General features: G+C 70.6%; 53 protein-coding genes (2 of these 53 running past the window's edge). 22 read left to right on the plus strand and 31 right to left on the minus strand.

What is annotated here, in order from left to right:
• The 15 genes from fabD to OG870_RS23060 all read right to left on the minus strand — a co-directional run.
• Positions 1-549 carry the 5' portion of an ACP S-malonyltransferase gene (gene fabD, locus OG870_RS22990; protein WP_327691364.1) on the minus strand. 423 nt of this gene lie to the left of the window's left edge, so only the first 549 of its 972 coding nucleotides appear in the window; the start codon lies at positions 547-549; the stop codon falls past the left edge of the window.
• Positions 550-635: 86 nt separating this feature from the next.
• Positions 636-2213: an MFS transporter gene (locus OG870_RS22995; RefSeq protein WP_327691365.1), complete on the minus strand. Its 1578-nt coding sequence runs from the start codon at positions 2211-2213 to the stop codon at positions 636-638.
• 6 nt (positions 2214-2219) lie between these two features.
• A complete protein-coding gene (locus tag OG870_RS23000; RefSeq protein ID WP_327691366.1) occupies positions 2220-3056 on the minus strand; it encodes an alpha/beta fold hydrolase in 837 nt (278 codons plus the stop codon).
• Positions 3053-4099, minus strand: a complete 1047-nt coding sequence (locus OG870_RS23005; protein WP_327691368.1) for a beta-ketoacyl synthase N-terminal-like domain-containing protein — start codon at positions 4097-4099, stop codon at positions 3053-3055. Before OG870_RS23005 ends, OG870_RS23000 begins: the two co-directional genes overlap by 4 nt.
• On the minus strand, positions 4096-5496 hold the full coding sequence (locus OG870_RS23010) for a beta-ketoacyl synthase N-terminal-like domain-containing protein (protein WP_327691369.1): 1401 nt from the start codon (positions 5494-5496) through the stop codon (positions 4096-4098). The genes OG870_RS23005 and OG870_RS23010 overlap by 4 nt, the downstream gene beginning before the upstream one ends.
• The gene (locus OG870_RS23015) at positions 5496-5978 is read right to left on the minus strand and encodes a 3-hydroxyacyl-ACP dehydratase FabZ family protein (RefSeq protein ID WP_266517575.1); all 483 of its coding nucleotides are present in this window, start codon (positions 5976-5978) and stop codon (positions 5496-5498) included. The genes OG870_RS23010 and OG870_RS23015 overlap by 1 nt, the downstream gene beginning before the upstream one ends.
• Positions 5971-6417, minus strand: coding sequence for a 3-hydroxyacyl-ACP dehydratase FabZ family protein (locus OG870_RS23020; protein ID WP_327691370.1), 447 nt, complete (start codon positions 6415-6417; stop codon positions 5971-5973). Before OG870_RS23020 ends, OG870_RS23015 begins: the two co-directional genes overlap by 8 nt.
• Entirely contained in the window at positions 6414-7154 is a 741-nt protein-coding gene (gene fabG, locus OG870_RS23025) for a 3-oxoacyl-[acyl-carrier-protein] reductase (protein WP_266517581.1), read from the minus strand. The genes OG870_RS23020 and fabG overlap by 4 nt, the downstream gene beginning before the upstream one ends.
• 31 nt (positions 7155-7185) lie before the next feature.
• Positions 7186-7920 carry a DsbA family protein gene (locus OG870_RS23030; RefSeq protein WP_266517583.1) on the minus strand — a complete coding sequence of 245 codons (735 nt, stop codon included), beginning with the start codon at positions 7918-7920 and terminating at the stop codon, positions 7186-7188.
• Complete coding sequence (locus OG870_RS23035) at positions 7917-9680, minus strand: alpha/beta fold hydrolase (protein ID WP_327691371.1); 1764 nt, start codon at positions 9678-9680, stop codon at positions 7917-7919. The genes OG870_RS23030 and OG870_RS23035 overlap by 4 nt, the downstream gene beginning before the upstream one ends.
• The gene (locus OG870_RS23040) at positions 9677-10576 is read right to left on the minus strand and encodes a beta-ketoacyl synthase N-terminal-like domain-containing protein (RefSeq protein WP_266583164.1); all 900 of its coding nucleotides are present in this window, start codon (positions 10574-10576) and stop codon (positions 9677-9679) included. The genes OG870_RS23035 and OG870_RS23040 overlap by 4 nt, the downstream gene beginning before the upstream one ends.
• The gene (locus OG870_RS23045; protein ID WP_327691372.1) at positions 10573-11736 is read right to left on the minus strand and encodes a beta-ketoacyl-[acyl-carrier-protein] synthase family protein; all 1164 of its coding nucleotides are present in this window, start codon (positions 11734-11736) and stop codon (positions 10573-10575) included. Before OG870_RS23045 ends, OG870_RS23040 begins: the two co-directional genes overlap by 4 nt.
• Complete coding sequence (locus OG870_RS23050; protein WP_266839426.1) at positions 11720-12892, minus strand: beta-ketoacyl synthase N-terminal-like domain-containing protein; 1173 nt, start codon at positions 12890-12892, stop codon at positions 11720-11722. The genes OG870_RS23045 and OG870_RS23050 overlap by 17 nt, the downstream gene beginning before the upstream one ends.
• Positions 12889-14094 (minus strand): beta-ketoacyl-[acyl-carrier-protein] synthase family protein, encoded by a 1206-nt coding sequence (locus OG870_RS23055; RefSeq protein ID WP_266517598.1) that lies wholly within the window; start codon positions 14092-14094, stop codon positions 12889-12891. Before OG870_RS23055 ends, OG870_RS23050 begins: the two co-directional genes overlap by 4 nt.
• Positions 14095-14098: 4 nt before the next feature.
• Positions 14099-14359, minus strand: coding sequence for an acyl carrier protein (locus OG870_RS23060; protein WP_266517601.1), 261 nt, complete (start codon positions 14357-14359; stop codon positions 14099-14101).
• A gap of 246 nt (positions 14360-14605) precedes the next feature.
• Between OG870_RS23060 and OG870_RS23065 the strand changes: the two genes are divergently transcribed.
• Positions 14606-15367, plus strand: coding sequence for a 4'-phosphopantetheinyl transferase family protein (locus tag OG870_RS23065; protein ID WP_266583160.1), 762 nt, complete (start codon positions 14606-14608; stop codon positions 15365-15367).
• Here OG870_RS23065 and OG870_RS23070 read toward each other — a convergent pair.
• Positions 15330-15776 carry an ATP-binding protein gene (locus tag OG870_RS23070; RefSeq protein ID WP_266839424.1) on the minus strand — a complete coding sequence of 149 codons (447 nt, stop codon included), beginning with the start codon at positions 15774-15776 and terminating at the stop codon, positions 15330-15332. The two genes, OG870_RS23065 and OG870_RS23070, sit on opposite strands and share 38 nt — an antisense overlap.
• A 224-nt stretch (positions 15777-16000) precedes the next feature.
• On the opposite strand from OG870_RS23070, the gene OG870_RS23075 reads away from it, so the two are divergent.
• From OG870_RS23075 to OG870_RS23115, 9 genes are all read left to right on the plus strand, one after another.
• On the plus strand, positions 16001-16876 hold the full coding sequence (locus OG870_RS23075) for a hypothetical protein (RefSeq protein ID WP_266839422.1): 876 nt from the start codon (positions 16001-16003) through the stop codon (positions 16874-16876).
• A gap of 159 nt (positions 16877-17035) precedes the next feature.
• Entirely contained in the window at positions 17036-17791 is a 756-nt protein-coding gene (locus tag OG870_RS23080) for a YcnI family copper-binding membrane protein (protein ID WP_266583158.1), read from the plus strand.
• An 89-nt stretch (positions 17792-17880) separates the two neighbouring features.
• Complete coding sequence (locus tag OG870_RS23085) at positions 17881-18534, plus strand: SCO family protein (protein ID WP_266517615.1); 654 nt, start codon at positions 17881-17883, stop codon at positions 18532-18534.
• Positions 18531-18986 carry a copper chaperone PCu(A)C gene (locus OG870_RS23090; protein ID WP_266839419.1) on the plus strand — a complete coding sequence of 152 codons (456 nt, stop codon included), beginning with the start codon at positions 18531-18533 and terminating at the stop codon, positions 18984-18986. The genes OG870_RS23085 and OG870_RS23090 overlap by 4 nt, the downstream gene beginning before the upstream one ends.
• A 13-nt stretch (positions 18987-18999) precedes the next feature.
• A complete protein-coding gene (locus OG870_RS23095) occupies positions 19000-21129 on the plus strand; it encodes a copper resistance CopC/CopD family protein (RefSeq protein ID WP_327691373.1) in 2130 nt (709 codons plus the stop codon).
• A gap of 8 nt (positions 21130-21137) precedes the next feature.
• Positions 21138-22436: an iron uptake transporter deferrochelatase/peroxidase subunit gene (gene efeB / locus OG870_RS23100; protein WP_327691374.1), complete on the plus strand. Its 1299-nt coding sequence runs from the start codon at positions 21138-21140 to the stop codon at positions 22434-22436.
• Between the two features lie 91 nt (positions 22437-22527).
• Entirely contained in the window at positions 22528-23460 is a 933-nt protein-coding gene (pheA, locus tag OG870_RS23105; RefSeq protein ID WP_266517624.1) for a prephenate dehydratase, read from the plus strand.
• 564 nt (positions 23461-24024) lie between these two features.
• A complete protein-coding gene (serS, locus tag OG870_RS23110; protein WP_266517626.1) occupies positions 24025-25302 on the plus strand; it encodes a serine--tRNA ligase in 1278 nt (425 codons plus the stop codon).
• Positions 25299-26117, plus strand: a complete 819-nt coding sequence (locus OG870_RS23115) for an HAD family hydrolase (protein WP_266925311.1) — start codon at positions 25299-25301, stop codon at positions 26115-26117. The genes serS and OG870_RS23115 overlap by 4 nt, the downstream gene beginning before the upstream one ends.
• A gap of 381 nt (positions 26118-26498) precedes the next feature.
• On the opposite strand, the gene OG870_RS23120 is transcribed toward OG870_RS23115, so the two are convergent.
• From OG870_RS23120 to OG870_RS23140, 5 genes are all read right to left on the minus strand, one after another.
• Positions 26499-26699 (minus strand): SGM_3592 family protein, encoded by a 201-nt coding sequence (locus OG870_RS23120; RefSeq protein ID WP_266517630.1) that lies wholly within the window; start codon positions 26697-26699, stop codon positions 26499-26501.
• A 78-nt stretch (positions 26700-26777) separates the two neighbouring features.
• Positions 26778-27497, minus strand: a complete 720-nt coding sequence (locus OG870_RS23125) for an ABC transporter permease subunit (protein WP_266517633.1) — start codon at positions 27495-27497, stop codon at positions 26778-26780.
• Positions 27498-27507: 10 nt separating this feature from the next.
• Positions 27508-28419 carry an ABC transporter ATP-binding protein gene (locus OG870_RS23130; protein ID WP_266517635.1) on the minus strand — a complete coding sequence of 304 codons (912 nt, stop codon included), beginning with the start codon at positions 28417-28419 and terminating at the stop codon, positions 27508-27510.
• Entirely contained in the window at positions 28416-29333 is a 918-nt protein-coding gene (locus OG870_RS23135; protein ID WP_266682370.1) for an ABC transporter permease, read from the minus strand. The genes OG870_RS23130 and OG870_RS23135 overlap by 4 nt, the downstream gene beginning before the upstream one ends.
• Positions 29323-30297 (minus strand): ABC transporter ATP-binding protein, encoded by a 975-nt coding sequence (locus OG870_RS23140; RefSeq protein WP_266842123.1) that lies wholly within the window; start codon positions 30295-30297, stop codon positions 29323-29325. The genes OG870_RS23135 and OG870_RS23140 overlap by 11 nt, the downstream gene beginning before the upstream one ends.
• Before the next feature lie 236 nt (positions 30298-30533).
• Between OG870_RS23140 and OG870_RS23145 the strand changes: the two genes are divergently transcribed.
• The 6 genes from OG870_RS23145 (at position 30534) to OG870_RS23170 (ending at position 37129) form a co-directional block, all read left to right on the plus strand.
• Positions 30534-31376, plus strand: a complete 843-nt coding sequence (locus OG870_RS23145) for a M24 family metallopeptidase (protein WP_266839410.1) — start codon at positions 30534-30536, stop codon at positions 31374-31376.
• 17 nt (positions 31377-31393) lie between these two features.
• Positions 31394-33145, plus strand: a complete 1752-nt coding sequence (locus tag OG870_RS23150; protein ID WP_266842121.1) for an SDR family oxidoreductase — start codon at positions 31394-31396, stop codon at positions 33143-33145.
• A 336-nt stretch (positions 33146-33481) separates the two neighbouring features.
• Positions 33482-34414 carry a MerR family transcriptional regulator gene (locus OG870_RS23155; protein ID WP_266583150.1) on the plus strand — a complete coding sequence of 311 codons (933 nt, stop codon included), beginning with the start codon at positions 33482-33484 and terminating at the stop codon, positions 34412-34414.
• Positions 34415-34535: 121 nt separating this feature from the next.
• Positions 34536-35084 carry an RNA 2'-phosphotransferase gene (locus tag OG870_RS23160; protein WP_266583148.1) on the plus strand — a complete coding sequence of 183 codons (549 nt, stop codon included), beginning with the start codon at positions 34536-34538 and terminating at the stop codon, positions 35082-35084.
• Positions 35085-35238: 154 nt separating this feature from the next.
• Positions 35239-36150 carry an LLM class flavin-dependent oxidoreductase gene (locus OG870_RS23165; protein WP_266583146.1) on the plus strand — a complete coding sequence of 304 codons (912 nt, stop codon included), beginning with the start codon at positions 35239-35241 and terminating at the stop codon, positions 36148-36150.
• Between the two features lie 91 nt (positions 36151-36241).
• Complete coding sequence (locus OG870_RS23170) at positions 36242-37129, plus strand: Cof-type HAD-IIB family hydrolase (protein ID WP_266583144.1); 888 nt, start codon at positions 36242-36244, stop codon at positions 37127-37129.
• 88 nt (positions 37130-37217) lie between these two features.
• Here the strand turns inward: OG870_RS23170 and OG870_RS23175 are convergent, their stop codons facing one another.
• The 4 genes from OG870_RS23175 to OG870_RS23190 all read right to left on the minus strand — a co-directional run bounded on the left by OG870_RS23175 (position 37218) and on the right by OG870_RS23190 (position 44570).
• The gene (locus OG870_RS23175; RefSeq protein ID WP_266583142.1) at positions 37218-38288 is read right to left on the minus strand and encodes a M23 family metallopeptidase; all 1071 of its coding nucleotides are present in this window, start codon (positions 38286-38288) and stop codon (positions 37218-37220) included.
• A gap of 187 nt (positions 38289-38475) precedes the next feature.
• Positions 38476-41979 (minus strand): thiol reductant ABC exporter subunit CydD, encoded by a 3504-nt coding sequence (cydD, locus tag OG870_RS23180; protein ID WP_266583140.1) that lies wholly within the window; start codon positions 41977-41979, stop codon positions 38476-38478.
• Positions 41980-42038: 59 nt separating this feature from the next.
• Positions 42039-43043 carry a cytochrome d ubiquinol oxidase subunit II gene (gene cydB / locus OG870_RS23185; protein WP_266583138.1) on the minus strand — a complete coding sequence of 335 codons (1005 nt, stop codon included), beginning with the start codon at positions 43041-43043 and terminating at the stop codon, positions 42039-42041.
• A gap of 18 nt (positions 43044-43061) precedes the next feature.
• Entirely contained in the window at positions 43062-44570 is a 1509-nt protein-coding gene (locus OG870_RS23190; protein WP_266517662.1) for a cytochrome ubiquinol oxidase subunit I, read from the minus strand.
• A gap of 209 nt (positions 44571-44779) precedes the next feature.
• Between OG870_RS23190 and OG870_RS23195 the strand changes: the two genes are divergently transcribed.
• A complete protein-coding gene (locus OG870_RS23195) occupies positions 44780-45154 on the plus strand; it encodes a cyclophilin-like fold protein (RefSeq protein ID WP_266517664.1) in 375 nt (124 codons plus the stop codon).
• A 7-nt stretch (positions 45155-45161) separates the two neighbouring features.
• Here the strand turns inward: OG870_RS23195 and hisC are convergent, their stop codons facing one another.
• Positions 45162-46241 carry a histidinol-phosphate transaminase gene (gene hisC / locus OG870_RS23200; protein ID WP_266517667.1) on the minus strand — a complete coding sequence of 360 codons (1080 nt, stop codon included), beginning with the start codon at positions 46239-46241 and terminating at the stop codon, positions 45162-45164.
• 402 nt (positions 46242-46643) lie between these two features.
• Here hisC and OG870_RS23205 point away from each other — a divergent pair, with 402 nt between their 5' ends.
• The 3 genes from OG870_RS23205 to OG870_RS23215 all read left to right on the plus strand — a co-directional run bounded on the left by OG870_RS23205 (position 46644) and on the right by OG870_RS23215 (position 50102).
• Positions 46644-47756: a LacI family DNA-binding transcriptional regulator gene (locus OG870_RS23205; RefSeq protein ID WP_266517670.1), complete on the plus strand. Its 1113-nt coding sequence runs from the start codon at positions 46644-46646 to the stop codon at positions 47754-47756.
• 201 nt (positions 47757-47957) lie between these two features.
• Positions 47958-49034, plus strand: a complete 1077-nt coding sequence (locus OG870_RS23210) for a metallophosphoesterase (RefSeq protein WP_266517671.1) — start codon at positions 47958-47960, stop codon at positions 49032-49034.
• Positions 49035-49226: 192 nt separating this feature from the next.
• Positions 49227-50102 (plus strand): hypothetical protein, encoded by an 876-nt coding sequence (locus OG870_RS23215; protein ID WP_266583136.1) that lies wholly within the window; start codon positions 49227-49229, stop codon positions 50100-50102.
• A gap of 159 nt (positions 50103-50261) precedes the next feature.
• Here OG870_RS23215 and thiC read toward each other — a convergent pair whose 3' ends face one another.
• Positions 50262-52064: a phosphomethylpyrimidine synthase ThiC gene (thiC, locus tag OG870_RS23220; RefSeq protein ID WP_266517677.1), complete on the minus strand. Its 1803-nt coding sequence runs from the start codon at positions 52062-52064 to the stop codon at positions 50262-50264.
• 253 nt (positions 52065-52317) lie between these two features.
• Here thiC and OG870_RS23225 point away from each other — a divergent pair, with 253 nt between their 5' ends.
• On the plus strand, positions 52318-53811 hold the full coding sequence (locus OG870_RS23225; protein ID WP_266517680.1) for a YibE/F family protein: 1494 nt from the start codon (positions 52318-52320) through the stop codon (positions 53809-53811).
• A gap of 167 nt (positions 53812-53978) precedes the next feature.
• Here OG870_RS23225 and OG870_RS23230 read toward each other — a convergent pair whose 3' ends face one another.
• The 4 genes from OG870_RS23230 to OG870_RS23245 form a co-directional block, all read right to left on the minus strand.
• Complete coding sequence (locus tag OG870_RS23230; protein ID WP_266517682.1) at positions 53979-54416, minus strand: SsgA family sporulation/cell division regulator; 438 nt, start codon at positions 54414-54416, stop codon at positions 53979-53981.
• A gap of 100 nt (positions 54417-54516) precedes the next feature.
• Positions 54517-55251 (minus strand): IclR family transcriptional regulator, encoded by a 735-nt coding sequence (locus OG870_RS23235; RefSeq protein ID WP_323178436.1) that lies wholly within the window; start codon positions 55249-55251, stop codon positions 54517-54519.
• A gap of 398 nt (positions 55252-55649) precedes the next feature.
• Positions 55650-55862: a DUF5326 family protein gene (locus OG870_RS23240; RefSeq protein ID WP_266517684.1), complete on the minus strand. Its 213-nt coding sequence runs from the start codon at positions 55860-55862 to the stop codon at positions 55650-55652.
• Between the two features lie 148 nt (positions 55863-56010).
• Positions 56011-56328 carry a cupin domain-containing protein gene (locus OG870_RS23245; RefSeq protein ID WP_099930040.1) on the minus strand — a complete coding sequence of 106 codons (318 nt, stop codon included), beginning with the start codon at positions 56326-56328 and terminating at the stop codon, positions 56011-56013.
• A gap of 59 nt (positions 56329-56387) precedes the next feature.
• Here OG870_RS23245 and OG870_RS23250 point away from each other — a divergent pair, with 59 nt between their 5' ends.
• Positions 56388-56711, plus strand: partial view of a phage holin family protein gene (locus tag OG870_RS23250; RefSeq protein ID WP_266517687.1) — the 5' portion only. The gene runs 54 nt beyond the window's last position; the window shows 324 of its 378 coding nt (coding positions 1-324); it begins with the start codon at positions 56388-56390; the stop codon falls past the right edge of the window.

Genomic DNA, 56711 nt, shown 5'->3' on the forward strand with positions numbered 1-56711 from the left:
CAGGCGTTCGACGGCGGTGCGCTGGCCGGAGACGACGACCTGGCGCGGCTCGTTGTCGTTGGCGACCTCGACCACCTCGCCGAGTTCCGTGGTGACCCGGGCGCACAGGGCCTCCACGACGGCCAGGTCCAGGCCGAGGACCGCGGCCATGCCGCCCGGGATGCGTTCGTTGACGGCGGCCATGAGGCGGCCCCGCTGCCGTACGAGGCGCAGTGCGTCGGGCCAGTCGAGGGCGCCCGCGGCGACCAGGGCGGTGTACTCGCCGAGGCTGTGCCCGGCGACGGCGTCCGGCTCCGGTCCCTCGGCGCGCAGCACGTCCAGGGTGACGAGGCTGGTCAGGAAGACGGCCGGCTGGGTGATCGCGGTGTCGCGCAGGGCGCTGACCGGTCCTTCCCAGCACAGCGTGGACAGGGGGATGCCGAGGATGTCGTCGGCCTCCCGGTAGTAGGTGCGCAGCAGGTCGGGCCGGTCGGTGAGCAGGTGGCGTCCCATGCCGACCCGCTGCGAGCCCTGACCCGGGAAGACGAACGCGGTCGTCGTGACCGTCATGGGTGCCCCGCCTTTCTCAATCGGTGGTGGTAGGTCGTGACCGGTGGCGATGGGTCGTGACCGGTGGCGATCGGTGGTGGTGGGTGTCAGGGCCGGCCGGCGTCGGCCACCGGGGTCGCGTCGAGCGGGGCGCCGACCGGGGCCGGCTTCGGCTCGGCGGTGTGCGGGAGGTTGCGGACGAAGAGCAGGACGACGGCGACGGCCGCGAGCGTGACGGCGGCGGCGAACCACGCGCCGTGCTGCAGGCCCTCGGTGACGGCACGCTGCTGAACGGCGGCGATCCGCTCGGGCGACAGGGCCCCGTCGGCGGCCTGCCGCTTGATCTCGTCGGCCGCGTCGTCCGCCTGCGTGCTCATCAGGACGCCCATGATCGCGACGCCGACGGAGTTGCCGACCTGGCGGAACATCGTGCCGGCGCTCGCGGCGACGCCGATCTGGTCCTGGGGGGCGGCGGCGACCGTCAGTTCCGAGGACAGCGGCATGAGGATGCCCAGGGTCAGGCCGGTGATCAGCAACCCGGGCAGCAGGCGCGTCCAGGAACCGGCGTCGCCCGCCGGGTCGACCAGTGCGAACAGGGCGATGCCCACCGCCATGAGGCCGAAGGCCACGGCCATCGCGGCCCGCACCCCCAGCTTCGCGGCGAGGCGTCCGCCCAGCGGGGCGCCGAGGATGAGCATCAGAGTCAGCGGCAGCAGCCGTACGCCGGTCTCCAGGGCGCTCATCCCGAGCCCGTTCTGGAGGTAGATGGAGAGGTAGAACATCACCGAGAACATCCCGGCGCCCAGCAGGAACCCGGCACAGACGCTGCCGCCGAAGGACGGGCGGCGGAACCAGGACAGGTTCATGATGGGCGCCGACGAGCGGGCCTCCACGGCGACGAAGAGCAGCAGCAGTGCGACCGCGCCCGTGAACAGGGCGGCCTCGCGGCCCGAGGTCCAGCCCCAGGAATGCCCGTTGATGAGCGCGAGGTTGAGGCAGAACAGGGCGCCGCTCACGGTCAGCAGACCGGCCACGTCCAGCGAGGCGCGTCCTGCCGCCGGGGTGCGGCCGGGCTCGCGGATGCCGGTGGCGGCGGCGATCACGACGGCACCGATGGGCAGGTTGACCAGGAAGATCCACTCCCAGCCGGCGTGGTCCACCAGGACGCCGCCGATCAGCGGGCCGAGGGCGGTGGCGAGACCGCCGACCGCGCCCCACAGCATGATGCCGAGCTTGCGCTGCCTGCCCTCGAACGACGAGTAGATGATGGCGAGCGTCAGCGGCATGATCACCGCTCCGCCGATGCCTTGCACCACCCGGCCGGCGTGCAGCGTGGTGATGTGGGAAAGGCCGAAGAAGGCGTACTTCCCGGCTCCGCCGCAGATCAGCGAGCCGGCCAGGAAGACCGTGACGCCGATGGTGTAGATCCGGCGCTGCCCGTAGAGGTCGCCGAGGCGGCCTGCGGTCACGATGAAGACCGCGAGGGCCAGCATGTAGGCGTTGGCCACCCACTCCAGGTCGGAGAAGGAGGCGTCCAGGTCGGTGCCCATGGTGGGCAGCGCGACGGTGACGACGGTGACGTCGAGCAGGGCGATGAACAGGCCGAGCAGGGCGGCCACCATCGTCAGGGCCGGTTTGCCCGGCCTCTGGGTGGTATGCGCCCTTTGTACGGCATGCGTAGGCACGACGGGTCAACTCCTTTGCAGCGGTTGCGTGGTGGGGGCGTGGCCGGGTGCGGTGGTCGCGGCACGGTCCAGGAACCCGAGGACCAGCCGGGCCACTTCGTCGGGCTGGTCGGCGTGGCTGAAGTGCGACAGCCGCGGATCCAGGTGCAGTTCGGCCACGGGCAGGTCGGCCTTGAGCGCCTCGGCCCGCTCACCGGCGAGTCCGAGGTCGTGGGGAGAGCCGATGATCAGGGTGGGGATGTGGATGTCCTGCAGGGCCAGCCCGGTGGCCGCGCTGTACTGGTCGAACAGGGCGATGAAGGCCTGCGGCCCCATCCCGTCGAGCATCTTGCGCGCCATGGCGGTGAAGACGTCGGGGTCCATGGTCTGCGCCCGCGCCCCGAGGCGGGTGCGCAGCCCCATCGTCATCACGGTGGCGAAGTCGTCGCGGAACGCGTCGAAGGTCTGCCAGTCGGGCCGCATCGACGGCGGCCAGTAGAACGGCGACAGCAGCACCAGCGCGTCCAGCTTCGGCCGGGCCCCCGCCGCGAGCCACTGCAGCACCGCGTTGGCACCCAGCGAATGCGCCACGACGACGGAGACCGGGTCGGGCACGAGGTCGAGGCCCGCCTCCACCCACTGCGCGGCGGCGCCCCGGCTGCGCCAGCGGTAGCTGCCGCCGGTCCGCCAGGGCAGATCGAGCGGGTAGCCCCTGAGCCGTCCGGCGAGGCGTGCGGCCAGCGGGGACCAGCAGTCCCAGGCGTCCTCCAGTCCGTGCACGAAGGCGGCGGCGGGCTGGGCGGCGAAGCGGTGGACGGCGACTTCCTCGCCGTAGAGGGTGGATTCGCTGACGGGTCCGCTCATGGCGTGCCCCCGTCCCGTGCGACGCGCAGGGCGACGAGGTGCCCCTGGGGCCCGAGGGCTACGAACGCGACATCGCCGCCGGCCGGTTGACCCGCCGGGCGGGCCAGGTGCTGGGCCAGGGCGAGGATGCCGGTGGCGCCGGTCTGCGCGCCGCCCCGGGTCAGCGCCACGCCGTCGGGGACCTGGCGCCGGGCGGCCCAGCGCGCGACGGTCTCGGCGGCGTGCGTGCCGTGGTCGCCGAGGGGGACGTGGAGTCGTACGGCTGTGGGGGGCGGGTCGCCGAGGCGGTCCAGGACGGATTCCAGGACGCGCGCGGCCACCGCGGGCTCGGGCGGCAGCATGCGGTGCGCGCCGCCGGTGAGGAACCCGTGGACGAGGGCGCCGCGGTCCAGGGCCGTCGCGGCAGGTTCCAGGTGCAGCAGACAGGCGCTGCCCTCGTCGGCCTCGGGACCGCACAACTCGCCCGCGCCGTCCGGCGGGAGCCCCTCGATCGCGCCGGTGAGGACCGCGTCGGCGCGGCCGGCGCGCAGGGCACGGGCGCCGAGCAGCACCGAGGCGTAGCCGGCGGTGAGGAGGTCGACGAGGGTGACGTTGAACGCCTTGAGGCCGTAGGTGAGGGAGACCTGGCTGACCGGGACGTTGACGGCGAAGTTGGGGCACTCGACCGGGCTGATGCCGGAGATGCCCTCGGCGAGGAGCGCGCGGTCGATGCGGTCCACGATCTCGTCCACCGCGAAGTTGGTGCCGACGACGACCCCGGTGCGCTCGGGGGCGGGCGCACCGAGGTCGTCCTGGCCCGGCAGGGCCAGCCGGGCGGCGGCGAGCGCCATCCGGGTCGCCCGCGGGAGCAGACGCCAGCCGCGGCGGCCGAGGAACTCCGCCGGATGGAAGTTGTCCAACTCCCGGATGCCGAGCGCCCCTTGGGCTTGGCCGGCCGCCCCCGTGACGGTCGGTGCCGCGGCCAGTTCCTTGGCCCCGATGCCCAGTCGGCTGACCGGGCCGATACCCGTGACCGCGACCTGTGCCGCGTGATCGGACCTCATACGCCCCCCTCCCCCCGAATGCCCGCCGCTCCCACCGCGACGGAGATGTTGTTGCCGCCGAAGGCATAGGCATTGACCAGGACCGTTTCCGCCGCCGACACCTCGGGCGCCCCGCGAACCACCCTCAGCGCGCACGCCGGGTCCAGGCGACGCAGGGTGCCCACGGGCGGCACGAGACCGTGCCGGACGACCAGGGCCGCGGTCAGGCAGGCGAAGGCACCGGCCGCTCCCCCGCTGTGTCCGAGGGACGCCTTGACGGCGGTCACCGGGACGTCGGGGGTGCGGTCGCCGAGCACCTGCGCGGTGACGCGGCTCTCCACGGCGTCGTTGGCGGGCGTGCCGGTGCCGTGGGCGAGGACGGCGCCGATGGAGTCGGGGGCGATACCGCCCCGGTCGAGCGCGTCGTGGACGGCCCGCAGGGACTGGGTGCCCTCCGGGTCCGGCGCGGTGACATGGAAGGCGTCGCAGCTCCAGCCCGAGCTGAGCACGCGCGCGTACGGCGCCCTTCCGCGCGCCGCCGCGTGCTCGGCGGACTCCAGGACCAGGAACGCGGCGCCCTCGCCGTAGACGGTGCCCGCACGGTCGGCGTCGAACGGACGGCAGTGCTCCGGGTCGCCCGCGCCCAGGCGCAGGAACGCCCCGACGGCCGGCCGTGAGACCGCCTCGGCGCCGCCGACCAGGACCACGTCCGTCTCGCCCGCGGCGATCGCCTCCGCGCCGACGGCCACCGCGTAGGCGCCGGCCGCGCAGGCCGTGGAGATCGTCAACCCGGGCCCGTACAGGCCGAGTCGATGCGACAGCAGGCCGAGGGTGTTGTACGGGTACCAGTCGAGCCCGGTCCCCTCCCGGCGCCCGTCCCGCCGGGCCTCCAGCAGATCGCTGTCCCCGTTGCCGGTGGCCACGCACAGCCCGACGTCCGCGAGTTCGCCGGGTCCGCGTGCGCCGAGTCCGGCGTCGGCGAGCGCGTCCCGGGCGGCGGCGAGGGCGAAGGTGCTTGCTCTGCCGAGTCGTTGGGAGGCGGGGGCGTGGGAGGGGGCCGCCGGCACCGGAGCGCATGCCGCCGGAGGCGCCCCGCCACCGCTCGCCGTGCCGGGGCCCGCCAGGTCGCCGGAGGCTCCGTCGACGGCATGCGCCGCGGACGGGGCCCGGCCCCCGAAGGGCGTGCCCCCGGCCGGACCGCCCAAGGCCCGGCCGCGAACAGGCGGCGCCGCGATCCCGTCCGTGTCGGGCACGTCCTCCACCAGGTACGCGACCGCTCCCGGCATCGCGGCCCCCGGGAAGGTGAGCGGGCGTGCCGGGACCTCGCCGCGGAGCAGCCCCGTCCAGAAGGACCCAAGGTCGTGCCCCAGCGGTGAGACCACCCCCAGGCCCGTGATGACCACGTCGGGCGGCGGCATCAGGCGGCGCCCCAGGTCAGTTCCTCGGACGGGCGCAGGACCGCGATGGCGTAGCCGATCTCGGCGACCTGGTCGTCGCCGACGTAGGACTCGCCGCTCATGATGACGCTGCTGCCGGAGTACTGGTCGATGCGGACGACGTGGCGCAGGGTGTCCCCAGGGAACACCTCGCGGTGGAAGCGCATGTTCCGGGCGGCGGCGAGGATCGGCGCCGCCCCGGTCCGCTCGCCCTCCTTGTCCCTGACCCGCCGCATCCAGAGGATCGCGGCGCCCTGGCCCCAGGACTCCATGAGGAGCGAGGGCGGATAGGCGAAGGCCCGGTGCGGGGCGCCCGGCGCCAGGCCCTTGTAGCAGGGCTCGCTGCCGGTCACGGACTTGACGGTGACGATGCGGTCGTACGGCTGCCACTCCACCACCCGGTCGACCAGGAGCATCGGGTGCGCGTGCGGGATCAGACCGCGGATGTCGGCGTACTCAAGCATGTGACCCGCCTTCGGAGGGCGTGACCTCGAAGGTCATCCGGACCTGTGCCGCCGTGTTTCCGGCGGTGGTGCAGCGGGCCGTCGCCGCGAGCCGGCCCGGCGCCGTCGGCTCACACGCGCAGTGCACGTCGAGCGTGTCGCCGGGCGCGAGGGCGCCGGTGAAGCGGACGGAGTCGATCGAGACGGGCCGCGCCCAGGCGTCCGCGCCCCGGGTCCGCCACAGCAGATGCAGCACCGCCTGGTAGACCGACTCGACGATGAACGCGCCCGGATAGACGGTGAACTCCGGGTAGTGGCCCTCCAGATAGGGGTCGTCGGCCGACACGAGCCGGCTCACGGACACCTCGGCCGGCGAGTGCACGGTCACCGTGTGGGCCGGGTCCACCGAGGTGGCCCGCGGGCGGGGCCCGGTCACCACGACCGGGCCCGCCGCGTTCACAGCGCGACTCCGCCGTCGATCTGGATGACCTCGCCGGTGATGTACGCGGCCCGGTCGGACACCAGGAAGGAGACCAGGTCGGCGACCTCGTCCGCGCCGCCGTACCGCTTCAGCGGGATCGACTTCAGGGCCTCGGCGCGGACCTTCTCAGGCAGCCGGTCGGTCATGTCGGTCTCGATGAAGCCGGGCGCGACGACGTTGACGCGGATGCCGTAGGACGCGACCTCCTTGGCGAGGGACGCGCTCATGCCCTGGATGCCGGCCTTGGAGGCGGCGTAGTTGCTCTGCGTGGCGTGGCCGTAGACACCGGCGATGGACGACATGTTGACGATGACGCCCTGCTTGCGCTTCATGAAGCCGAAGCCCACGGAGCGGCAGAAGTTGAAGGTGCCGGTGAGGTTCGTGTCGATGACGGTGTGCCAGTCCTCGACCGGCATCAACACCATCGGGTTGTCCCGGACGACGCCCGCGGAGTTGACGAGCGCGGCGACGGGTCCGAGCCGCCTGCCCGTCTCGCTCACGAACTCCTGCACGGCGTCGAAGTCGGCCACGTCGCACGGGGCGTGGTGGACCTGCGCCCCGGCCTCGCGCACCAGCTTCTCCGTCTGCGCGGCCGCGTCCGCTCCGCTGCGGTAGCAGAAGGCGATGTCGTAGCCGTCCGCCGCGAGACGTACGGCCACGGCACGTCCGATGCCGCGGGATCCGCCGGTGACGAGGGCCACCTGACGTTCGGTCATGTGCCTGCTCCTTAGTGGTCGTTGGCGGCGGTCAGCCGCAGCCGCCCGCGGTGTCGTGGTCCATCGAGCCGCGTCGCTCGCGCAGTTCGGCGGGGATGCCGGCCAGGGGATCGGCCGCAGCGGGAGCAGCCGTTCCCGCAGGAGCCAGCGCCTCTTCGAGGGCGGCCAGGAAGCCGTCGAGCCGGTCCAGGCCCCAGAAGCGGTGCCGGCCGAACTTGAAGTACGGGACGCCGAAGACGTCGTCCTCGTAGATCCGCATGAGAGCCTCGACGCCCTGTTCGCGGATGTGCTCCTCGTCCGGCGCGGCGACCAGGAGGGCCCCGTCGAGACCGGCCTCGTCGCAGACCCGGCGCAGGATCGCGGGGTCGCAGATGTTCTCGCCGCGCTCCCAGCGGGCCGCCATCACGGCGTCGTAGTAGGCGCGATGGACGCCGAGCTCCCGGGCCTTGAACCAGGCCAGGTGGGGCAGGTCCCACCACTCGTCGCCCTTGTCGATGGGCCACTTCATCGCGTAGCCGTACGTGGCGGCGAGCCGCTTGGTGTCGTTCAGGATGTACAGGTGCTTGGCCTTGCTCATGGCCACGTAGTGGAACTCCCCGCCCGCGGCCTGCAGCGCGGCGGCGCTCTTCGCGTCCGGCTCCGAGAAGGGGATGAACTCGGCGATCTCCTGCGCGTTCGGGAAGCGCTCCTCCAGGCGCCGCAGCGCCATCCAGCTGAAGGGGCTGCGCAGGGAGAAGTACACGCGGGGCGGCCTGCGCGGGCTCATGCGGCACCCCCGAGGAGGCCTCCGAGGAGGGCGGCCTGCGTCTGTTCGTCGAGGACGGCGACGGTGCCGGCCTGCTCGCCGCGGCTGATCGCGTAACCGTGCATGATCGTGGCGGTGGCGGCGCGCTCCAGGCGGTCCCCGCGGCGGACGTAGCAGTCCATCCGGGCCGTGTACATGGTGTCGCGGAGGATCTCGTCGACCCGGAAGACGGTGTGGACGGTCTCCTCCATGAAGATGTCGGACAGCACCTGCACCCGGGTCCGGGAGACCACCGGGATCCAGCCGCGCTCCTCCAGCAGCCGCCCGATCGCGAGCCCGCGGTCGTGCAGGAAGCGGTCGACGACCTCTTCGAGGGTGCGGATGTACGCGGAGTGCTGCAGCCGGTCGGAGAAGTGGCAGTAGAAGTAGGGGGCCCGCCAGTCCCACAGGTAGGCGCCGGAGCCCTCGGGCGCCAGGACGTCGGCGACCTCCTGGCCCTCGGCGATCGGCAGGCTGCCGGCGGCCGCGTTGTTCAGTGCGGCCACCTCGGGGACGACGTACGGCTCCAGGAAGCCGGGCACCGGTTCCGTGCCCGAGCCGTCCTTGACGGTGACGAGGGCCGCCCGCACCTTGCCCTTGAGCACGCTGACGGTCTGCCCCGCGCGCTCCACGGTCAGGGTCACCGTGAACGGCGCGCCCTGGCCGGGCTTCGCCTTGGCCGAGACGACGGTGGCGTACACCTGCTCGCCGACCTCCAGGGCCACCGGCAGCTGCACGGACGAGTCGACGATCTCCAGGCCGAGACCGTAGGTGTGGTACAGCGTCCTGGCGTCCACGCCGCGGTCGGCGAAGTACTGCAGGACCGACTCCTCCACGAGGTACATGAAGTGCTTGAAGCCGATCCAGGTACGGATGTTGGCGCCTTCGTAACGCGGCTGCCCCACATAACTGGTGGGCTCGCCGTCGAGCAGTTCGGGCATGGGCGGTTCTCCTTGAGGGGTGGTGGGGGCCAGGAACGCGGTGACGGCCCGGCTCGTCCGCTCGGCCTGCGCCACGTGGCAGAAGTGGCCGAGGGCCGGGAGCAGGCGCACCGTCGCGGCGGGCATGTCCCGGTCGAGGGCGGCGGCCCGCATCGGGGTCAGCGACTCGTCCCGGGTGCCGGCGACGACGAGGGTCGGCACGGTGATCCGGGTCAGGTCGAGCAGCCCGGAGCGCGCGAACTCCTCGTAGAACACCGGGAATCCGCCCGGCACGGCGCGGTCCAGGAGCTTGCGCACCATCCGGCGCCGTACGTCGGGGTCGAGCGTGTCGTGGCGGCGCCCCAGATTCAGCCGCAGCCCCTCGACGATCACCTTGCGCAGGGCGGCGAGGGAGCGGGTGCGCAGCTCGTCGGTGAGCGGGAAGTCGGCGGGCCGGTAGAAGGGGGCGGCCAGGACGACCGCCTCGATCCGCGGGTCCACCGGGCCGGTGGCCAGGTGTTCCAGGATGGCGTTGGCGCCGAAGGAGTGGCCGAGCAGGGCGACGGGCCGTTCGGGCACGAGGTCGAGCGCCCGGGCCAGCCACTCGCCCGGCGATGCCTTCGGCCGCCACTCGTACGAGTTCCCGCCGTGCCAGGGCAGTTGGAGCGCGTACGGGGTGTGGCCGGGCAGCCGCTCGGTGAGGGGCTGCCAGCAGCGCCAGGAGTCCTCGATGCCGTGCGCGGCGACCAGCGGCGGCCCGCTGCCGGGGCCGCGCCACACCTCCAGCCCGTCGTCGTCGGCGGCCACCTTGGTCCAGGTCATGCCGGGACCCCCGTCGGTTCTCCCACGACGGTCAGGTCCACGGCGGCCCAGCCGTCCTCGGCCCCGCCGCAGCCGATGGTGCGGGCCTCACCGCGGGCTGCGGCGACGGCGGTGCGGATGACGCCGGCGGCCCCGTAGAAGTCGCCGGGTTCCGGATGGGGTCGGTCCACCGGCCCAGTCGTGCGTCGTACGGCGCCGAGCCGCAAACCGGTGCTGTGAGGCCACGCGCCGGGCTCACCGACGAGCAGGCAGCCGGCCCCCGCGGCGAGCGGTGCGGGCGCGTCCGTGCGCAGGGCGGCCAGCCGGGCGGCGACCGGGTCGGCCGGTTCCACGCCGACGACGACCGCGCGCGGGGCTCGGCCCGCGAGGATCAGCCGCCTGGCCAACGACAGCGCGTCGAGGCCGGCCGTGGCGCCGCTGCACACCGCGAGGTTGGGTCCGGTGAAGCCGTAGCGGATGGCGAGGGTGCTGGCGATGACGTTGCTGGAGGCGTTGGGCGCGTCCAGCGGACTGACCACGGACCCGCCCCGCTCCCGCACGTCGGAGAGCACCGAGCAGACGGTCTCGACGTTGCCGAGATTCGAGGCGACGACCACGGCGGTCCCGGCGGCGTACGGCAGGGACTCCGCGAGCGGCCCCGGCGGCAGCCCGAGAGCACGGTGGACCGCACAGAGGGCAAGCCGCGTGGACGGCTCCTTACCGAGCAGCCCCTTGCGGCCGAGGACCTCCTTGGCGTCTTCGGGGAGACAGGCGGGGCTGTCGGGCGAACCGGGCAGATCCGCGGCGGACAGCCCCGGGACATGCACGGACCACCCGGCCACATCGAGCAGCCCTGACGAACCCCCCAAGGGGCGCGGGGAACTGCGCGACCGGCCACGACGAACCTGCGGACTCATGACGGCCCTCCCAGCGGAGCGCCAACGCACGCCTCCACGATCGTCACCGCATTGACCCCGCCGAACCCGAACGCGTTCACCTGCGCAAGCCGCGCACGGGTCGGCACCGCCTCCCCGTACACGAGGCCCAACTTCGCCGCCTCGGCGATCGGCATGCGCAACCCGACAACGGGCGGCACCAGGCCGGCATCCATGGCGGCCACCGCGATGAGCAGGCTCATCAGGGCCGCACCGCCGGAGGTGTGTCCGACGGCGCCCTTGATACCGGTGACCACAGGCCCGTCCGCACCGAAGGTCTCCAGCAGCGCGGCGGCTTCGGTCGGGTCGTTCAGGGCGGTGGACGTGCCGTGGGCGACGACGAGTCCGATCTCGTCCGGGGTGACTCCGGCACGGTCGTGCGCGTCCCGGATGGTCGCGACGATCCCGGTGGGGTCCGGCGCGGTCTCGTGGTGGGCGTCGCAGCCGACGCCGACACCGCGCAGGAGCGCCAACGGGCGCTGCCCGTCCCGGAGTTCATCCGCCCGTTCGAGTACGACGGCGACCGCGCCCTCACCGAGCAGCACACCGTCGCGGTCCGCGTCGAACGGGCGGACCATGTCGGCCGTGGCCGTGCCGACCCGGCCGATCATGGCGAGCATGCTCTCGGTCATGGTGTCGCAGCCGGCCGCCACGACGGCGTCGGCCTCCCCGAGTTCGAGCAGGTCGGCGGCGAGAGCGAGCGCGTAGCCGGAGGCGGCACAGGCATTGGCTAGGGTGTGCACCTCGGTGACCTCAGGGGCCACGGAGCGCACGGCCTCGGCGAAGTGCAGCTGGGCGAGGCGCAGTTCGGCCCCGTCGGCGTACCACTGCTCGACCGCGCGGAGTTCCCGCAGACCCGTGCCCACGACGACTGCGACACGGCGCCTCGCCGGATCGACACCGGCGTCGGCGAGCGCGTCGGCGACGGTGCGGGCGAGCCAACGGGCCGCCAGTCGGGGGGAGTCGGCGAGGTGCGGGGCGTCGGGCTCCGCGTCCGTGATCACGTACCCGTTCCGCACGTTCAGCTTCTCCGGGTCGCCGCAGCGCAGCGGACCCACGCCGCTGCGTCCTTCGAGCAGCGCCCGGAAGGTCGCGTCGAGGTCGCCCAGGCACGTGGTCATCGCGCTACCCGTGATCGCCATCGGCACGGCTCCACCCCCTGACCACGGCGGCACCGGCGGCGCCGTCCGCGCCCAGGGTGGTGATGACGGAGAGTTCGCCGTCGCGGGCGGGCTGTGTGCGGTGGCGGGCCAGCAGTGCGGCGAGCTGGAAGGCGCCGGACGCGCTGAACGCCTCGCCCGTCAGGTCCTTGACCCGCAGCCGTTCGGGGCCGGCCCCGAGGACGGCGGTGACTGCGGCCTCCTCCGCCTCGTCGAAGCGGGGCATCCCGTTCGCCGCGGTGGCCACGGCGGTCACCTCGTCGGGCCGTACGCCCGCCCGTTTCAGGGCGCGGGCCAGACAGGACGTCAGGCCCGCGACGAACGTTCCGTCAGCCCCGGGAGGGTCGTACACGCCCGTCTCCACCGCGAGGATCTCCGCGTCGGGGCGGCGTCCGGCCGCGCGTACGGCGGCCGCGCTCTCCACGACGAACACCGCCGCGCCCTCGCCGGGGGCGAGGCGTCCGCCGTCGGTGCGCTGGGCGTAGTGCACCGCCCAGGCCGACTGCGGGCTGAACTCCTCGACACAGCCCGCCAGCAGCGCGTCCGCGTAACCGCAGCCGATCAGATTGCGGCTGTAGCGCAGCACGTTGAGCATGGCCAGGTGCCCGCCCGCGATGGTCGCGTTCACGCCCTTGAGGCCGTAGCGGATCGCCGCCTGGCCGGCCGCGCAGTTCATCACCGCGTTCGGGAAGAGCAGCGGGTTGACCAGGTACGGGCGCTCCTGGACGAAGGTGTCGCGGCTGTAGTCGCTGGTGGACTTGGCGCTGCCGGCGGTGGTGCCGAGGGTGATGCCCATACGGTCCCTGCTCGCGTCGCCGACCTCCAGGTCCGTGTCGGCGAACGCCTCCTCGCAGGCGACCATGGCCAGCGAGGTGCTGCGGTCGAAGAAGGACGTGCCCTTGCGGCCGAGATGGTCGCGGACCCTGAAGTCGACCAGTGCGTGGGCGTCCCGGCGCGGCAGCGGGTCCTCGAACATCCCGGAGACGTCCGCCGTGGGCGAGTGCCCGGCGGCGAGCGCGCTCGCGAGCGCCTCGATGCCGATCCCGGCGCCGGAGAGCACTCCGAATCCGGTGATCGCGAGCGCGAGCGGGGTGGTGGACGAGGCGGGGGCGGACAGCTGTGCGGCTGTCGCCGTCATGAGTACCTCCCGAGCATGACGATGGCGTTGTTGCCGCCGAAGGCGAATCCGTTGACCTGGGCGATGCGCACGTCCGCGCGCCGCGCCTCGTTGGCGACGGGGTCGATCAGGGGCATCTCCGGGTCAGGAGTGCTGTAGTTGATCGTGGGCGGCAGGAACGATCCGGTGATGCCGAGCACCGACGCGATCGCGCCGAGCCCGCTCGCGGCGCCCATGGTGTGGCCGAGCATCGACTTGGTGGAGCTGATCGGCGGCGGCCGCTCACCGAAGACGTCGACCACCGCTCCGGCCTCCACCTGGTCGTTGGCCGGTGTGCCGGTGCCGTGGGCGCAGATGTAGTCCACGTCCGCCGCCTCGACGCCCGCGTTGCGGTGGGCGAGGCGCATACAGGCGGCGATGGACTCCCGCAGGGGCGCGACCATGTGGTTGGCGTCGCAGTTGACGCCGTAGCCGAGCACCTCGGCGTGGATGCGGGCGCCGCGGGCCAGCGCAGAGTCCAGGCTCTCCAGGAACAGCGCGGCACCGCCCTCGCCGGTGATGATCCCGGACCGGTTCTTGTCGAAGGGCGAGCAGGCCTTCTCGGTGAGGGCGCCCAGCCGGTAGAAACCGGCGTGCGACCAGCGGCCGACCGAGTCCGCGCCGCCGGCGATCATGTAGTCGGCCTCGCCGGTGCGGATCAGGTCGTAGGCGTAGCCGAGCGCGTAGTTGCTGGCCGAGCAGGCGGTGGAGAGCGTGACGGCGTCGCCGGTCAGGCGCAGCTCGCGGTTCACGGCCTGCGAGAGGCGGGCGCTGGAGACCTGGCGGACCAGGCCGGCGTCCAGCCGGTGGACGCCCCTCTCCAGCGCGTCGCCCGTCAGGCGCTCCAGCACCTGCGACTCGCCGCCGGTCGTACCCATGCTCGATCCGGCGCGGGAGGCGGCCAGTTCCTCCTCGTCGATCCCGGCGTCGGCCACCGCGAGCCGGGCCGCGGAGGCCGCGAAAAGACTGGTGCGGCCCCATTCGTCGACGGACAGCCGCCGCACCAATTCCGTCGGCTGGAATTCGTGCACTTCACCGGCCATGAAGTAGGGAAAGCCAGTCGAGTCGAAACAGGCGATCGGAGAAACTCCGTTCACTCCCGCCCGCAGCGCCTCGCCATAGGCGGGCGCGCCAATACCGATGCTCGACACGGGACCGAGCCCCGTGATGACTACCCGTCGCATACGGTCAGTCCTGCCAGCCGGCGTGCTGGCCGAGTATCCGGTGCACCTCGGTCAGGTTGACCATCTTGGGCAGCTCGGACTGCGGGATCTCGACCTTGTACTTCTTCTCCAGGCGGGCCAGGATCTCGATCGCCCGCAGCGAGTCCGCCTCGTGGTCCTCGACGAACAGGCTGGTCTCGCTGATCTCCTCCGGCTCCAGTTCGAGCACCTCGGCGACGATCTCGCGGATTTCGTCGAGCTGCTGCTGCTTGCTTTCGTCAGACATGTGAAGCCCTTCTCATGGATATTCGCCGTTCGATTCGGTGAGTCCGACGTTAGTCAGCGGTTCGACGGCGGAGCCAGGATCCATGGGCGTTCACAATTAAGGCGCCGGCGGAAAGGGAATTGCCATTAACTCGGGTGCGGGAAACAGGCAAGTTTCTCTGCAGGAAGCTGCCAGGGCGAGGGCCGGATGACCGGTTGCTGTCAGCACCGGCGGGGAGCAACCGGCCCGGCCCTACGGTCCGTTCACATGTCCTCGACATACCCGACGTACGCCCCGCATCCGGCGAGGGTCTGGTGGTGGCGCTTGCCGCTCACCTACACACCGACCGACCTCGCGCTGCTGAGCACGTCCGAGCGCGCCCGTGTCGACCGCGCCCGCAGTACGCGCGCGAAGGCGTCGATCGTCGTCACGCGCGCGCGTGCCCGTCGCGTCCTGGGCGAACTGCTGGACGTACCGCCCCGGCAGATCCGGCTGGGCCGCGCCGCCTGCCCCTGCTGCGGCACCCCGGAGCAGGGGCCGCCCGTCGTGCTGCACCCCGGGACACGGCTGCGGATCAGCCTGTCGCACACCACCGGCTGCGCGGCGCTCGCGGTGTGCGAGGGCCCGGTCGGAGTCGACGTCGAGGAGCGACGCCCTCTCCCGACGGACACCCTGGCCCCCTCGACACTCACGCCCGCCGAGGCGAAGCACCTGGCAGCCGCATCAGCCGGCCCCGAACGCGACGCCGCCTTCCTGCGCTGCTGGACCCGCAAGGAGGCCGTCCTCAAGGCCGTCGGCACGGGCATCACCTCGGACCTGACCGCCCTGGAATCCCACCCGGGCCTCCCCGGCCCCGTCCGCATGGAGGCCGGCGAACACCCGTGGTCGGTGACGGACCTTCCCCTCCCGCCCCCTTGGACGGCATCCCTGGCGACACCCCACGGCATCCCGTCCCCACCGGAGGTCACCTGCTACGGCAGCCCGACGCCCCTCACACCGCCACCAACGGTGCGTCCTCGCGCCACTTGAGGATCTTGTCGAAGCTCACGATCGTGCCCCCGCGCCCCGGCTTGTTGCCGATGTGGACGTGGTCGGCGAGTTCGCGGATCAGGTAGAGGCCACGGCCGTGTTCGGCGTCGGTGCGGGCGCGGCGGGGGGTCGGGGAGGTGGCGAAGCCGGGGCCGGAGTCGGCGACTTCGATACGGCACTTCTCACCGTCGAGGTAGGCCGTGACCCGGTACGCCTCGGAGGATCCGCCGTGCATGGTGTCCCCGCCGTGCTCGACGGCGTTCGCGCAGGCCTCGCTGAGGGCGACGGAGAGGTCGTAGGAGATGTCGGGGTCGACACCCGCCGTCTCCATCGTGCCGAGGAGCAGCCGCCGGGCGAGCGGAACGCTCGCAGCATCACGGCGCAAGTGGAGTGACCACCAGATGCTCATACTCCAGCCTCCAGGCCGCGACTCGACATACCGTTTCTTATTGCCGCCTGCACCCCGGTGTAAGCACGGAGTTGACGTGATGCCGCCCATATGGGCGATGCGTCCTCAACAGAATCGGTGTATGTGGGGGCGGGCCGTACCAGAGAGTGACCTTCCGGTTCGGAACCGAACCTTGCGGACCTGCCGTATGGCACCCATAAGGCCAGTGCGATGATGAGCCCGCCATGACTGCCCCCCACCAGCGCAGGGCGCGCTCCGGGAACGATCTCCGGATACTGCGGGCCGCGGTGTTCGCCGCGGTCTGCGTCGTGCTGGCCGCGGCCGGTCACACCCTCGCCTCCTGCGCCACGGTTCCGCTGTGGACGCTGGGCGCGGGTTTCCTGGGGGCTTTCCTGGTCGCGGCCCCCCTCACGGGACGCACCCGCTCTCTGCCCGGCACGGTAGCGCTGCTCGCGGTCGGACAGACCGTGCTGCACACGCTGTTCGGACTGGGGCAGCACACGACCGCGGCTCCGGGCGCAAGTTCGCCGATGTCACTGATGTCGCCGATGTCCTCAATGCGGTCGATGTCCTCGATGGCCGACGCCTCCCTCGTGGAGCGGGCGGCGCGGCTCGTGTGCGGGACCACGGCGGCGGCGATCAGCCCCGCCCAGGCCCGCAGGATCCTCGCCGACGCGCGGCTCTCGCCGGACACGGCCATGGACATGGGCTCCGTGCACCACCCGGCGGACGCCCTGTCCACCACCGGTTCCATGTCCTCGCTGCTGCCGTCCCTGCCGATGCTGCTCAGCCACGTCCTCGCGGCGATCGCCGCCGGCTGGCTGCTGCGCCGCGGCGACCTGGCCCTGCTGCGGCTCGCGGAACTGTCCACGCTGTCGGCGCAATCGGTCACCGACGGAGCGCTCGTACGATCCCTGCGCGCGGCGCTCGCGCTGGTGCGCGCCCTGCGGGCCGGCCTCCCGGCCGCGCCCGAAGAGGGCCCGCGCCCGCCGCGCACCGCACTTCTCGCGCCGCCGAAGCCCCGAACCACCGCGCTCCAGCACACGGTGATCAGACGCGGTCCGCCGGCCGCCGCGCCCGGCCTCGACCTCGCCGCCTGACGCGACGCGACCACCGCTCCGTATCCACTTCGGATCCACGGGAGAGGGCCGCCGTCGTGCGGCACACGCGCGTGCCCGTTGCGGGCCGACAGGTCACCGCCACGCACGCGTACCTCTCCCAGCACCAGGAACCTCACTCGAAGTGGAGTGCACCCGTTCATGAAGGCTTCCCGTCTCGCCGTCACCGGCGCCGTCGCCGCCTCTGCCGTCGTCGTCCTGTCCGCGCCCGCGTTCGCGCACGTCAGCGTGCAGCCCGAGGGCACCGCCGCCAAGGGCGGCTACGCGGTCATCGACTTCAAGGTCCCCAACGAGCGCGACGACGCCTCGACGACCAAGGTCGAGGTCAACTTCCCGACCGACCACCCGCTGGCCTCCGCGATGCCGCAGCCGATGGACGGCTGGAAGATCCAGGTCACCAAGTCCAAGCTGGCCAAGCCGATCGAGATGCACGGCAAGAAGATCAACGAGGCCGTCTCGAAGATCACCTGGACCGCGCAGGGCAAGGGCGTCGAGCCCGGCTACTTCCAGAAGTTCCCCATCTCCGTGGGCACGTTGCCGGAGGACGCCGACGAACTCGTCTTCAAGGCGCTGCAGACGTACTCCGACAACGAGGTCGTGCGCTGGATCGAGGTGCAGAAGGACGGCGCGGAGGAGCCCGAGAACCCGGCCCCCGTGCTCGCCCTGTCCGCCGCCTCCGAGGACGGGCACTCGCACGGTTCGTCGACCGCCGAGGACGCCTCCGCCGACGCCAAGGGCGCCGACTCCAAGGACGCCGAGAACACGGCCGCCGACACCTCCACCGCCGCCGACAGCAGTGACACCACCGCACGCGTGCTGGCCGTCGTGGGCATCGTCGTCGGCGCGCTGGGCGTGGCGTACGGCGTGCTCGCCGGCCGTCGGCGCAGCGACGCCTGAGGCCTGTTCGTCCGCGTGCTGCACCGGGGGCGCAAGCCTGTGCCCGCCCCCGGTGCACACCGGAGCTCTCACATCTGGGACATTTTTCTATGCGCAAGAAGACGTTCGCCACGGCCGCGCTGCTCGCCGCCGCCACTTTGACCCTCTCCGCATGCGGCAGCGGCGACGACAGCAAGTCACCTGTCGCCGTGGTCTCCGAGGACACCTCGCAGAAGGCCGCGACCATCCTCGACAAGCCCTTCGAGAAGCCCGACCTCGTCCTCACCGACACCAAGGGCGAGAAGTACGACTTCCGCAAGGAGACCGCGGGCCGGCCGACGCTGATCTACTTCGGCTACACCCACTGCCCCGACATCTGCCCGCTGACGATGAACAACCTCGCCGTCGCCAAGAAGCAGCTGCCCAAGGCCGAGCAGGACAAGCTGCGGGTCGTGTTCGTCACCACCGACCCCCAGCGGGACACCTCGTCCGAGCTCGGCAAGTGGCTCAAGGGCATCGACCCCCAGTTCGTCGGCCTGACCGGCGACTTCGCCACCATCCAGGCCGGCGCCCGTACCCTCGGCATCTCCATCGAGCCGACCCACAAGGACAAGAAGACCGGCAAGACGGTCTCGGTGCACGGCACCCAGGTCATCGCGTTCTCGCCGAAGACCAACGGCGGTTACGTGCTCTACGGCGAGGACGCCACCGTCGGCGACTACACCAAGGACCTCCCCAAGATCATCAAGGGAGCGAACCCGTGAGGCACCTGGCCGTGCCCGCCGCGGTCATGGTGGGCGCACTGGCTCTGACCCTGACGGGCTGCGGCGGCTCCGACGACGCGAAGGCCGAACTGTCCGTCAGCTCCTCCTACATGCCCCAGCCCGTCTCCGACATGGCCGCGGGCTTCCTCACCATCGCCAACAAGGGTGGCGCCGCGGACGACCTGACCTCCGTCACCAGCGACGCCGCGGGCAGTGTCACCATCCACCGGACGGTCGGGCAGTCCATGGAGGAGGTCAAGTCCCTGGATGTCCCCGCACACGGTCAACTCGTGTTCAAGAGCGGCGGCAACCATCTGATGTTCGAGAACCTGAAGTGGCAGCCGAAGCAGGGCCAGAAGGTGACCGTCGAACTCCACTTCGCCAAGGCCGGCCCGATCAAGGCTGAGATACCGGTGAAGTCCGCCACGTACAACCCCGCGACCGGACACTGAGGGAGGGACCACCATGACGCAGACCATCACCCCCCGCCGTATGCGGACCCTGGTGCTGCTGTTCCTGGCCGTCGTCGGCGTGCTCCTCGCCGGTGCCGGACCGGCTTCCGCGCACGCCGCGCTGACCGGCAGCGACCCCGCGCAGGGGGTGGTGGTCGACAAGGCACCCGACCAGGTCACGCTCACCTTCTCCGAGAAGGTCGCCACGTCCGACGAGTCGCTGCGCGTACTCGACCCCAAGGGCAAGCGCGTCGACTACGGCAAGCCGTCCAACGTGAGCGGCACCTCGTACGCCGTGCGGCTGCACAGCGGCCTGCCCGACGGCACCTACACGGTGGCCTGGCAGGTCGTCTCGGCGGACAGCCACCCCGTCGCCGGGGCCTTCACCTTCTCCATCGGCGCCCCCTCCCTGACCAGCGTCTCGGTCACCGACCAGACGGTGGGCGGCGGGGTCGTCGGCTGGCTGTACGGCTTCGGACGGTACGTGTCCTACGCCGGCTTCATCGTCATGGTCGGCGGCGCCGCCTTCGTCCTCGCCTGCTGGCAGCGCGGTTCCGGCGTACGGTCCCTGCAGCGGTTCGTGGTCTCCGGCTGGCTGGCGCTCACCTCGGCCACCCTCCTGCTGCTGCTTCTGCGCGGCTCCTACACCAGCTCCGGCAAGGTCGGCGACATCTTCGACCTGAGCCTGCTCGGGCAGGTGCTGCAGACCAAGTCGGGCGCGGCGCTGGTCTCGCGGCTGCTGCTGCTCGCCGCGGCGGCGCTGTTCATCGCCGTGCTCTTCGGCGCGTACGACAAGCGTGAGGACGAGGAGAAGCGGGATCTGACCTTCGGGCTCGCGATCGGCGGATTCGTCGTGTCCGCCGGTCTCGCGGCGAGCTGGGCGATGGCCGAGCACGCCTCGACCGGGCTCCAGCCCGGTATCGCGATGCCGGTCGACGTCGTCCACCTGCTGGCGGTCGCGGCCTGGCTGGGCGGCCTGAGCGCGCTCCTCGTGGCGCTGTACCGGTCGGACATCCCGGTCGACTCCTCGGCCGTACGCCGCTTCTCGCAGGTCGCCTTCTCCAGCGTCGTCGCCCTGGTCGCGACCGGCGTCTACCAGTCCTGGCGCCAGCTCGGCTCCTGGTCGGCCTTCACCGACACCACGTACGGACAGCTGCTCCTCGTCAAGATCGGTCTCGTGGTGCTGCTGGTGGGCATCGCGTCGATCTCCCGGCGTTGGACGGCACGGCTGGCGGACACGGCCGTACTGACGCCGCGCCGAGGGAAGGACTCGGGCGCGGAGGAGGCGGGCGCTGAGGAGGCGGGCGCTGAGGTTGCGGCCGAGGGCGACGCCCCGGGCGAGAAGGAGCCGGCGGCCGCCCGGGCGGGGGCCGGCTCGACGAAGACGGCGACGGCGGCGGCGTCCGGCGAGGCCCGGGGCTCTGGTGGCTCCGGTGATGCCGGTGATGCCGGTGGCTCCGGTGGCTCCGGTGGCTCCGGTGGCTCCGGTGGCTCCGGTGGCTCCGGTGGCTCCGGTGGCTCCGAAGACCCCGCCGACCGCGAGCGCGCCGTCCAACTCGCGCGCCAGCAGGCCGCCGTGGACACGGCTCGGCAGAAGCGGCAGCGTGACGCCGACCCCAGCCGCTTCGGGCTGCGGCGTTCCGTGCTCGCCGAGGCCGGTGTCGCCGTGGTCCTGCTCGCCGTCACCACCGTACTGACGCAGACCGAGCCCGGTCGCACCGAGCAGGAGGCCAAGGCGACCACGTCGTCGTCCTCGTCCTCGTCGTCCTCGTCCTCCTCCTCCACGTCCGACTCGTCGTCCGGCGCGCTGACGCTGACCATGCCCTTCAACACGGGTGGCACCGACGGCAAGGGCGTCGTGTCGGTCGACTTCGACCCCGCGCGCGTGGGCGGCAACGAGATGCACGTCTACGTCACCCGGCCCAACGGGCGGGCCTTCGACATCCCCGAGGTGAAGGTCGCCTTCACGCTTGAGGCGAAGAAGATCGGGCCACTGCCCGTCACCCCCGACCATGTCGCCACGGGACACTGGTCGGCGAGCGGAGTGCAGATCCCCATGGCCGGCGACTGGAAGATCGCCGTGACCGTGCGCACCTCCGACATCGACCAGGCGACCGTCTCCAAGAACGCGCAGATCGGCTGAACCGCACCATGGCTGAACAGTCCATTCCGGAGGCACGCACTCCCAAGGCACCGCCGGCCGAGGCCGCTGACGGGAACGCGTCCCCCGGAGACGGCATGTCTCGACGGAAACTGCTCGGCACCGCCGGCGCCACCGGGCTCGTGCTCGGCGCGGCCGGCGGCGCCGTGGGGTATGCCGCCGCTCCCTCCGGGGCCACCCCGCTCAGCTCACTCGGCTCCGACCGGGCGATGTTTCACGGGAAACATCAGCCCGGCATCACCGAAGGTCTCCAGGCCCGCGGCCATCTCGTCGCCTTCGACCTGGCGGCGGGCGCGGGCCGCAAGGAGGCGGCCGCACTGCTGCGCCGCTGGTCGGTGACGGCCGAGCGCCTGATGAGCGGCGAGGCGGCGGCGCACGACGACACTGACGTGGCCCGCGATGCCGGCCCGTCGTCGCTCACCCTCACCTTCGGCCTCGGCCACAGCTTCTTCTCCCGCACCGGTCTGGAGAAGCAGCGCCCGGTCTCCCTCGACCCGCTGCCCGACTTCTCCTCCGACCACCTCGACAAGGCCCGCAGCAACGGCGACCTGTGGGTGCAGATCGGCGCCGACGACGCCCTGGTGGCCTTCCACGCCCTGCGCGCGATCCAGAAGGACGCGGGCAGCGCGGCCCGCATCCGCTGGCAGATGAACGGCTTCAACCGCACCCCGGGCGCCACCGCGCACACCATGACGGCCCGCAACCTCATGGGCCAGCTGGACGGCACGCGCAACCCGAAGCCGGCCGAGTCCGACTTCGACAAGCGGATCTTCGTTCCGTCCTCGGGCGCGAACGCCCCGGCCTGGATGGCGAACGGCTCCTACGCCGTCGTCCGCCGCATCCGCATGCTCCTCGACGACTGGGAGAAGCTCTCGCTCACGACCCAGGAGAACGTCATCGGACGCCGGAAGGCCGATGGGGCGCCCCTGTCGGGCGGCACGGAGACGACCCCGATGGACCTCGACAAGGCCGACTCCAAGGGGGAGTACGTCGTCCCGGTGAACGCCCACGCCCGCATCACGCGCCCCGACCAGAACGGCGGGGCGGCCATCCTGCGGCGCCCGTTCTCGTACCACGACGGCTTCGACGCGGACGGGGTGCCAGACGCGGGCCTGCTCTTCGTCTGCTGGCAGGCCGACCCGCTGCAGGGCTTCGTCCCCCTCCAGCGCAAGCTCGACCGGGGCGACGCGCTGTCGAAGTACATCCGCCACGAGGCGAGCGGTCTGTTCGCCGTGCCGGGCGGGGCGGCGAAGGGCGAGTACGTGGGGCAGCGGCTGCTGGAGGGGTGAGGGCCGGGACGGGAGCCGGGCGGGAGCCCACGGGCGGGGCCCTGCTGAGACGGGTGAGCCGCGCTTTCGTAAGGCCCATTAGGGTGAGGTCATGCCAGCGAGCTACGCGTATCTCGGTCCCGAGGGCACCTTCACCGAAGCCGCCCTGCGCACCCTTCCCGAGACGGCCACCCGGGAACTGGTCCCGTACGTGTCCGTCCAGTCCGCGCTCGACGCGGTCCGCGCCGGTGAGGCCGAGGCCGCGTTCGTGCCGATCGAGAACTCCGTCGAGGGCGGCATCACCACCACCCTGGACGAGCTGGTCGCGGGCGCCCCGCTGATGATCTACCGCGAGGTGCTGCTGTCGATCACCTTCGCGCTGCTGGTCAGGCCGGGCACCAGGCTCTCCGACGTCAAGACGGTCTCCGCGCACCCGGCCGCCCAGCCGCAGGTGCGCAACTGGCTCAGGAACAACCTCCCGGACGCCCACTGGGAGTCGGCCGCCTCGAACGCGGACGCCGCCCGGCTGGTCCAGGAGGGCCAGTACGACGCGGCCTTCGCCGGCGAGTTCGCCGCCGCCCTGTACGGCCTGGAGGCGCTGGAGACCGGCATCCACGACGCCGAGAACGCTCAGACACGCTTCGTGCTGGTCGGCCGACCTGCCCGGCCCGCGGCGCCGACCGGCGCGGACAAGACATCCGTCGTGCTGTGGCAGCGCGACGACCACCCCGGCGGCCTGCGCGACCTGCTCGACGAGTTCGCCACCCGCGGCATCAACCTGATGCTGCTGCAGTCGCGGCCCACCGGCGCCGGCATCGGCAACTACTGCTTCTGCATCGACGCGGAGGGCCATATCTCCGACCGCCGGGTGGCCGAGACCCTGATGGGGCTCAAGCGGATCTGCCTGGAAGTGCGGTTCCTGGGTTCGTACCCGCGTGCGGACATCGGCGTCGAGGACGTACGCGCGCTGTGGCGGGGGACGTCCGACGAGGACTTCGTCGCGGCCTCGGACTGGGTGGCGCGCTGCCAGGACGGCCGTTTCTAGCCCAACCGTCCAGTCTGCCCAGGGGCACGACCGGCCAGTCCTACCTGCAGATTTTCGTTGTCCACAGGAGTTATCCACAGGCAGGCTTCTCGACCTGGGGACAAGTCGACACCCATGCGTCACTCGGTCGACAAATCGGCCTACAGGCCCCTCTCGCGTCCACCGGCCCCCATGTCACCGTTCGTCCACTCGTTTCCTTTAGGCAATCCTTTGGAGCGACCTGTTTCCACTCGAAAGTGGTGGTAAAGCAGGGTCTGCGCTGGGAATCCAGGGTGTGACGGAGCAGTTTCGGAGTGATCAATTCCGAAATCCACAGACCGTCCGCACACCCTGTGGATAACTCTTCGGGGGTTGTGGACCGCTGTGGACAACCGAGCGCCAAGTCCCTTTCCCCACAAGGGAATCGAGTCAACCAGACGCCGACGACCTGCCCCGTTCCAGGGAGTGAGACACCTTTTGTTGACACTGTGCGCAATTCGCACATAACGGAACGTAAGACACATTTGCCAACCGTTGGGAATAGTGAGTCGTGGGCCGTATGCCCGCACCGGTAGCCTTGACCGCGTGATTGACCTTCGCCTGCTCCGTGAGGACCCCGACCGTGTGCGCGCGTCCCAGCGTGCCCGTGGAGAGGACGTCGCGCTCGTCGACGCTCTCCTGTCTGCCGACGAGCGGCGCAGGTCGTCCGGCGTCCGCTTCGACGAGCTGCGTTCCGAGCAGAAGGCGCTCGGCAAGCTCATCCCCAAGGCCTCCGGCGACGAGAAGGCGGAGCTGCTGAAGCAGACGGGCCGGCTCGCCGCCGACGTCAAGGCGGCCGACGCCGAGCAGCACGAGGCGGACGAGGAGACCAAGCGGCTTCTGCTCCAGCTCGGCAACCTCATCCACCCGGACGTCCCGGTCGGCGGCGAGGAGGACTTCGTCGTCCTGGAGACGCACGGCACCATCCGCGACTTCGCCGCCGAGGGCTTCGAGCCCAAGGACCACCTGGAGCTCGGCGAGGCGCTGGGCGCCATCGACGTCGAGCGCGGCGCCAAGGTGTCGGGCTCCCGCTTCTACTACCTGACGGGCGTCGGCGCCCTCCTGGAACTGGCGCTGGTCAACGCCGCGATCGCGCAGGCCACCGAGGCGGGCTTCGTCCCGATGCTCACCCCCGCGCTGGTCCGCCCGCGCGCCATGGAGGGCACCGGCTTCCTCGGCCAGGCCGCGGAGAACGTCTACCACCTGGAGAAGGACGACTACTACCTGGTCGGCACCTCCGAGGTCCCGCTCGCCGCGTACCACATGGACGAGATCCTCGACGCGGACAAGCTGCCGCTGCGCTACGCCGGCTTCTCGCCGTGCTTCCGCCGCGAGGCCGGGACGTACGGCAAGGACACCCGGGGCATCTTCCGCGTGCACCAGTTCGACAAGGTCGAGATGTTCTCGTACGTCGCCCCCGAGGACGCGGAGAACGAGCACCGGCGGCTCCTGGAGTGGGAGAAGCAGTGGCTCACCGGCCTGGAACTGCCCTTCCAGGTCATCGACGTCGCCTCCGGCGACCTGGGCGCCTCGGCGTCCCGCAAGTACGACTGCGAGGCGTGGATCCCCACGCAGGGCAAGTACCGCGAGCTGACCTCGGCCTCCAACTGCGACGGCTTCCAGGCACGCCGGCTGTCCGTCCGCATGCGCGACGGCAAGAAGGTGCAGCCGCTGGCGACGCTCAACGGCACGCTGTGCGCCGTACCGCGCACGATCGTGGCGATCCTGGAGAACCACCAGCAGGCCGACGGCTCGGTGTACGTGCCGAAGGTGCTGCGCCCGTTCCTGGGCGGCCGGGAGGTCCTGGAGCCGATCGCCAGGTGAGCGACGCGTCTCCCGTCAAGGGCTTCCCGTACCGGCTGATCGCGACCGATCTCGACGGCACGCTCCTGCGCTCCGACGAGTCGGTCTCACAGCGCACCCGTGACACGCTCGCCGCGGCCACCGCGGCGGGCGCCGCGCACATCGTCGTCACCGGCCGCGCGGTCCCCTGGACCCGGCACATCCTCGACGACCTCGGCTACCAGGGCCTCGCGGTCTGCGGCCAGGGCGCCCAGGTGTACGACGCCGGCTCGCACCGCCTGCTGACGTCGGTCACCCTGGACCGGCAGCTGGCGGGCGTGGCCCTGGCCAAGATCGAGGCGGAGGTCGGCCCGCTGTACCTGGCGGCCAGCCGTGACGGTCTGGACGGCGATGTGCTGGTGGGGCCGGGCTACGCGGTCACCGGCAGCCTTCCGTCGACCCCGTTCACGAACGCGTCCGACCTGTGGACCGCCCCGCTGAACAAGATCTACATACAGCACCCTGAGCTGTCCGACGACGCCCTCGCCGAGGCGGCCCGCCGGGCGGCGGGCGGCTTCGTCACGGTGGCGATGGCGGGCGAGGGCATCGTCGAACTGCTGCCGCTGGGTCTGTCCAAGGCGACGGGCCTCTCGCTGGCCGCCCGCCGCCTGGGCGTCAAGGCGGCGGACACGATCGCCTTCGGCGACATGCCGAACGACATCCCGATGTTCGCCTGGGCAGCGCGGGGCGTGGCCATGGCCAACGCCCACGAGGAACTGAAGGCAGTGGCGGACGAGGTGACGTCGTCGAACGAGGAGGACGGCATCGCCGTCGTACTGGACCGCCTGCTCGCATAGGCGCGGACAGACATGCCGCTGGGGCGGTGCGGGTGGGCGCCGTGGCACCTGGTGATGCCGGACTGCGCAACCGACCCGTCCGCCCCAGCGGAGGATGCCCCCTGCGACGGGGGCGACGGGGAAGGCGGCCCACGCAAGCGCAGCGCGCGTCGCGTGCTCGAAGCGGCCGCCCCGGGCAACTCCCTGTGCGATACGGGGTCGACGGTGGGGTAACTACACCGGAACCCGCCGCGGGCTGCCCTGTCGGGAGCTGGACGAACTGTCGTGCATGGACACCGTCCCGCTCCTCTCCCTGAACGTGGCGCCGGATCGTCGTCCGGCGACGGGGACACAACCACTGTGCCGGTACGACGAGTTGGACGCCACCGAATTAGTGCGAGGTCAGCGGCGTCGCCACCGCCGGCGCCGCCCCTTGCTGAAGAACCACCCTGCGGGCGGCTCGTCCGAGCGCCAGGGCTGCGGCTCGGGCTTCTCCTCGCGCCAGCGCGCGGCCAGCATGCGGGCACGGGCGGACGGCTCGGACGTCTCGGCGCCCTGTACGAAGTCCTCGTCCAGCACCAGGTCGTCCCAGTCGTCCGCCATCTCCGTCCCTCCCGGCCGTATCCGCTTTCGCCCAGTGTGCCCGGACAGAGGTGAAACCTCCGTCAGGATCAGGACCTGTCACTCCTCCCCGGCGAGCGTCAGCGTCCGCAGCTTCTGCCCGGCGTACCAGGTGGCCAGGACGGTCACCGCGACCAGGAACACCGTCGCCGTCGTCAGTCCGACGTCGGAGGTGACCAGGTCCCCGCCGGCCACCTTGTGGGCGACGGCCAGCGACCACTGCTGGACGCTCAGCGTGCGCGCACCGGGCACCAGGGACCCGAACAGGGCCTCCCAGACCAGCGCGTAGACGAGCCCGAAGACAACCGCGTGCCGGGACACCGTGCCCAGCAGCAGGAACAGCGCCGCGTACGCGATGGAGGAGACCAGCGCGGCCACCGTGTAGGCGACGGCGATCTGCTGGCCGTTGCCGTTGAGGATGAAACCGGCGATGAGGGTCGGCAGCGCGGAGAACACCATGGTCACGGCGATCGCCACGATCAGCTTGGTGAAGATGATCGTCGGCCGCTTCAGCGGCTTGGACAGCAGGTACACCACCGAGCCGTCGTCGATCTCCGGACCGATCGCGCCGGTGCCGGCGATGACGCCGATGATCGGCACCATCGTGGCGAGCGCGAGCCCGCCCAGCAGGTCCGAGGCCGTCTGGTCGTCGGCGCCGGCGAGAGCCCGTACGACGACGGAGATCACGATCAGCAGCAGGGGCAGCGCGCCCAGGATGAGCGCCCGGCGACGGCCGAGCAGGGCCCGGTAGGTGAGTCGGGCGACTGTGGGGTCGTACATCTTCGGCCTCCTACGCCGCGACGAGATACGAGAAGACGGACTCGAGCGACTCGTCGGACGGCGAGACCGCGAGCAGCCGGATGCCGTGGTCGCGGGCGACCCTGGGCAACAGGGCCGTGAAGCGGCCGAAGTCGACGGCCTGGATGCGCAACGCGCCCTCCGCGAGGTCGACTTCGATGCCGGACGTCGACGGGTCCGCGATCAGCGCGGCCGCGAGCGCGCGGTCGTCGCTGGAGCGCACCAGGTAGCGGTGCGGGCGGTCGGTCATCAGACGGCGGATCTTGCGGAAGTCGCCGCTGGCCGCGTGCCGTCCGGCGACGACGACCTCGATGTGCCAGGCGAGTTGCTCGACCTCTTCGAGGATGTGGGACGAGAACAGCACCGTGCGGCCCTCGTCGCCCATGCGCCGCAGCAGGTCCATGAGCTGCATGCGCTGGCGCGGGTCCATGCCGTTGAAGGGTTCGTCGAGCAGGAGCAGCGAGGGGTCGTGGACGAGGGCCGACGCCATCTTCACGCGCTGACGCATGCCCTTGGAGTACGTGGAGATCTTCCGGTCCTGCGCGTACTCCATCTCGACCGTGGCGAGCGCCTTCTGCGCCGCCTTGGCGTTCAGACCGTGCAACTCGGCGTTGGCGACGACGAATTCGCGCCCGGTGAGGAAGTCGTACATCGCCTCGCGCTCGGGGACGATGCCGATGTGCTTGTAGACCGTCTCGTTGCGCCACACCTGCTGGCCGTCGAGGGTGACGGTGCCGGTGGAGGGCGCGAGGAAGCCGGCCATCATGTTGATGAGGGTGGACTTTCCGGCGCCGTTCGGACCGAGCAGGCCGGTGACGCCGGGGCCGATCGTCATGGTGACGTCGTTGACGGCGACCACGTTGCCGAACCAGCGGGAGACGTGGTCGATGTTGAGCGTGGTCACAGGCCCACCTTCCGGTAGCGGCGCATCAGGAGGCCGTAGCAGGCGGCGATGAGACCCAGGACGACCAGGACGTAGACGACGCCCTCGCCGTTCGTCGGGCCGATCTCGCCGGGGAACGCCGAGGCCGCGCCGAGGAAGGCGGTCTGGACACCGTCGACGAGGGTCACGGGAGAGAAGAGGCCGATCCAGGGAATGGCCCTCGTGCTGTTCTGCGCCTCGGCGATGGCCTGGAGCGTGGAGACGGCGCCGTAGGAGATGGTCATCACGGCGATCACGGCGGCGATGCCGAAGCCGCGCCTCGGGGTCACCGAGGCGATGACCAGGCCGATGCCGGCGAAGAGCAGCGAGAGCAGTGCCACGGAGACGAGTCCCTGAGCGAACCCCTTGGTCTGGTCGGCGAAGTCGAGCTTCGCCAGCAGCGCGCCGACATAGAGAACGAGCAGCGGCGCCGCGGTCAGGACGAACAACGCGGAGGCCAGCGCCGCGTACTTGGCGCGCACGTAGTCGGCGGTCTCGATCGGCCGCGAGAAGTACAGCGGCACGGTCTTGAAGCGCAGGTCGCGGGAGACGGACTGGGGTGCCTGCGAGGCGACGTACAGGCTGATGACGGCCTGCATGATGATCGCGTAGCGCGTGTAGTCGACGGGCAGGTCCTTGGCCTTCGTGGCGACCGCGACGGCGACCATGATGGCCGCGGGCACGCACATCACCACGAACAGCAGCATCGGCAGCACCTTGGACTTGACCGAGCGGCCGAGGCCGTAGGCGCCGCGCAGGGACTGCGAGTACAGCGAGCGGGTGGCGTAGGAACGGCCGAGGCGGGGGCCGTCGTAGTTGCGGTAGCCGATGTTGTGGATGCGGGTCTGGTCACCCGACGCCGCGGCCGGTGTCCGCATGGGCTGCTCAACTGCCATGGACGGCCGCCTCCTTCGTCACGTCCTGCTCCTCGGTGTCCGCGTGGAAGACCTCGGAGATGTGGTGCCTGCGCTGCTCCATGCGCACCAGGCCGAGGCCGAGGTCTGCGACGACGTCGCGCACGAGGTCGTACGTCTGCTCGCCCTGCGCGGTCAGCAGCAGGATGTGTCCGGCGCCCGGCAGGCCGTTGCTGCCGTCGAGGACCTCCACCCCGCGCGCCTGCAGCACCTCGCGCACCGCGCGCGTGCCGTCCGGGTGCTCGTCGGTGTCCGTGACCTCGATCGCCAGAGTGGTCGTGGTCTGTGTGAAGTCCGTGGTGGAGCTGGAGCGCAGGAGCTTGCCGCCGTCGATGACGACGACGTGGTCGCAGGTCCGCTCCAACTCGCCCAGCAGGTGCGAGGTGACCAGGACCGAGATGCCGAAGTCGGTGTGGATACGGCGGATCAGGCCGAGCATGTCGTCGCGGCCGACCGGGTCGAGGCCGTTGGTCGGCTCGTCCAGGAAGACCAGCTGCGGGTCGTGGACGAGGGCCTGCGCGAGCTTCACGCGCTGCTTCATACCGGTCGAGTAGCCGCCGATGGGGCGGTAGCGCTCCTCGTACAGACCGACATGGCGCAGCGTGTCCGCCGTGCGCTCACGCGCGGCCGTGGGCGGCAGGCCGGACATACGCGCCATATGGACGACGAACTCGGTCGCCGAGACGTCCGGCGGCAGACAGTCGTGCTCCGGCATGTAGCCGACCCGCTCACGGATGTCGGCGCCCTTGGTCGCGACGTCGAGCCCGAGCACTTCGGCGCGGCCCTCGGAGGCGGGGGTCAGACCCAGAAGGATCTTGATCAGAGTGGACTTGCCGGCTCCGTTCGCTCCGACGAGCCCGGTCACACCGGGCCCGACGTCGACGGAGAGCCGGTCAAGCGCGGTCACCCGGGGGAACCGCATGCTCAGGCTTTCGGTCGCGATCACAGTCACGGCTAAGACGATAGTGACGCGTACCACGCCGGTCGTCAGACCGCAGAGCTGTCTTGACGTCCGACTCCAGGCGTACGGGTCCGTAGGGGATTCCCCTACCTGAGAGCTACGCAGAGTTATCCACAGCCCTGACCCGGTCTATTGACGCAGCCTCTAACAACTGTCACATTCACCGGTGTCACGTTACGGGCACGTACCGCAGTCGGTGTGGACGAGGGTGGGGCGGTGGCATGACGACGGCAGTGGCAGACGAACTCTCCGTACGGCTACGGGGGTTCAGGCAGGTGCAGCGCCTCGCGTACGACTGCGCGGAGGCGGTCGCCGCACGCCTGCAGCCGGGCGTGACCGAGCGCGAGGCGGCCCGCATGCAGCGCGAGTGGCTGCGCGAGCGCGGCGTGCGGGACTGGTTCCACCTGCCCTTCGCCTGGTTCGGGGACCGCACGGCGTTCGCCGGCTTCCGCATACCGCTCCAGTTCTTCCCGACCGACCGCCGCCTGGAGCCGGGGATGCCGTTCATCCTCGACATGGCTCCCGTGTACGACGGATTCACCGCCGACATCGGCTACTCGGGCTCCCTCGGCATCAACCCCGTGCAGGACCGGCTCATGGCCGACCTGGAGGCCCACCGCGAGCTCATCCTGTGCGAGGTGCGCGAGCGGCGCCCGCTGCGCACGATCTACGAGGACGTGGACCGCCTCATGGTCCGCCAGGGCTACGCCAACCGGCACCGCGCCTACCCCTTCGGCGTGATCGCCCACAAGGTCGACCGCGTGCCACAGCGCCGCTGGTCACCGCACCTGTTCGGATTCGGCACCCAGTCCCTGAAGGGGCTCGCCTCCGACGCGCTGCGCGGCCACCGCGACGGCTGGTCCCCGCTCTGGTCGCCGTACCGCTTCTCCGACCACCCGCCGCAGCCGGGCCTGTGGGCGGTCGAACCCCATCTGGGCTTCCGGGGCACGGGCGCGAAGTTCGAGGAGATCCTGGTCGTCACCGACTCCGCGGATCCCGTCGAGAGCGCATTCTGGCTGGACGACGATCTGCCGCACGTGCGGCGCTGGGCGGAGGACAAGTGACGCTCTTTCCCGAGGCGATGCTGAAGGGCGCGCGCGAGCGCCGCGTGCCGACCGGCGGCGTCGAGCTGTGCGTGGCCGAGCTGGGGGACACCCATCAGCCCACGGTGGTCCTCGTGCACGGCTACCCGGACAGCAAGGAGGTCTGGTCGAAGGTGGCCGTCCGCCTGGCCGAGCGCTTCCACGTCGTGCTGTACGACGTGCGGGGCCACGGCCGGTCGACCGCGCCGCGGCCGCTGCGCGGCGGCTTCACCCTGGAGAAGCTGACGGACGACTTCCTGGCCGTGATCGACGCGGTCAGCCCGGGCCGGCCGGTGCACGTCGTGGGGCACGACTGGGGCTCGGTGCAGTCCTGGGAGTTCGTCACCGTCAAGCGCACCGAGGGGCGCATCGCCTCCTTCACCTCGATGTCCGGACCGTCCCTGGACCACTTCGGCCACTGGATCAACGGCCGCCTCAGGAGGCCCACCCCGCGCCGGATCGGCCAGCTCCTCGGCCAGGGCGCCAAGTCCTGGTACGTGTACCTGCTGCACACACCAGCGCTGCCCGAGCTGGCCTGGCGCGGCCCCCTCGGCAAGCGCTGGCCCGCGATCCTGGAGCGCTTCGAGAAGGTGCCCGGCGGCGGCTACCCGACCTCCTCCCTGCCCCAGGACGCGGCGCACGGCGCCTGGCTGTACCGCGACAACGTCCGGGCCAGGCTGCGCAGGCCCCGCACGGACGCGTACGCACACGCGCCCGTGCAGCTCATCACGCCCCTCGGGGACGCCTTCCTGTCGGAGAGGCTCTACGACGAACTGGAACAGTGGGTTCCGCAGTTGACCCGCCGCACCCTCCCGGCCAAGCACTGGGTACCGCGCACCCGACCCGACCAACTGGCCGCCTGGATCACCGAGTTCGTGACAACCATCGAGAGCGGAAAGAGCCAGGTGAAGGCGACCGGTAAGTACGCCGACCGGTTCGGCGGGCAGCTCGTCCTGGTCACCGGCGCCGGCAGCGGCATCGGCCGGGCCACGGCGTTCGCCTTCGCGGAGGCCGGCGCCCGCGTGGTGGCCGTCGACCGGGACGCCGAGGCCGCCGCCCGCACCGCCGAGCTGTCCCGCCTGCTCGGCGCCCCCAAGGCCTGGGCCGAGACGACCGACGTCTCCGACGAACAGGCCATGGAGAAACTCGCCGAGAAAGTCGCCGCCGAATACGGGGTGGTGGACGTCCTGGTGAACAACGCCGGGATCGGCCTGGGCGGCTCCTTCTTCGACACCACCCCCCAGGACTGGAAGAAGGTCCTCGACGTCAACCTGTGGGGCGTCATCCACGGCTGCCGGCTGTTCGGCAGGCAGATGGCCGAGCGCGGACAGGGCGGCCACATCGTCAACACCGCGTCCGCGGCGGCGTACCAGCCCTCCAGGGCACTGCCCGCCTACAGCACCTCCAAGGCGGCCGTGCTGATGCTCAGCGAGTGCCTGCGCGCGGAACTGGCGGGCCAGGGGATCGGCGTCAGCGCGATCTGCCCCGGCTTCGTCAACACCAACATCACCTCCACCGCGCGCTTCGCCGGCGTGGACGCCGCCGAGGAGAAGCGGCGGCAGAAGAGGTCGGCGCGTCTGTACGGCCTCAGGAACTACCCGCCGGAGAAGGTCGCCGACGCGATCCTGAAAGCGGTCGTCCGCAACGAGGCCGTCGTGCCGGTCACCCCGGAAGCCCGGGGTGCCCACCTGATGTCGCGGTTCGCCCCGCGCGCGTTGCGTGCGATCGCCCGTCTGGAACCACCACTGTGAGCGCACGGACCGCCCGGCACGCGCGCGTGCTCGACCACCGTGGGCAAGGGCCTGTTGCCCGCCGAGCCGGGCGGCGGAGTATGCGGAGTGCCTGGAGTATCTGGAGTATCTGGAGTATCTGGAGTATCTGGAGAGAGTGCCCGCGGCCGGGCGGCGATCGCCCGGCTGCACCGTGACAGTCACCTGAACCGGTCGTGGCCAGTCGTTTGGGCAGAGCCGAACGGGTGGGCACGGCCCGCGGCGCCGGGCGCGTCGCGCAGACGGCACGACGGCGGGCGGTCGGCACGACGGCGCACGGACAGCACGGCAGCACGACAGCGGACGGAGGCACGGAGCATGGAGACGACGTACCGGATCGAGGACCTGGCGCACGTCAGCGGCGCCACGGTCCGCACCATCCGCGCCTACCAGGACCGCGGCCTCCTCCCCCGCCCCGAGCGCCGCGGCCGCGCCAACCTCTACTCGGATGCGCATCTCGCCCGGCTGCGCCAGATCGCAGACCTCCTGGACCGCGGCTACACCCTGGCCTCCATCAAGGAGCTCCTGGAGGCCTGGGACGCCGGCCGCGGCCTGGGCGGGGTGCTCGGGCTGGTCGCCGAGGTCGACGGCCCGTGGACCGACGAGCAGGCGGTACGGGTCTCCCGCGCCGAGCTGGTCGAGCGGTTCGGCGGCTCCCCCGACGACGCGGCGGTCGCCGACGCCGTAGAGCTGGGCGTGCTCGAACCCGTCCCCGATGACGAGGACTCCTTCCTCGTGCCGAGCCCCCAAGAGCTGGCCGTGGCCGTCGAGTTGGCCGCGGCGGGCGTCCCCCTGTCCGCGGTCGCGGGCCATCTGCGGGAGTTGAGGGGACAGGTCGAGCACATCGCGGCCCGTTTCCTGGAGTTCACCACCGAGCACGTCTTCGCCCGGTACCTCGACGGCCCGCACCGCCCGACCGACGCGGACGCGGCCGAAGCGGCCTCACTGGTACGACGACTGCGGCCGCTCGCGCAGCAGACGGTGGACGCGGAACTCGCCCGCGCGATGCGGATGTTGGCGGTGCGGCAGCTGCGTCAGCGACTCGGCACGGGCGAGAGCGCACCGAGCGCTCCGATGTCACGCTCCGTGTCGTTGCCCGAGGAGACGATGCGGGCGGTGGAGAAGCTGGTTGGTCCGGAACGGGCGGCGGAGTTTGTGGGGCTGGCAGCTGAACGGGAGGTGCGAGCAAGGGCGTTGGACGCGCTCACGTCAAGGGGAGGGCCCCCAGTCGATCTTGACGAATGGGGCTGACATGTCGGGGAGTTGTCCACAGAACCGCCAATTAGCCTGTGGATAACTACAGTTGGTTGTGGACCAAACCTCCGCGTAAAAAAATCTGCGTGATCCACGTCTCTCCCGTCATGCTGAGCGGATGGACGAAAGACGCACCGTAAAAGTGTCGAAGTACCTCTCCAAGCATCTGCGTCACCAGCCCGAGCGGATCGGGCTCACACTCGACGAGGCCGGCTGGGTCGAGATCGACGTGCTGATCACCGCGGCCGCTGCCCACGGCTTCCGCTTCACCCGCGAAGAGCTGGACCACGTGGTCGCCGCGAACGACAAGAAGCGCTTCGCGATCGAGGGCACCCGGATCCGCGCCAGCCAGGGCCACAGCGTCGAGATCGACCTCGGACTGCTCCCGGCGACCCCTCCGCCGTACCTCTACCACGGCACCGTTGCCCGCACCCTGGACGCGATCCGCACCGAGGGGCTGCGCCCCATGAACCGGCACGACGTGCATCTCTCGCCCGACCGCGAGACGGCGACCCGCGTCGGCGCCCGCCGCGGCCGCCCCGTCGTGCTCTCGGTGGACGCGGCCGCCATGCACCGCGACGGACACGTCTTCCACGTCAGCGAGAACGGGGTGTGGCTCACCAAGGCCGTGCCGCCCCAGTACCTGCGCTTCCCGCGGCAGCACTGACACCCGGCCGCCTCGGAAGCGCTCATCTCCGGACGCCTCGGCAGCGCTCGCCACCCGGCCCGCACCAGCGCGTGACCGTGCGACCGCGTGACCGCGTGACCGCGCAAGGTGACCGTTTCGTCCGTAGTCGGTGGCGCGGCTTAGTCTCGGACACATGAGTCTGCGTCTGAGCACCGTGATCCTCCCGTACCGCCGCTGGCACGAGGGCGGCAGTTCGGCATGGCGGCGCGCGGAGCAGCTCGGCCTCCACACCGCGTACACCTACGACCACCTGTCCTGGCGCAGCTTCCGGGACGGCCCGTGGTTCGGCGCCGTACCGACCCTGACCGCGGCGGCGGCCGTCACCGAGCGGATCCGCCTGGGCACCCTGGTGACCTCGCCGAACTTCCGCCACCCGGTGCCCTACGCCAAGGAACTGATCTCCCTCGACGACCTCTCCGCGGGTCGCTTCACCCTCGGCGTCGGCGCGGGCGGCAACGGCTTCGACGCGACCGTGCTGGGACAGGAGCCCTGGACCCCGCGGGAGCGCGCCGACCGGTTCGCCGAGTTCGTCCAGCTCCTCGACCGGCTGCTGACCGACGACGGCAAGGAAGGCGTGTCCTACGAGGGCGACTTCTACTCGGCGCACGAGGCGCGCAACATCCCCGGCTGTGTGCAGCGCCCCCGACTGCCCTTCGCGGTGGCCGCGACGGGCCCGCGCGGCCTGCGTCTCGCGGCACGGCACGGACAGGCGTGGGTGACCACCGGCGACCCCAAGCTGTACGAGAACGGCACCCCTGAACAGTCGATTCAAGCCATTCGCGGCCAGGCCGAGAAGCTGGCCGACGCCTGCGCCGATATCGGCCGGGACGTATCCGAACTCGACAAGATCCTGCTCACCGGCTTCACCCCGGACCGCGCCCGGCCGCTGGAGTCGCTCGACGCCTTCGTGGACTTCGCGGGCCGGCACCGGGAACTGGGCTTCACCGAGATCGTGATCCACTGGCCCATCCCCGACTCCGACTTCGCCGCCGACGAGAAGGTCTTCGAGCAGATCGCCCTGGAGGCCCCGGCCCAGCTCGGCTGAGCGGACGGGGTGGGGCGGTGCCGACGAGGACGGCCCTGACGAGGACGGCAACTCCTCACCTGTGCGGACTCCCGCACGGGCGTGCAGGCATATGCGGGAGAATGAACGGGTGACCTCAGCGACTCGACAGCCCGAGACCCCGGCCGCCGCCGTTCCGCCACGGCTCATAGCCACCGATCTCGACGGCACCCTCCTGCGGGACGACCAGTCGGTCTCCCCGCGCACGGTCGCCGCCCTCGCCGCCGCCGAGGAGGCGGGCATCGAGGTCTTCTTCGTCACCGGCCGCCCCGCCCGCTGGATGGACGTCGTCAGCGATCACGTCCACGGCCACGGCCTGGCGATCTGCGGCAACGGCGCGGCCGTGGTCGACCTGCACGGCGGCCCCGGCGCCCACCGCTTCGTGAAGGTGCGCGAGCTCGCCCGGGACAACGCGCTGGACGCCGTACGGCTCCTGCGCGACGCGGCACCGGGCACGGTGTACGCGGTGGAGCAGACGTACGGCTTCCACCAGGAGCCGGACTACCCGAAGCTGCACATGGAGATCCCGGACAACCTCGCGCCGGCCGAGGACCTGCTGGCGCCGGACGGCCCCGGTGCCACGGAGCCGGTGCTCAAGATCCTCGCCTACCACCCGTCCCTCGATCCGGACGGTTTCCTCACCACGGCCCGTCTCGCCCTGGGTGAGCGTGTCAACGTCACCCGTTCCAGCCCCAGCGCCCTGCTGGAGATCAGCGGCCCCGGCGTCTCCAAGGCCAGCACGCTCGCCCTGTGCTGCGCCGAGCGCGGAATCTCGCACGAGGAGGTCGTCGCCTTCGGGGACATGCCGAACGACGTCGAGATGCTCACCTGGGCCGGCCAGTCGTACGCGATGGGCAACGCCCACCCGGACGTCATCGCCGCGGCCTCGGGCCGCACGGTCGCCAACAACGACGACGGTGTGGCGGTCGTGATCGAGCGGATGCTGGCCGCACGGCCGTAGGACTCGCTTCCGTCGGACTCGCTTCCGGTGGACTCGCTTCCGTAGGACCGGCCCGCGGGCGCGGCACCGGGCCGCCCGCCGGGCGTCGTCATCCGAGGGGGACGCCTCGCGCCGCCAGCCACGGCACCGGGTCCACCGCGGAGCCCATCTGAGGCGTGACCCGCACCTCGAAGTGCAGGTGCGGGCCGGTGGAGTTGCCGGTGGTGCCCGACTGGCCGATCCTCTGCCCGGTGTGCACCCGCTCGCCCTGGCCGACAGCGACGGCGGCGAGATGGGCGTACTGCGTGTAGTAGCCGCCCGCATGCCGGATCACGATCTCGATGCCGAAGGGACCCCCGCACGAGACGCTCACCACACGTCCGGCACCGGCCGCCCGCACCGGCGTCCCGATCGGCACCGCGAAGTCCTGCCCGGTGTGCCGGTTCACCCACCGGTCGCCGCCACTGCCGAAGCCCGCGGACAGTGTGTACGTCTCCACGGGTGCGACCCACGCCCGCGTGACGTCCGTCTCCGGCTGTTCGAGCCGCACCGGCCCGCGGCAACTGCCGGCCGCGGCCGAGGCGTCCGCCTGTCCCTGCAACTGCCCACGCGCTTCCTCGAGTTTCCGCTCGATGGTGTCTTTCACCGCGGCGAGTTCACTGTTCTGCTTCTCCAGCGCCCGCCACGCCACCGTGGCCTTCGCCTCGTCCGCGGTCAGCCGCGCCTCGGCCCGCCGACTCCTGCCGACCGAACCCGCGAGTGCCTCACCGGCCTGCGCCAGGACGTGCTGACCGCGCAGCAACTCGTCCGGGTCGTCCGCGAGGATCAGCCGCGCGGCCACCGGCAGACCGCCACCGGTGCGGTACTGGGCGCGTGCCATCCGGCCGAGGTCCTCGTGCAGGGCGGTGATCTCCCGCCGCTCACGGTCCAGCAGTGCCTCGGCCCGCTCGGCCCGCGCCCGCTCCACCTCGGCCTCGCGCCGTCCCGCCTCGTACCGCTGCGTCGCCAGCGCCGCGTCCTCGTAGAGCCGCGCGACCCCGGCGCCGACCCCGGAGTCGGAACCGCTGCCGATCCCGTCTCCGTCGTCCCAGCCCGCCGCCCCGGCGGGCCTGGCCCCCAGCACGACGAGCGCGCACAGCAACGCCGGAACGAGCAGCGGATGACAGCGGGATGAGCGCATGCCGGCGATCGTGGCCCGCTCCTTGGGTTCCGGTCATCTTCAACTCGTACGCCTGGGGGAAGCGGCGCCCCGTATGGCTCAGTACGGACGAGTCGGGTGGACAGTGCCTACGGAGTTCAGTACGGCGCCTGTCCCTCGCGCCGCCGACGACGCCCCAGAGAGTCGGCATCGGCGGAAGGCGCTGCGGCTATCCCGGGGGCCGTCCCGCCCCCACCAGCAGCTCCGCCTCCGCCTCCCGCTCCGCCATCCCCCTGAACGGCCCTGGTACGGCGGCCAGTTCGGCGTACGTCCCGCGCTGCACCACACGTCCCTCGTCCAGGACGACTACCTCGTCCACCGCTTCCAGGCCGGCCAGCCGGTGCGTGATGAGCAGCGTCGTCCGGCCCTCCGTGGCTGTCAGCAGGTCGGCGGTGAGCGCGTCGGCCGTCGGCAGGTCGAGGTGTTCGGCGGGCTCGTCGAGGACGAGGACGGGGAAGTCGGCGAGCAACGCGCGTGCCAGCGCGAGCCGCTGCCGCTGCCCGCCCGCCAGCCGGGCCCCGTGCTCGCCGACCAGCGTGTCGAGCCCATCGGGCAGACTGTCGGCCCAGTCCAGCAGCCGGGCTCGCTTCAGTGCGTCGCGCAGATCATCCTCGGTGGCGTCCTTCCTCGCGAGCAGCAGGTTCTCGCGCACCGAGCTGTCGAAGAGATGCGCGTCCTGGGCACACAGCCCGACGAGCCGTCGTACGTCGTCGCCGTCGAGCGCGTACGCGTCCACGCCCGCCAGCGTGTAGGAGCCGGCGTCCGCGTCCAGGAAGCGCAGGAGCACCTGCGCCAGCGTCGTCTTGCCGGAGCCCGACGGCCCGACCACGGCGATCCGGCGCCCCTGGTCGAGAGTCAGGTCGAGACCGTCGAGCGCCTCCCGCCGCTGGCCGGCATGCCGGGCGCTCAAGCCCCTGAGAGCCACCGGGAAGGGGGCGGCAGGCGCCTGTCGCGCCCGCTCCGGCTCCCGCACCGGCTCGGGCGCGTCGAGCACCTCGTACACGCGCTCCGCACTCCTGCGCACCCGTTGCCGGTGCTGCACGGCGAGCGGCAGCCCGAGGACCGCCTCGAAGGCGGCCAGCGGGGTGAGGGCGACGACGGCCATCGTCACGCCGTCCAGCCGCCCGTCGGCGACCGCCTGGGCGCCCACGAGGGCGGTGGCGGCGGCCGTCAGACCGGAGAGCAGAGCGGTGAGTCCGTCGCCGAGCGCGGTGGCCGTGGCGGCGCGCGAGGCGATCCGGGTGAGCGTGCCGTCGGCGCGCCGTGCCTCGGCGGTACGAGCGGGCAGAGCGCCGGCGACGGTCAACTCCGCGGTGCCGGTGAGCAGATCGGTCACGCGCGTCGCGAGCACCCCTCGTGCGGGGGCCAGCCTGCGTTCGGCGCGGCGGGCCACGGCGCCGGTGACCAGCGGGACGCCGACCCCGGCCGCCACCAGCCCGACGGCCAGCGCGAGACCGGCCTCGGGCAGCAGCCACGCCGTGAAGCCGACGGACGCGGCGGACACGATCACTGCGGAACCGGCGGGCAGCAACCAGCGCAGCCAGTAGTCCTGCAGGGCGTCCACGTCCACGACGAGCCGCGACAGCAGGTCGCCGCGGCGGGTGCGGCGCAGCCCGGCGGGCGCCAGCCGCTCCAGCCGCCGGTAGACGGCGACCCTGGTGTCCGCCAGCATCCGCAGCACCGCGTCGTGGGACACGAGCCGCTCGGCATACCGGAAGACCGCCCGCCCGATACCGAAGGCCCTCGTCGCCGTGACAGCCACCATCAGATACAGCACGGGCGGCTGCTGCGAGGCCCGCGAGATGAGCCACCCGGAGGTGGCCATGAGCCCGACGGCACTGCCGAGCGCGAGACTCCCGAGCAGCAGGGCGAGCGCGAGACGACCGCGCCGGGGGCCGGACATGGCCCGGACGCGGGCGAGCACGCCGCCTCGGCTGTCGGCAGATGCGGCGCTTGCGGGCTCGTGCGGCGTGGAGCTCTCGTACGTCTCCTGGGCCGCCGGGCGCCCCTCGGGCGTCCGGCGTTCCACGGAGGCAGGGACCGTCCGCCCCGCCAACCGCACCACGCGGTCCGCCACTGCGAGCAGCGCCGGCCGGTGCACCACCAGCAGTACCGTCCGCCCCACCGCCAGCCGCCGTACCGCCTCCACGACCTCGGCCTCGGTGGCCCCGTCCAGGGCGGCCGTCGGCTCGTCGAGCAACAGCACCGGACGGTCCGCGAGGAACGCCCGCGCCAGGGCGAGCCGTTGCCGCTGCCCGGCCGACAGCCCGGCACCGTCCTCGCCGAGCAGCGTGTCCACACCATCGGGCAGGGCGTCCACGAACTCCAGCGCTCCGGCCTCCCGCAACGCCCGCCGTACAGCGGCGTCATCGGCATCGGAACGCGCCAGCCGTACGTTCTCGGCGACGCTCCCGGCAAAGAGGTGCGGGCGCTGCGGCACCCAGGCGATCCGCGACCGCCACCGCTCCAGATCGACGTCACAGAGATCGACTCCGCCGACCCGTACCCGCCCCTCGGACGGCCTGACAAAGCCCAACAGCACGTTCAGCAGCGTGGACTTGCCGCTGCCGCTCGGCCCGACGAGCGCGACCGTCTCCCCGAGCTCGACGGCGAAGGAAACATCCGACACGGCGTCCTCGGATCGCCCGGGGTACCGAACCGTCACTCCCTCGAAGGCGATGCCACCCGTCGGAACGGTCCCCGTGCCCGACGCCGGCACGGGGGTCTCCAGGACGGCGAAGATCTCCTCGGCCGCCGCGAGCCCTTCCGCCGCCGCGTGATACTGCGCGCCGACCTGACGCAGGGGCAGGTAGGCCTCGGGCGCGAGGACGAGGATGACCAGGCCGATGTACAGATCCATCTCACCGTGCACGAGCCGCATGCCGATCGTCACGGCGACCAGTGCGACCGAGAGCGTGGACAGCAGCTCCAGCGCGAAGGACGAGATGAAGGCGACCCGCAGCGTCCGCATGGTCGCCTGCCGGTACTCACCGGTGATCCGCTTGATCGACTCAGCCTGCGCCTTGGCCCGCCCGAACACCTTCAGGGTCGGCAGCCCCGCGACGACGTCCAGGAAGTGGCCGGACAACTGGGACAGCAACCGCCACTGACGGTCCATCCGGGACTGCGTGGCCCAGCCGATCAGGACCATGAAGACCGGGATGAGTGGCAGGGTTCCCACGATGATCGCCGCCGAGACCCAGTCCTCGGTGACGATCCGGGCCAGCACCGCCACGGGCACGACCACCGCGAGCCCCAACTGCGGCAGATAGCGCGAGAAATAGTCGTCGAGGGCGTCGACACCCCGAGTGGCGAGCGCGACGAGCGAACCGGTCCGCTGCCCGCTCAGCCACCCGGGCCCCAGCGCACCGGCTCGTTCCAGCAACCGTCCCCGCAGCTCCGACTTCACCGCCGCGCTCGCCCGGTGCGCGGCGAGCTCCGTGAGCCAGGAGACCAGCGCACGGCCACAGGCGACAGCCACCAACAGCAGCAGGGGAGTGCCGAGTTCGGCGACCGACATCCCGTGCTGGAACGACCCCACCACCACCTCGGCGATGAGCATCGCCTGGGCGATGACCAGCCCCGCGCCAAGGACGCCCAGGCCGACGACCGACACCAGGAAGAGGCGGGTGGCACGGGCGTAGTGGAGCAGACGCGGGTCGATCGGTTTCACGTGAAACACACCCTCTTCTCAAGGGGCATGTTTCACGTGAAACATGCCCCAGATCGGACTCAGTGCACTGCGTCTGCGATGTGCTGCGTACCGATCCGCTTGCGGAACACCCAGTAGGTCCACCCTTGGTAGAGCATGACGATCGGCGCGGCGATCACCGCACACCAGGTCATGATCTTCAAGGTGTACGGGCTCGAGGAGGCGTTGGTGACCGTCAGGCTCCAGTCCTCATTGAGCGACGACGGCATGACGTTCGGGAAGAGTGACAGGAAGAGCATGGCCACAGCGGCCACGATCGTGATCCCGGACAGCGCGAACGACCAGCCCTCACGCCCGGCCTGATTCGCCACCAGTGCGGCGACCAGGGCGGCGACGGCCACGACGAGCGCGACCAGGCTCTTGCCGTCACCGCTGTCGACCTGCGTCCACACCAGGAAGATCAGCGCGACCACGGCCGCGGCCAGACCGACCGCCAGGGCGAGCTTCCGTGCCCGCTCCCTGATCTCCCCGACCGTCTTGAGCGCCGTGAACACCGCCCCGTGGAAGGTGAACAGCGTCAGCGTCACCAGGCCGCCGAGCAGCGCGTACGGATTGAGCAGATCCCAGAAGGTGCCGACGTACTCGAAGTTCCTGTCGATCTTCACGCCCCGCACGATGTTGCCGAAGGCCACGCCCCACAGGAAAGCCGGGATCAGGGAGGTCCAGAAGATCGCGGTCTCCCAGTTGCGCTGCCAGTTCTCCTCGGGCCGCTTCGCCCGGTACTCGAAGGCGACGCCCCGCACGATCAGGCAGACCAGGATGATCAGCAGAGCCAGATAGAAGCCGGAGAAGAGCGTGGCGTACCACTCGGGGAAGGCGGCGAAGGTCGCTCCGCCCGCCGAGAGCAGCCACACCTCGTTGCCGTCCCAGACGGGGCCGATGGTGTTGATCAGCACCCGCTTCTCGGGCCGGTTCCGGGCCAGCAGCTTGGTGAGGATGCCGACTCCGAAGTCGAAGCCCTCCAGGAAGAAGTAGCCGGTCCACAGGACGGCGATGAGCACGAACCAGACGTCGTGAAGTTCCATGACTCGCTCTCCCTCGGCCTAGTACGAGAAGGCCATCGGCTTGTCGGCGTCACGGGTGTCGCCGCCGATCTTCGTGGGCGGGTTGAGGTCGGCCTCAGTCAGCTCGGGCGGGCCGGCCTTCACGTACTTCACCAGCAGCTTGACCTCGACCACGGCGAGGATGGCGTACAGCGTGGTGAAGACGATCATCGAGGAGAGGACCTCGGCCTGGGAGACGCTGGGGGAGACCGCGTGGCGGGTCTGCAGGACGCCGTAGACGACCCACGGCTGCCGGCCCATCTCGGTGAAGATCCAGCCCCAGGAGTTGGCGATCAGCGGGAAGCCCAGCGTCCAGATCGCCACGAGCCAGTACAGCCTGCTGAGCTTGGGGCCCAGCGCCTTGTTCCTGAAGAGGACGAGATGCGGCACCTCGTCCTCGCCCACCCGCAGATGCTGCGGCAGCATGAACTTCTTGCGGGTCAGCCAGAGTCCGGCCAGGCCGATACCGAAGGACGCCATGCCGAACCCGATCATCCAGCGGAACGCCCAGAAGGTGACAGGGATGATGGGCCGGTAGTCACCGGGACCGTACTTCTCCTGCTCGGCCTTGTTGGTGTCGTTGATGCCCGGGACGTACGAGTTGAAGTTGTCGTCGGCGAGGAACGACAGTATTCCGGGGACGGACAGCTCGACCGAGTTGTGGCCCTTGCTCACGTCCCCGTACGCGAAGACCGAGAACGGCGCGGAGTGCTGGCCGTCCCACAGCGCCTCGGCGGCGGCCATCTTCATCGGCTGCTGCTTGAACATGACCTTGCCGAGCGTGTCGCCGCTGATCGCGGTGAGCAGGCCGGCGATGGCTACGGTGACCAGACCCAGTCGCAGCGAGGTCTTCATCACGTTGATGTGCTTCTTGCGGAACAGGTGGAAGGCGGCGATGCCGACCATGAACGCGCCACCCGTCAGGAAGGAGGCCGCGAGCGTGTGGAACGCCTGGGCAAGCGCGGTGTTCTGGGTCAGCACATGCCAGAAGTCAGTGAGTTCGGCACGCCCCTTGGCCTTGTTGATCCGGTAGCCGACGGGGTGCTGCATCCACGAGTTGGCGGCGAGGATGAAGTACGCCGACAGGATCGTGCCGATCGAGACCATCCAGATGCAGGCCAGGTGGATCCTCTTGGGCAGCTTGTCCCAGCCGAAGATCCACAGGCCGATGAAGGTCGACTCGAAGAAGAACGCGATCAGAGCCTCGAAGGCGAGCGGGGCACCGAAGACGTCGCCGACGAAGCGCGAGTAGTCGGACCAGTTCATGCCGAACTGGAACTCCTGCACGATGCCGGTGACCACACCCATCGCGATGTTGATCAGGAAGAGCTTGCCCCAGAACTTCGTCGCCCTGAGGTACTTCTCCTTCTCCGTGCGCACCCAGGCGGTCTGCAGGCCGGCCGTGAGGGCGGCGAGCGAGATCGTCAGGGGTACGAAGAGGAAGTGGTAGACGGTGGTGATGCCGAACTGCCAGCGCGCCAATGTCTCCGGCGCCAGAGCCAGGTTCACGTCGTCAGTCTCCTTAGGTCGCCACGATATAGCGGCAGTTTGCCCCCTTTGTCACACGCATCGCGGGAGCAACGGGACAGCTTGTGAACGCGTTCACATTCACAAGCAATTATGACGCACCTCTTTTCGACCTGCGCATGGGGGGTCCTGTCTGCTCCGTCACGTCAATCCCTTGGCGGCGACTTCAACATCTTGTTGAATTACCTGCCGTGCAGATACGGATCTCGTGGCCCGCCGGCCACCTCACAGCGACACTCGACGACACTCCGACCGCCCAGGCCCTGACCAAGGCACTGCCCCTCGCCTCCACCGCCCGCACCTGGGGCGAGGAGGTCTACTTCGACACGGGCGTCTCTGTTCCACGTGAAACAGGCGCCCAACAGGTCGTGGACCCGGGCACGGTCGCTTTCTGGACCGACGGGGACGCCCTCGCACTCCCCTACGGCCCGACACCGATCTCGCGAGGCGCCGAGTGCCGCCTCGCGAGCCCGTGCAACGTCCTGGGCCGCATCGACGGCGACCTCCGACTCCTCGCCACGGTCCGGGACGGCGACCCGGTACGGGTGGAACTCGTAGCCGAATAGCCCTGGTTCAGAGCTCCTTACGGAACCCTTCCGCCACCTTCAGGAAGATGTCGTTCGCCTCGGTCTCCCCGACCGTCACCCGGACACCCTCGCCCGGGAACGGCCGGACCACCACGCCGTGCTGCTCGCACGCCGCCGCGAACGCGACCGTGCTCTCCCCCAGCCGCAGCCACACGAAGTTGGCCTGGGTCTCGGGCACGGTCCAGCCCTGCGCGCGCAGCGTGTCGACCACGCGGTTGCGCTCGCAGACCAGCGAGCCGACCCGGCCGAGCAGTTCGTCCTCGGCCCGGAGCGAGGCGACGGCCGCCTCCTGCGCGAGCTGACTCACACCGAACGGCACCGCCGTCTTGCGCAGGGCCGCCGCCACCGGCTCATGGGCGATCGCGAAACCGACCCGCAGACCCGCGAGGCCGTACGCCTTGGAGAACGTGCGCAGCACGCACACGTTCGGCCGCTCGCGGTACAGCTCCACACCGTCCGGCACTTCGATGTCGCGGATGAACTCGCGGTACGCCTCGTCCAGCACCACGAGCACATCGCTCGGCACCCGGTCGAGGAACCGCTCCAGCTCCGCCCGCCGTACGACCGTGCCGGTCGGGTTGTTGGGGTTGCAGACGAAGACGAGACGGGTCCGGTCGGTGATCGCCTCCGCCATCGCGTCCAGGTCGTGCACATCGCCCGGCGTCAGCGGCACCTGCACCGAGGTCGCGCCGCTGACCTGCGTGATGATCGGGTAGGCCTCGAAGGACCGCCAGGCGTAGATGACCTCGTCACCCGGGCCGCTGGTGGCCTGGATCAACTGCTGCGCGACGCCGACCGAACCGGTGCCGGTGGCCAGGTGGGCGAGCGGGACGCCGAAGCGGTCCGACAACTCGTTCATCAGGCCCGTGCACGCCATGTCCGGGTAGCGGTTGAAGGACGAGGCCGCGGCCGTCACGGTCTCCATCACGCCGGGCAGCGGCGGATAGGGGTTCTCGTTGGAGGACAGCTTGTAGGCCACCGGACCGCCGGCCGCGGCGGGCTTTCCCGGCTTGTAGGTGGGGATACCCTCCAGCTCGGCGCGCAGCTTGGGGCTCGTCTCGCTCACCGCAGTCCTCCTCATGACCACCACCGGCTTCCAATACTGCTCACCTTATGAGGATTCGGCGCCGCTGCGTACAGCTGAGGACAGACCTCATCCGTCACGCCCGCATCAGGGGCATCACCGCCCGTAGGCAGACGAATCGAGGGGGGCGTGATCACATATATCTATGCGCCGGTGGCTCGCGCGGTGGCGCGCATCACCCGTGCAGGTGAGTTGAGACCTCTTCGAAACATCGGGGACTTGGCAGGCCCATGCGCGCCGACAAGTCACGTAGGTCCATTGGATCGTTCAACTGACATTGTTTCAAAGGTAGTTGACGGTATATGACCTTGCAGAAACGTGCCTGTCAACGCGTGCATATGCGTCCGCCCTACCCCACCGTATGAGCCCTACTATCGGCTCGCCATGACAGCAGCAGGGAAGCACCAGGTGAGCCGCGCGGAAACCTCACGCCGAGGCAGTCGGCCGGGCCGGGCGGGCATCAGAGACGTGGCCGCCGCCGCCGGAGTCTCCATCACGACCGTCTCCGACGCTCTCAACGGGAAGGGCCGGCTCCCGGACGCCACTCGACGCCATGTCCGCGAAGTCGCCGACCGACTGGGCTATCGCCCGTCCGCAGCGGCCCGAACGCTCCGTACCGGCAAGTCCGGCCTCATCGGCCTGACCGTGACGACGTACGGGGATGAACCTTTCACCTTCACCGAATTCGCGTACTTCGCCGAGATGGCGCGCGCCGCCACCTCGGCCGCGCTCGCCCGCGGCTACGCCCTGGTCATCCTGCCCGCGACCTCGCGCCACGACGTGTGGTCGAACGTCGCGCTCGACGGCACGGTCGTCATCGACCCCTCCGACCAGGACCCCGTCGTCAGCGAACTGGTCCGGCAGGGCCTGCCGGTCGTCTCCGACGGCCGCCCGGCCGGCTCGCTGCCGGTCACCGCGTGGGTCGACAACGACCACGAGGCCGCCGTGCTCGGCATCCTCGACCACCTGGCCGACGCCGGCGCCCGCCGTATCGGCCTGCTGACGGGCACGACGACCGACACCTACACCCATCTGTCGACCACGGCGTACCTGCGCTGGTGCGAGCGCGTCGGCCAGGACCCGGTGTACGAGGCCTACCCGGCGCACGACCCGTGCGCGGGCGCCGTCGCCGCCGACCGGCTGCTCGCCCGCCCCGACCGGCCCGACGCCGTCTACGGCCTGTTCGACCCGAACGGCACCGACCTGCTGGCCGCCGCCCGCCGCTACGGCCTGCGCGTACCGGACGACCTGCTTCTGGTCTGCTGCAGCGAATCCACCGTGTACGCCAGCACCGAGCCGCCGATCACCACGCTCTCGCTGAAGCCGCGCCGTATCGGCACGGCCGTGGTGCAACTCCTCATCGACGCGATCGAGGGGGTCGAATCGGACCAACCGGTCGAGCAGGTGATACCGACGGAGCTGATCGTGCGTACCTCGTCCCAGCGACGTCCGCCACGCACGACGGTCAGCGCGCCGCGGTCGCCTGAGGAAGAGTAGAACAGCGGCCGTCAGCATGCGGTCGAAGCCCTGCCCAATCGGGGCGAAAGCCGCGGTGAACTGGACTCTTACTCCGATTCACCACCCCTGGGTCATCACATGGCGCGATCGGCATTCCTATGATGGGCCCACGACACCGCGGGCCGCTGCGACCAGGCAGTCCGACGCGGTGCAGATGCGGCGCGATGGTGGAGGGGTCTGATGACTCAGGGGGCCGGTCAGGGACCCGAGGTGGAGCGAACGGCGACGTTGCGCGACTTCCGGGTACCGGCGTATGTCCACGAGACCGGTCCGTACGGCCACAGCACTCACCCCGGTGATGTCGCCGCGTCCCACGAGGAGACGTATCCGGAGGGGTACACGCCGACCGCGCGTGACCTGCCGGTCATCAACCGCGGTGACACGCTTCAGGTGAGCGTCGACCCCGCCTCCCTCGCGGACCCGGAGCAGACGGACGGCGCGGGTCCGCTGTACGTCGTCGGTGACGTGCACGGCTATGTCGACGAGTTGGTGGCCGCCCTCCAGGAACAGGGCCTCATCGACGCCGCGGCCAACTGGTGCGCGGGCACCTCCCGGCTGTGGTTCCTCGGCGACTTCACCGACCGCGGCCCGGACGGCATCGGCGTCATCGACCTCGTGATGCGCCTGTCCGCGGAGGCGGCCGCCGCCGGCGGCTACTGCAAGGCGCTCATGGGCAACCACGAACTGCTGCTGCTGGGCGCCAAGCGGTTCGGCGACACCCCCGTCAACTCCGGAGCGGGCACCGCCACCTTCCAGGCGGCCTGGCTGCTCAACGGCGGCCAGAAGACCGACATGGACCGCCTCCAGGACCACCACCTGCAGTGGATGGCGCGCCTCGACGCGGTCGAGGAGGAGGACGGCTATCTGCTCGTCCACTCCGACACCACCGCCTATCTCGACTACGGCGACTCCATCGAGGCGGTCAACGACACCGTCCGCGAAACGCTCACGCGCAACGACGCCGACGAGTGCTGGGACCTGTTCCGCAAGCTCACCAAGCGGTTCTCCTTCCGCGACGAGGGCGGTGCAGACGCCGTACGCTCCCTGCTGGATACGTACGGCGGCACGCGGATCGTTCACGGCCACAGCCCCATTCCCTACCTGCTGGGCGAGGTCGGCTCCGAGGACGGTGAGGACAGCGCGGGGCCCGTGGTCGAAGGGCCGCACGTCTACGCCGAGGGCCTGGCCATCGCGATGGACGGCGGAGTGACCATGGCCGGAAAGCTGTTGGTCCAGCAACTTCCCCTGGATATCTGAACGTTCACAGGGCAGGCGCCCGTGCATGGAGGAATCGCGATAAACAACGCAGGCCAGGGCCCAATTTCTGTAACCCCCTGTCACCGCGTGCCGTCGCCGCTCTACCATCGGCTTATCCGTAGCAGGCTCCCCTCCGTTTCTGCCCGACGGCTCGTTGGCATGCGAGCCCCAAGCCCTACGGAGCATCGGGGGATGCACATGAACAGCGTTCCGCAGCACCTGCTGAGCGAGGACCGCCAGGAGTACGAGCGGGTCCTCGACGAGGCGCTGCGCTCCGCCCCAAACCGCCCGGAACTGGCCGCTGTCGGACAGCGGCTCAACCCCGAACAGCTGCGCACCATGGCGCTCAACGCCACCGCGATCATCACGGTGGCAGCGGCGACCGAGTACCAGCACTACGTGAAGGTTCGCGAGGAACTGCGCCGTCCGGCGCCGTCAACCCCTTCGCCCACCCGCGAGTCCGGCTCCTCAGGAGAGTCGGGCATGGGCGGCGCGATGGGGCTCGCCACCACCCTCGGCGAGGCCGCCGAGCCGGCCGGCGCGGGCGCCGTCGCCGTCGCCGCCGTCCTCACCCCCGTCCTCGCCGGAACAGCCGCGGTGATCTTCCTGCTCGTCGGCTACATCATCAAATCGCTCGACTCCAAACAGGTGTTCGGCAAGACCATGATCACCGCGGGTTGGGTGTTCGGCGCCATGACCGCGGCCGCGATCCTGGTCGCCGCCGTCGGGCTGCTGCTCACCGCGCTGCGCAACCGGCCCTCGCTCGAGACCGGCCTGTACGGCGAAGTCAGCGAGGAAGTGGCCAGGGCCAGGGAAGCCTGGCACACGGCGCTCCTGGAGCGCGGCATCATGCCGTTCCTCCGGGAAGCCCTGGCCGACCCCGGCACGGCCGCGGTACTGCACACCACGACACCGTCGACGCCGACCAGTCGTATGCCGCATCTCGGCTACGGCCGCCCGGGCTTCAGCAGCCCGGACGACGGCTCGGACCCCGGCTCACGCCCGAGCTTCAGCAGCCCGGACTACTCCAGCCCGGACTTCGGAGGCCCGGAACACCAGCCGGAGTAACCGCCGGCTTGCGCCCTCCGCACCAAAGGGACCCGTCAGGATCCGCCGGGGGAGCGCAAGCCGAATGTTGATGCGTCTCGACGGCTCCGCCCCACGGCATCTCACGCCGCAGAGCGGGACCGTCTTCCACGTCGGCGGCGCGACCCGCTCCGGCGTGCGTCAATCCGCGATCGGCAGATACACCCTGTTGCCCGCGGCCGCGAATTCCTTCGACTTCTCGGCCATGCCCTGCTCGATCTCCGACCGACTTCCGCCGTGCTCACGGCGGATGTCCTGGGAGATCTTCATCGAGCAGAACTTCGGCCCGCACATCGAGCAGAAGTGGGCCGTCTTGGCCGGCTCCGCCGGGAGGGTCTCGTCGTGGAACTCCCGTGCTGTGTCCGGGTCCAGGGCGAGGTTGAACTGGTCCTCCCACCGGAACTCGAAGCGGGCGTCCGACAGCGCGTCGTCCCAGTCCTGCGCACCGGGGTGCCCCTTGGCGAGGTCGGCTGCGTGGGCGGCGATCTTGTAGGTGATGACGCCGGTCTTGACGTCGTCACGGTTGGGCAGTCCCAGGTGTTCCTTGGGCGTGACGTAGCAGAGCATGGCCGTGCCCCACCAGGCGATCATCGCGGCACCGATGCCGGACGTGATGTGGTCGTACGCAGGCGCGACGTCCGTCGTCAGCGGGCCGAGCGTATAGAACGGAGCTTCATCGCAGATCTCCTGCTGAAGGTCGATGTTCTCCTTGATCTTGTGCATCGGGACGTGTCCCGGGCCTTCGATCATGGTCTGTACGTTGAAACGCTTGGCGATCGTGTTGAGTTCCCCGAGCGTGCGCAACTCGGCGAACTGGGCCTCGTCGTTGGCGTCCGCGATCGAACCCGGCCGCAAGCCGTCGCCCAGCGAGTACGTGATGTCGTAGGCGGCGAGGATCTCGCAGAGTTCCTCGAAGTTCTCGTACAGGAACGACTCCTTGTGGTGCGCGAGGCACCACGCGGCCATGATCGAGCCGCCGCGCGAGACGATGCCGGTCTTGCGGTTCGCGGTGAGCGGGACGAACGGCAGGCGGACGCCCGCGTGGACCGTCATGTAGTCCACGCCCTGCTCGGCCTGCTCGACGACGGTGTCCTTGTAGATCTCCCAGGTGAGCTCCTCGGCTCGGCCGTCCACCTTCTCCAGGGCCTGATAGAGCGGCACCGTGCCGATGGGCACGGGGGAGTTGCGCAGTACCCATTCACGTGTGGTGTGGATGTTGCGACCGGTGGACAGGTCCATGACCGTGTCGGCGCCCCATCGGGTCGCCCAGGTCATCTTCTCGACCTCCTCCTCGATGGAGGAGGTCACCGCGGAGTTGCCGATGTTGGCGTTGACCTTCACCAGGAACCGCTTGCCGATGATCATCGGCTCGATCTCGGGGTGGTTGATGTTGGCCGGCAGGACGGCGCGGCCTGCCGCGATCTCCTCGCGAACCACCTCGGGGGCGACGTTCTCCCGGACGGCCACGAATTCCATCTCGGGCGTGATCTCACCCCGCCGCGCGTACGCGAGCTGGGTGACCGCCTTGCCGTCGCGGCTGCGGCGCGGCTGACGGGGCCGCCCGGGGAAGACCGCGTCGAGGTTGCGCAGACCGCCTCGGGGAGAGGTGTGCTTGATCCCATCGTCCTCGGGGCGGGCGGGACGGCCGGTGTATTCCTCGGTGTCGCCTCGGGCGATGATCCAGTTCTCGCGCAGCGGGGCGAGCCCCCTGCGGACATCGGTGTCGGTGAGCGGATCGGTGTACGGGCCCGAGGTGTCGTACAGCGTGACCGACTGCCCGTTGGTGAGATGCACCTGACGGACCGGCACCCGCAGATCCGGGCGGGAACCCTCGATGTACGCCTTGTGCCAGCCGATGGACTTCCCGACCTCCGGGGACGGTTCGCCCTGAATAGGCTGTTCGTCCTGGCTGGAGGCAGGCGTGCGTGCGTCCTTGTTGGTCATGAGACCTACTCCCTACGCCGGCATTACCCGGTAACAGGTTCGGCGGTCGACGCAGCGGCTTCCGTCTGTCGACGTTTCGTGGGGAACATCACTCGACTTCGGTGACGTTCCACGTGAAACATCGCTGGGACGGAGGTCAGCGCCCTCTCAGCCCGGTGCTCCGAGCTCCCGCGTGTGCAAAGGTGCCTCCACGCTAGCGTCAATTCGGGCGCGCTGAACAGAGGGCCCCTGTCGTTCTTGCGATGATCTGGCGGTGACCACGACGCATCGGCCCCCGTACCCGCCTCCGGAGCCGCCCCATGGGCCCGGCTCCGGAAACGGCCATGGCTCGGGTGCTGGGCACCACCACGCACCTCGACCCGACGAGGGGCACGACCACGGGCCAGACCACGGGCCCGCAACCGGTGCGGGGCACGAGCACGCCCCTGGTTCCGGTGGCGGGCACGGTCACTCGCACAGCCACGGTCCCGCGGCTCCCGTCTCCAAGCACCTGCGCAAGGTCATCGCGGCGATCCTCATCCCGTTCAGCGTGGCCGTGGTGGTCGGCCTGGTGGTGCTGTGGCCCGGCGGAGCCCCGCCGCATGCGCGCACCGGCGTGGGATTCGACCGGCAGACCCAGCAGGCGACGGTCACCAAGGTCTTGAGCGTGAGCTGCAAGTCGGTGAACGCCTCGGGTGAGAGCCCGACCGGCGACACCTCCACCGCCGAGGGTTCCTCCGCCCAGCAGGAGGCGAACGGCACCTGCAAGAAGGCGACGATCCGCGTCGACACCGGCAAGGACAAGGGCCGTGCGTTCACCGAGATCGTGCAGCCGGACCAGTCGCGGCAGCTGCACGAGGGCGAGAAGGTGGTCGCCGCCTACGAGCCCTCGGCACCCAAGGACCTGCAGTACTCGGTCGCTGACGTCAACCGCAGGTTCCCCATGGCGTTGCTCGCCGGTATTTTCGCGCTCGCCGTCGTGGTGGTGGGCCGGATGCGCGGCCTCATGGCACTGGTCGCGCTGGCCGTCAGCTTCATGGTGCTGACGTTCTTCATCCTGCCCGCGGTTCTGCAGGGCTCGAACCCACTGCTCGTGGCGGTGATCGGGTCGAGCGCCATCATGCTGATCGCCCTCTACATGTGCCACGGTCTGTCGGCCCGTACGTCCGTGGCGGTGCTGGGGACCCTACTGTCGCTCGTGCTGATCGGCCTGCTCGGCTCCGGGTTCATCGGCTGGGCCGCGCTGACCGGCAACACGGACGACAACACCGGTCTGATCCACGGCCTGTACCCCTCGATCGACATGAGCGGTCTACTGCTGGCGGGCGTCATCATCGGCTCGCTCGGCGTCCTCGACGACGTGACGGTCACCCAGACGTCGGCGGTGTGGGAGTTGCACGAGGCGAATCCGTCGATGGGCTGGCGGGGGCTGTACCGGGCGGGCATCCGCATCGGCCGAGACCACATCGCGTCCGTCGTCAACACCCTCGTCCTTGCCTACGCCGGCGCCGCGCTGCCGTTGCTGCTGCTCTTCTCCATCGCGCAGAGCAGCGTGGGGACGGTCGCCAACAGCGAGCTGGTGGCGGAGGAGATCGTGCGCACGCTGGTGGGCTCGATCGGCCTGGTCGCCTCGGTGCCGGTCACGACACTGCTCGCGGCTCTGGTGGTCGCGGCCGACCGTCCGGGTCCGGAGTCGGCGACTGCGACGGCCGGCGCAGGAGCACCTGCCCTGGCACGCACGGGGCGAGGCCGGCGCCGCAAGCACTGAGACGGGCGGAGGCCCGGCGGGCGTGCGTGCGTGCGTGCAACCAGCGGGAGGTCTGAGACCGTTGGGCCCGCCTGCCCGGAGAGAAGCGTTACTGCGCCCTCCACGTCCAACGCGGACGCTTTTCCGGCCAGCTCCGGCCAGTTCCGGCCGCGTCCCCCGTCTCCGCTTCAGCCCGCGCTCTGCTCTTCCGCCAGGATGCGGTCCAGCGCCTCGTCGAGGTGGGCGTCGAAGTCCTCAAGAGAACCCTCCTGGCCGAGGGGCACCAGCTTGTCGGTGCGGTCGAGGAAGGCGATGAGCGGTGCCGTGGACGAGCGGAACAGCGCCTGGTCGCCGCCGACCTGTAGGCGGATCAGGACCTCTGTCAGCGAGTCGGGTTCGACGGGCGAGACGCGCACGTCCCCCTCCCCGCTCGGGCGGTTCACCCCGTCGATGAGCAGCTCACGTCCGAACGCCCAGGTCACCGGCGCGTCCCCGGGCAGATGGAAGGTCAGCCGCACGGCATAGGGATCGCCTGTCTCGTAGCGCAGCTCCACCGGGATACGGAAGGAAAGCTCCTCGGACACGAGAAAGCTCATCATGACCTCTGCCTGTACGGACTCGCGCATCGCCTACCCCGTCGTGTGAAGCCGACCCGGCTGGGAAATGATCCCCTGACATTGGTGGCATCTTGCTGAACGTACACGGCAGATCACAAGGAGTGAGTTTTCAGATACTGATAGAGATCGCGAGTGACCCCAGCAGTCGGCCGATTTCGCACTGCAGTTGCTGGGCCGCGGACACCAACCGGTCGGCCTGATGAGAAGGCAGGGAGATGGCCAGCGTCGCCGCCGTCGTACCCACAGTGATCGGAATGGCCGCGCAGACCGTCCCCAGCGCGTACTCCTGCCGCTCCGTCACCGGTCCCATCCGCCGCGTTCGCTCGAGCCGCCGGAGCAGGGTGTGGCTGTCCCGCACCGTGTACGGGGTGAGGGACTGCACGGGGTAGCGGTCGAGGTGGTCACGGCGGGCGTCTTCGTCCAGCTGGGAGAGCAGACACTGACCGATCGCGTGCGCGTGCGCCGTCTCGCGGAAGTCGGCCCACTCCTCGGCCGCCGGATTGGCCGGGGTGTCGGAAACGCACCTGACCTCGATCTCGCCGTCCCGGTACACGGCGTAGTACACGGGCACACCGATCGCGTCCCGCCAGCCGGCCAGTGCGTCGACGATCGTGCTGCGACGTTTCTGCTGGGCTCCGCTGCCGCTCAGCCGCACAGCCGCCTCACCGAGGAAGAACAAGCCCTTGTCCCGGCTGAGATAGCCCTCGTGGACCAGGGTGCGCAGCAGGTGATACGCCGTCGGAAGCGCCAGACCCGTCTCGCGGGCCAGCTGTTTGGCGGGGGCTCCGTGCGCGTGCTCGGCGACGCATTCCAGCAGACGCATCGCGCGCTGGACGGATCCGATGAGTGTCGCGGACTGCGACGGCGCGGGAGGGTCCGCCGGGGGCGGCTGCGCCGGGGGTGCGGTCAGGCGCGACGGTGCGGGTGGTGCGGTCGCGCGCTCCTGCGTCGAGGGACCCGGCTGTTCGGGAGGCCTGATGCGGCGTCCCGGGGTCGGAGCGGGCACTGCGTGGGGGTCAGTGAGTGCGGTGTCTACCGTGGCCAAGGGTCACTCCCGAAGCGCGAGGGGGCAGCCCGTGCTGGGGAACACGGGTGGGGGTGTACGCCGCTCGCGGGGTCGTCCCCGCGTCGAATTCCGGACTCTATTCGCCCGCTGCCGCCTTGAGGCGGCCGGTCCGGAAAACTTCCCTCGCGCGAGGGAACCGGTGATTCCTGTTACCGATCACCGGTGTCCCAGGGCCCTCACCAGTCGCTACGTGAGGACGAGCTCGACGTGAACTTCCGTACGACGTAAATCAGTCCGCCGACCAGTGCGACGAAGACCAGAAGCTTGAACAGCAGCCCGATGAAGAAGCCGACGACTGTGGCTATCAGCCCGCCGAAGACGACCAGGGCGATGACCGGCACCGCGATCCACTTCACCCACCACGGCAGTCCGCCGAAGATCTCACCCATTGCCTCGTCCTTAACTCTCCGCCCGGCTGCTGTGCAGGGGCCCTTTGATGTCCTGCACTCGATGCTAGGGCCGGCGGGGGCCTCAGCGGGGGCCTCGCACCCCTTGTCCTCCCCTGACTGTTCCCCTAGGGAACCCCGAGAGGGCGGGTCAGCTTTCCGGCGGAGAGAACACCACGAGCACCCGCAGGTCCTCGCTGATGTGGTGGAACTTGTGGGCGACTCCGGCGGGCACGTACACCACACTGCCGCGCGCGACCTCGGTGGTCTCCAGACCGACGGTGATCGAGGCGCGGCCGCTCACAACGAAGTAGACCTCGTCCTGGTTGTGCGGCTTCTGTGGATCATGTTCTCCGGCGTTGAGCGCGTACAGGCCGACGGACATGTGCCGCTCTCGTAGAAACTGCAGGTAGGCGCCCTCGTTGGCGGCCCGTTCCGCCTCCAGTTCGTCCAGCCGGAATGCCTTCATCGCTATTGCCGTCCTCGTCCCACTGCTCGTGACCGATCTCGTCTGCCACGATCAGACACATGAAGAATTTCGTAGTCAAGACGATCGCCAACGCGGGTGCCCTGGCGGTCGCCGTATGGCTGCTCGACAAGATCACCCTGACCGGTGACAGCACGGGCAAGAAGGCCGGCACCCTGATCGTGGTAGCGCTGATCTTCGGCCTGGTGAACTTCCTGGTCAAGCCGCTCGTGAAGCTCCTGAGCCTTCCGCTGCTCATCCTGACCCTGGGGTTGTTCACCCTGGTCGTCAACGCGTTGATGCTGCTGCTCACCTCGTGGCTGGCCGACAAGTTCGACCTGAGCTTCCACGTCGAGGGCTTCTGGACCGCGATACTGGGCGGTCTG

This window comes from Streptomyces sp. NBC_00461 (genome assembly GCF_036013935.1).
In the GTDB taxonomy this organism is placed as follows: Bacteria; Actinomycetota; Actinomycetes; order Streptomycetales; family Streptomycetaceae; genus Streptomyces.

Coding starts and splice junctions, on each gene's coding strand:
- OG870_RS23145 (WP_266839410.1), top strand. CDS start 30,534: ATGACGACGGCAGTGGCAGACGAACTCTCCGTACGGCTACGGGGGTTC.
- thiC (WP_266517677.1), bottom strand. CDS start 52,064: ATGACCAACAAGGACGCACGCACGCCTGCCTCCAGCCAGGACGAACAG.
- OG870_RS23135 (WP_266682370.1), bottom strand. CDS start 29,333: ATGGCAGTTGAGCAGCCCATGCGGACACCGGCCGCGGCGTCGGGTGAC.
- OG870_RS23120 (WP_266517630.1), bottom strand. CDS start 26,699: ATGGCGGACGACTGGGACGACCTGGTGCTGGACGAGGACTTCGTACAG.
- OG870_RS23150 (WP_266842121.1), top strand. CDS start 31,394: ATGCTGAAGGGCGCGCGCGAGCGCCGCGTGCCGACCGGCGGCGTCGAG.
- efeB (WP_327691374.1), top strand. CDS start 21,138: ATGGCTGAACAGTCCATTCCGGAGGCACGCACTCCCAAGGCACCGCCG.
- cydB (WP_266583138.1), bottom strand. CDS start 43,043: ATGGAACTTCACGACGTCTGGTTCGTGCTCATCGCCGTCCTGTGGACC.
- pheA (WP_266517624.1), top strand. CDS start 22,528: ATGCCAGCGAGCTACGCGTATCTCGGTCCCGAGGGCACCTTCACCGAA.
- OG870_RS23030 (WP_266517583.1), bottom strand. CDS start 7,920: ATGAGCCCGCGCAGGCCGCCCCGCGTGTACTTCTCCCTGCGCAGCCCC.
- OG870_RS23245 (WP_099930040.1), bottom strand. CDS start 56,328: ATGAAGGCATTCCGGCTGGACGAACTGGAGGCGGAACGGGCCGCCAAC.
- OG870_RS23210 (WP_266517671.1), top strand. CDS start 47,958: ATGACTCAGGGGGCCGGTCAGGGACCCGAGGTGGAGCGAACGGCGACG.
- fabG (WP_266517581.1), bottom strand. CDS start 7,154: ATGACCGAACGTCAGGTGGCCCTCGTCACCGGCGGATCCCGCGGCATC.
- OG870_RS23205 (WP_266517670.1), top strand. CDS start 46,644: ATGACAGCAGCAGGGAAGCACCAGGTGAGCCGCGCGGAAACCTCACGC.
- OG870_RS23075 (WP_266839422.1), top strand. CDS start 16,001: ATGACTGCCCCCCACCAGCGCAGGGCGCGCTCCGGGAACGATCTCCGG.
- OG870_RS23155 (WP_266583150.1), top strand. CDS start 33,482: ATGGAGACGACGTACCGGATCGAGGACCTGGCGCACGTCAGCGGCGCC.
- OG870_RS23215 (WP_266583136.1), top strand. CDS start 49,227: ATGCACATGAACAGCGTTCCGCAGCACCTGCTGAGCGAGGACCGCCAG.
- OG870_RS23125 (WP_266517633.1), bottom strand. CDS start 27,497: ATGTACGACCCCACAGTCGCCCGACTCACCTACCGGGCCCTGCTCGGC.
- OG870_RS23035 (WP_327691371.1), bottom strand. CDS start 9,680: ATGACCTGGACCAAGGTGGCCGCCGACGACGACGGGCTGGAGGTGTGG.
- OG870_RS23165 (WP_266583146.1), top strand. CDS start 35,239: ATGAGTCTGCGTCTGAGCACCGTGATCCTCCCGTACCGCCGCTGGCAC.
- OG870_RS23000 (WP_327691366.1), bottom strand. CDS start 3,056: ATGAGCGGACCCGTCAGCGAATCCACCCTCTACGGCGAGGAAGTCGCC.
- OG870_RS23055 (WP_266517598.1), bottom strand. CDS start 14,094: ATGCGACGGGTAGTCATCACGGGGCTCGGTCCCGTGTCGAGCATCGGT.
- OG870_RS23080 (WP_266583158.1), top strand. CDS start 17,036: ATGAAGGCTTCCCGTCTCGCCGTCACCGGCGCCGTCGCCGCCTCTGCC.
- OG870_RS23095 (WP_327691373.1), top strand. CDS start 19,000: ATGACGCAGACCATCACCCCCCGCCGTATGCGGACCCTGGTGCTGCTG.
- OG870_RS23065 (WP_266583160.1), top strand. CDS start 14,606: ATGTCCTCGACATACCCGACGTACGCCCCGCATCCGGCGAGGGTCTGG.
- OG870_RS23175 (WP_266583142.1), bottom strand. CDS start 38,288: ATGCGCTCATCCCGCTGTCATCCGCTGCTCGTTCCGGCGTTGCTGTGC.
- OG870_RS23050 (WP_266839426.1), bottom strand. CDS start 12,892: ATGACGGCGACAGCCGCACAGCTGTCCGCCCCCGCCTCGTCCACCACC.
- OG870_RS23240 (WP_266517684.1), bottom strand. CDS start 55,862: ATGGGTGAGATCTTCGGCGGACTGCCGTGGTGGGTGAAGTGGATCGCG.
- OG870_RS23070 (WP_266839424.1), bottom strand. CDS start 15,776: ATGAGCATCTGGTGGTCACTCCACTTGCGCCGTGATGCTGCGAGCGTT.
- OG870_RS23160 (WP_266583148.1), top strand. CDS start 34,536: ATGGACGAAAGACGCACCGTAAAAGTGTCGAAGTACCTCTCCAAGCAT.
- OG870_RS23005 (WP_327691368.1), bottom strand. CDS start 4,099: ATGAGGTCCGATCACGCGGCACAGGTCGCGGTCACGGGTATCGGCCCG.
- OG870_RS23170 (WP_266583144.1), top strand. CDS start 36,242: ATGCGGGAGAATGAACGGGTGACCTCAGCGACTCGACAGCCCGAGACC.
- OG870_RS23040 (WP_266583164.1), bottom strand. CDS start 10,576: ATGAGTCCGCAGGTTCGTCGTGGCCGGTCGCGCAGTTCCCCGCGCCCC.
- OG870_RS23230 (WP_266517682.1), bottom strand. CDS start 54,416: ATGCGCGAGTCCGTACAGGCAGAGGTCATGATGAGCTTTCTCGTGTCC.
- OG870_RS23085 (WP_266517615.1), top strand. CDS start 17,881: ATGCGCAAGAAGACGTTCGCCACGGCCGCGCTGCTCGCCGCCGCCACT.
- OG870_RS23010 (WP_327691369.1), bottom strand. CDS start 5,496: ATGCCGCCGCCCGACGTGGTCATCACGGGCCTGGGGGTGGTCTCACCG.
- OG870_RS23015 (WP_266517575.1), bottom strand. CDS start 5,978: ATGCTTGAGTACGCCGACATCCGCGGTCTGATCCCGCACGCGCACCCG.
- OG870_RS23045 (WP_327691372.1), bottom strand. CDS start 11,736: ATGGCGATCACGGGTAGCGCGATGACCACGTGCCTGGGCGACCTCGAC.
- OG870_RS23060 (WP_266517601.1), bottom strand. CDS start 14,359: ATGTCTGACGAAAGCAAGCAGCAGCAGCTCGACGAAATCCGCGAGATC.